This is a genomic window from Falsiroseomonas sp., assembly GCF_051860665.1.
Lineage (GTDB): Bacteria > Pseudomonadota > Alphaproteobacteria > Acetobacterales > Acetobacteraceae > Falsiroseomonas.
Window position 1 is genome coordinate 55,523 of sequence record NZ_JBHYDM010000015.1, and the last position, 41,711, is coordinate 97,233.

At 71.0% G+C, this 41,711-nt stretch carries 41 protein-coding genes (1 of these 41 cut by a window edge); 21 read left to right on the forward strand and 20 right to left on the reverse strand.

All coding sequences use genetic code 11. The annotated features are described in order from the left end of the window. Nucleotides 1-821, reverse strand: partial view of a patatin-like phospholipase family protein gene (locus tag ACTIF1_RS16180; RefSeq protein ID WP_439597476.1) — the 5' portion only. The gene continues 91 nt to the left of window position 1, outside the view; the window shows 821 of its 912 coding nt (coding positions 1-821); the start codon lies at nt 819-821; its stop codon lies off the left edge, out of view. Between the two features lies 1 nt (nt 822). Then, nucleotides 823-1,551, reverse strand: a complete 729-nt coding sequence (locus ACTIF1_RS16185) for an SDR family oxidoreductase (RefSeq protein WP_439597477.1) — start codon at nt 1,549-1,551, stop codon at nt 823-825. 221 nt (nt 1,552-1,772) lie between these two features. On the opposite strand from ACTIF1_RS16185, the gene ACTIF1_RS16190 reads away from it, so the two are divergent. Together ACTIF1_RS16190 and ACTIF1_RS16195 are read left to right on the forward strand one after the other, a co-directional pair. Then, nucleotides 1,773-2,567: a DUF2927 domain-containing protein gene (locus ACTIF1_RS16190; RefSeq protein WP_439597478.1), complete on the forward strand. Its 795-nt coding sequence runs from the start codon at nt 1,773-1,775 to the stop codon at nt 2,565-2,567. Nucleotides 2,568-2,727: 160 nt separating this feature from the next. Beyond that, nucleotides 2,728-3,390, forward strand: a complete 663-nt coding sequence (locus tag ACTIF1_RS16195) for a DUF2927 domain-containing protein (protein ID WP_439597479.1) — start codon at nt 2,728-2,730, stop codon at nt 3,388-3,390. Between the two features lie 13 nt (nt 3,391-3,403). Here the strand turns inward: ACTIF1_RS16195 and ACTIF1_RS16200 are convergent, their stop codons facing one another. Continuing rightward, nucleotides 3,404-5,020, reverse strand: coding sequence for a long-chain-fatty-acid--CoA ligase (locus tag ACTIF1_RS16200; RefSeq protein WP_439597480.1), 1,617 nt, complete (start codon nt 5,018-5,020; stop codon nt 3,404-3,406). A 126-nt stretch (nt 5,021-5,146) separates the two neighbouring features. On the opposite strand from ACTIF1_RS16200, the gene ACTIF1_RS16205 reads away from it, so the two are divergent. The 4 genes from ACTIF1_RS16205 to ACTIF1_RS16220 all read left to right on the forward strand — a co-directional run bounded on the left by ACTIF1_RS16205 (nt 5,147) and on the right by ACTIF1_RS16220 (nt 9,050). Continuing rightward, nucleotides 5,147-6,820 carry a stimulus-sensing domain-containing protein gene (locus ACTIF1_RS16205; protein ID WP_439597481.1) on the forward strand — a complete coding sequence of 558 codons (1,674 nt, stop codon included), beginning with the start codon at nt 5,147-5,149 and terminating at the stop codon, nt 6,818-6,820. A gap of 145 nt (nt 6,821-6,965) precedes the next feature. Beyond that, the gene (locus ACTIF1_RS16210) at nt 6,966-7,622 is read left to right on the forward strand and encodes an SGNH/GDSL hydrolase family protein (protein WP_439597482.1); all 657 of its coding nucleotides are present in this window, start codon (nt 6,966-6,968) and stop codon (nt 7,620-7,622) included. 4 nt (nt 7,623-7,626) lie between these two features. Continuing rightward, a complete protein-coding gene (locus tag ACTIF1_RS16215; protein WP_439597483.1) occupies nt 7,627-8,310 on the forward strand; it encodes an ABC transporter permease in 684 nt (227 codons plus the stop codon). Then, the gene (locus tag ACTIF1_RS16220) at nt 8,307-9,050 is read left to right on the forward strand and encodes a GDSL-type esterase/lipase family protein (RefSeq protein ID WP_439597484.1); all 744 of its coding nucleotides are present in this window, start codon (nt 8,307-8,309) and stop codon (nt 9,048-9,050) included. The genes ACTIF1_RS16215 and ACTIF1_RS16220 overlap by 4 nt, the downstream gene beginning before the upstream one ends. 7 nt (nt 9,051-9,057) lie before the next feature. Here ACTIF1_RS16220 and ACTIF1_RS16225 read toward each other — a convergent pair whose 3' ends face one another. The 3 genes from ACTIF1_RS16225 to ACTIF1_RS16235 all read right to left on the reverse strand — a co-directional run bounded on the left by ACTIF1_RS16225 (nt 9,058) and on the right by ACTIF1_RS16235 (nt 13,069). Then, nucleotides 9,058-10,191 (reverse strand): alginate O-acetyltransferase AlgX-related protein, encoded by a 1,134-nt coding sequence (locus tag ACTIF1_RS16225; protein WP_439597485.1) that lies wholly within the window; start codon nt 10,189-10,191, stop codon nt 9,058-9,060. Nucleotides 10,192-10,200: 9 nt separating this feature from the next. After that, nucleotides 10,201-11,739, reverse strand: coding sequence for an MBOAT family O-acyltransferase (locus ACTIF1_RS16230; RefSeq protein ID WP_439597486.1), 1,539 nt, complete (start codon nt 11,737-11,739; stop codon nt 10,201-10,203). Between the two features lie 94 nt (nt 11,740-11,833). Beyond that, nucleotides 11,834-13,069, reverse strand: a complete 1,236-nt coding sequence (locus ACTIF1_RS16235) for an argininosuccinate synthase (protein ID WP_439597487.1) — start codon at nt 13,067-13,069, stop codon at nt 11,834-11,836. 214 nt (nt 13,070-13,283) lie between these two features. Here ACTIF1_RS16235 and ACTIF1_RS16240 point away from each other — a divergent pair, with 214 nt between their 5' ends. Together ACTIF1_RS16240 and ACTIF1_RS16245 are read left to right on the forward strand one after the other, a co-directional pair. Further along, the gene (locus tag ACTIF1_RS16240) at nt 13,284-14,261 is read left to right on the forward strand and encodes a hypothetical protein (RefSeq protein ID WP_439597488.1); all 978 of its coding nucleotides are present in this window, start codon (nt 13,284-13,286) and stop codon (nt 14,259-14,261) included. A 64-nt stretch (nt 14,262-14,325) separates the two neighbouring features. Next, a complete protein-coding gene (locus ACTIF1_RS16245) occupies nt 14,326-15,300 on the forward strand; it encodes a Bug family tripartite tricarboxylate transporter substrate binding protein (protein WP_439597489.1) in 975 nt (324 codons plus the stop codon). A 15-nt stretch (nt 15,301-15,315) separates the two neighbouring features. Here the strand turns inward: ACTIF1_RS16245 and ACTIF1_RS16250 are convergent, their stop codons facing one another. The 4 genes from ACTIF1_RS16250 to ACTIF1_RS16265 all read right to left on the reverse strand — a co-directional run bounded on the left by ACTIF1_RS16250 (nt 15,316) and on the right by ACTIF1_RS16265 (nt 19,236). Further along, nucleotides 15,316-16,824 (reverse strand): tripartite tricarboxylate transporter permease, encoded by a 1,509-nt coding sequence (locus tag ACTIF1_RS16250; RefSeq protein ID WP_439597490.1) that lies wholly within the window; start codon nt 16,822-16,824, stop codon nt 15,316-15,318. Then, nucleotides 16,821-17,336 carry a tripartite tricarboxylate transporter TctB family protein gene (locus tag ACTIF1_RS16255; RefSeq protein WP_439597491.1) on the reverse strand — a complete coding sequence of 172 codons (516 nt, stop codon included), beginning with the start codon at nt 17,334-17,336 and terminating at the stop codon, nt 16,821-16,823. The genes ACTIF1_RS16250 and ACTIF1_RS16255 overlap by 4 nt, the downstream gene beginning before the upstream one ends. Continuing rightward, complete coding sequence (locus ACTIF1_RS16260) at nt 17,333-18,349, reverse strand: Bug family tripartite tricarboxylate transporter substrate binding protein (RefSeq protein ID WP_439597492.1); 1,017 nt, start codon at nt 18,347-18,349, stop codon at nt 17,333-17,335. Before ACTIF1_RS16260 ends, ACTIF1_RS16255 begins: the two co-directional genes overlap by 4 nt. 68 nt (nt 18,350-18,417) lie before the next feature. After that, nucleotides 18,418-19,236, reverse strand: a complete 819-nt coding sequence (locus ACTIF1_RS16265; protein WP_439597493.1) for a GNAT family N-acetyltransferase — start codon at nt 19,234-19,236, stop codon at nt 18,418-18,420. Nucleotides 19,237-19,333: 97 nt separating this feature from the next. Between ACTIF1_RS16265 and ACTIF1_RS16270 the strand changes: the two genes are divergently transcribed. The 4 genes from ACTIF1_RS16270 to ACTIF1_RS16285 are packed head-to-tail and all read left to right on the forward strand — an operon-like array spanning nt 19,334 to nt 23,793. Continuing rightward, on the forward strand, nt 19,334-20,344 hold the full coding sequence (locus ACTIF1_RS16270) for a Gfo/Idh/MocA family protein (protein ID WP_439597494.1): 1,011 nt from the start codon (nt 19,334-19,336) through the stop codon (nt 20,342-20,344). Next, complete coding sequence (locus tag ACTIF1_RS16275) at nt 20,344-21,159, forward strand: sugar phosphate isomerase/epimerase family protein (RefSeq protein ID WP_439597495.1); 816 nt, start codon at nt 20,344-20,346, stop codon at nt 21,157-21,159. The genes ACTIF1_RS16270 and ACTIF1_RS16275 overlap by 1 nt, the downstream gene beginning before the upstream one ends. Beyond that, nucleotides 21,156-22,583: a mandelate racemase gene (locus tag ACTIF1_RS16280; RefSeq protein ID WP_439597496.1), complete on the forward strand. Its 1,428-nt coding sequence runs from the start codon at nt 21,156-21,158 to the stop codon at nt 22,581-22,583. Before ACTIF1_RS16275 ends, ACTIF1_RS16280 begins: the two co-directional genes overlap by 4 nt. A gap of 13 nt (nt 22,584-22,596) precedes the next feature. Further along, a complete protein-coding gene (locus ACTIF1_RS16285; RefSeq protein WP_439597497.1) occupies nt 22,597-23,793 on the forward strand; it encodes an amidohydrolase in 1,197 nt (398 codons plus the stop codon). 1 nt (nt 23,794) lies between these two features. Here ACTIF1_RS16285 and ACTIF1_RS16290 read toward each other — a convergent pair whose 3' ends face one another. The 8 genes from ACTIF1_RS16290 to ACTIF1_RS16325 all read right to left on the reverse strand — a co-directional run bounded on the left by ACTIF1_RS16290 (nt 23,795) and on the right by ACTIF1_RS16325 (nt 31,314). Next, on the reverse strand, nt 23,795-24,361 hold the full coding sequence (locus ACTIF1_RS16290; protein ID WP_439597498.1) for a DUF2585 domain-containing protein: 567 nt from the start codon (nt 24,359-24,361) through the stop codon (nt 23,795-23,797). 64 nt (nt 24,362-24,425) lie between these two features. Further along, on the reverse strand, nt 24,426-25,397 hold the full coding sequence (locus tag ACTIF1_RS16295) for a Bug family tripartite tricarboxylate transporter substrate binding protein (protein ID WP_439597499.1): 972 nt from the start codon (nt 25,395-25,397) through the stop codon (nt 24,426-24,428). A 27-nt stretch (nt 25,398-25,424) separates the two neighbouring features. Then, a complete protein-coding gene (locus ACTIF1_RS16300; protein ID WP_439597500.1) occupies nt 25,425-26,225 on the reverse strand; it encodes a sugar phosphate isomerase/epimerase family protein in 801 nt (266 codons plus the stop codon). 5 nt (nt 26,226-26,230) lie between these two features. Further along, nucleotides 26,231-27,376: a dihydrodipicolinate synthase family protein gene (locus tag ACTIF1_RS16305; protein ID WP_439597501.1), complete on the reverse strand. Its 1,146-nt coding sequence runs from the start codon at nt 27,374-27,376 to the stop codon at nt 26,231-26,233. 2 nt (nt 27,377-27,378) lie between these two features. Further along, nucleotides 27,379-28,533, reverse strand: coding sequence for a Gfo/Idh/MocA family protein (locus ACTIF1_RS16310; protein WP_439597502.1), 1,155 nt, complete (start codon nt 28,531-28,533; stop codon nt 27,379-27,381). Nucleotides 28,534-28,547: 14 nt separating this feature from the next. Further along, nucleotides 28,548-29,588: a dihydrodipicolinate synthase family protein gene (locus ACTIF1_RS16315; RefSeq protein ID WP_439597503.1), complete on the reverse strand. Its 1,041-nt coding sequence runs from the start codon at nt 29,586-29,588 to the stop codon at nt 28,548-28,550. Between the two features lie 60 nt (nt 29,589-29,648). Continuing rightward, nucleotides 29,649-30,302, reverse strand: a complete 654-nt coding sequence (locus ACTIF1_RS16320; RefSeq protein ID WP_439597504.1) for a TetR family transcriptional regulator — start codon at nt 30,300-30,302, stop codon at nt 29,649-29,651. After that, nucleotides 30,289-31,314 carry an NAD-dependent epimerase/dehydratase family protein gene (locus ACTIF1_RS16325; RefSeq protein ID WP_439597505.1) on the reverse strand — a complete coding sequence of 342 codons (1,026 nt, stop codon included), beginning with the start codon at nt 31,312-31,314 and terminating at the stop codon, nt 30,289-30,291. The genes ACTIF1_RS16320 and ACTIF1_RS16325 overlap by 14 nt, the downstream gene beginning before the upstream one ends. A 29-nt stretch (nt 31,315-31,343) precedes the next feature. Here ACTIF1_RS16325 and ACTIF1_RS16330 point away from each other — a divergent pair, with 29 nt between their 5' ends. The 6 genes from ACTIF1_RS16330 (at nt 31,344) to ACTIF1_RS16355 (ending at nt 37,646) form a co-directional block, all read left to right on the forward strand. Then, entirely contained in the window at nt 31,344-32,339 is a 996-nt protein-coding gene (locus ACTIF1_RS16330; RefSeq protein WP_439597506.1) for an SMP-30/gluconolactonase/LRE family protein, read from the forward strand. Nucleotides 32,340-32,430: 91 nt separating this feature from the next. After that, nucleotides 32,431-34,443, forward strand: a complete 2,013-nt coding sequence (locus ACTIF1_RS16335; RefSeq protein ID WP_439597507.1) for a DUF4139 domain-containing protein — start codon at nt 32,431-32,433, stop codon at nt 34,441-34,443. A 106-nt stretch (nt 34,444-34,549) separates the two neighbouring features. Beyond that, nucleotides 34,550-35,725, forward strand: a complete 1,176-nt coding sequence (gene coaBC, locus ACTIF1_RS16340; protein ID WP_439597508.1) for a bifunctional phosphopantothenoylcysteine decarboxylase/phosphopantothenate--cysteine ligase CoaBC — start codon at nt 34,550-34,552, stop codon at nt 35,723-35,725. Then, nucleotides 35,726-36,172 (forward strand): dUTP diphosphatase, encoded by a 447-nt coding sequence (gene dut / locus ACTIF1_RS16345; RefSeq protein WP_439597509.1) that lies wholly within the window; start codon nt 35,726-35,728, stop codon nt 36,170-36,172. It begins immediately after the preceding gene. Nucleotides 36,173-36,183: 11 nt separating this feature from the next. Then, nucleotides 36,184-36,984, forward strand: coding sequence for an acyltransferase (locus ACTIF1_RS16350; RefSeq protein WP_439597510.1), 801 nt, complete (start codon nt 36,184-36,186; stop codon nt 36,982-36,984). 158 nt (nt 36,985-37,142) lie between these two features. Then, nucleotides 37,143-37,646: a hypothetical protein gene (locus ACTIF1_RS16355; protein ID WP_439597511.1), complete on the forward strand. Its 504-nt coding sequence runs from the start codon at nt 37,143-37,145 to the stop codon at nt 37,644-37,646. Between the two features lie 54 nt (nt 37,647-37,700). On the opposite strand, the gene ACTIF1_RS16360 is transcribed toward ACTIF1_RS16355, so the two are convergent. Beyond that, nucleotides 37,701-38,141 (reverse strand): DoxX family protein, encoded by a 441-nt coding sequence (locus ACTIF1_RS16360; RefSeq protein WP_439597512.1) that lies wholly within the window; start codon nt 38,139-38,141, stop codon nt 37,701-37,703. A 144-nt stretch (nt 38,142-38,285) separates the two neighbouring features. Here ACTIF1_RS16360 and ACTIF1_RS16365 point away from each other — a divergent pair, with 144 nt between their 5' ends. The 3 genes from ACTIF1_RS16365 to ACTIF1_RS16375 are packed head-to-tail and all read left to right on the forward strand — an operon-like array spanning nt 38,286 to nt 41,286. Further along, the gene (locus ACTIF1_RS16365; protein ID WP_439597513.1) at nt 38,286-39,218 is read left to right on the forward strand and encodes a LysR family transcriptional regulator; all 933 of its coding nucleotides are present in this window, start codon (nt 38,286-38,288) and stop codon (nt 39,216-39,218) included. Next, complete coding sequence (locus ACTIF1_RS16370) at nt 39,215-40,798, forward strand: GMC family oxidoreductase (RefSeq protein ID WP_439597514.1); 1,584 nt, start codon at nt 39,215-39,217, stop codon at nt 40,796-40,798. The genes ACTIF1_RS16365 and ACTIF1_RS16370 overlap by 4 nt, the downstream gene beginning before the upstream one ends. After that, on the forward strand, nt 40,795-41,286 hold the full coding sequence (locus ACTIF1_RS16375; protein WP_439597515.1) for a GNAT family N-acetyltransferase: 492 nt from the start codon (nt 40,795-40,797) through the stop codon (nt 41,284-41,286). The genes ACTIF1_RS16370 and ACTIF1_RS16375 overlap by 4 nt, the downstream gene beginning before the upstream one ends. A 2-nt stretch (nt 41,287-41,288) precedes the next feature. Here ACTIF1_RS16375 and ACTIF1_RS16380 read toward each other — a convergent pair whose 3' ends face one another. Continuing rightward, nucleotides 41,289-41,534 carry a hypothetical protein gene (locus ACTIF1_RS16380; protein ID WP_439597516.1) on the reverse strand — a complete coding sequence of 82 codons (246 nt, stop codon included), beginning with the start codon at nt 41,532-41,534 and terminating at the stop codon, nt 41,289-41,291. Nucleotides 41,535-41,711: the final 177 nt, after the last annotated feature.

The following is a 41,711-nucleotide window of genomic DNA, read 5'->3' on the forward strand; positions in this document are numbered from 1 at the left end:
GCCATGTCGCGCAGCCGGGGCAGCAGCAGCACGTGGGGCGGGTCGCCGGCCAGGCGGGTGCGGGTGATCTGGTCCTGCATGATGTTGATGGAATTCGCCAGCACGTCGAAGTAGCCGGGCGTCGCCGTGCCCGGCGGGAACAGCCGCCCGGCCAGGGACACCGCCTGGTCGCGCAGGGCCGCGGGCAGGGCGCGCAGCGCGCGGCCCATGCCTTCCGCGCTGGGCGCGGGACTCGCAGCGGGCGCGGGGGCGGCAAAACGGCGCCCCACCAAATCGCCGTTCAGGTTCACGGCGATGATCACCTCCGCCCCCAGCGCCCGACAGACGGAAACCGGCACGGGGTTGCAGAGGCCGCCATCCACCAGCCAGCGCCCCTCCCGCAGCGCCGGGCTGAACAGGCCGGGCAGCGCGGCGGAAGCGCGCACCGCCTCATGCAGCGGACCGTTCTGCAGCCACACCTCCCGTCCGCTGGCGAGGTCCGTCGCCACCGCCGCGAAGGGCCGCGGCAGGCTCTCGATCGGCAAGGCCAGGCCGAGGCCGTTCAGGAAGGCCAGCAGGTCCTTGCCGTCGATCAGCCCGCCGCCGGTCAGCCGCACATCCAGCAGGCCCACGATCTCCCGCCATCCGGCCGCCGCCACCCAGTCCCGCAGCTGCGGCAGCCGGCCGGCGGCATGGGCGGCGCCGACCAGCGCGCCGATCGAGGTGCCGCAGACGATGTCGGGGACGATGCCGGCCTCGCCCAGCGCCTCCAGCACGCCGATATGCGCCCAGCCGCGGGCGGAACCGCTGCCCAGCGCGATGCCGATGCGGGGCTTGGCCATGTCAGGCGGTCGCGCCGCCATCGACGATGTAGGTGGCGCCGGTGGCGAAGCTGGCCTCCGGGCTCGCCAGCCAGGCGACCATCGCCGCCACCTCCTCCGGCCTGCCGTAGCGGCCGAGCGCGATGCCGGCGCGCTGCGCCTCGGCGCCCGGGCCACTGGCCGGGTTCAGCTCCGTGTCGGTGGAGCCGGGCTCGACCAGGTTCACGGTGATGCCCCGCGCGCCGAGGTCCCGCGCCAGCCCCTGCGTCAGGCCCACCAGCGCCGCCTTGCTCATGGCATAGAGCGTCAGCCCCGGCTGGCCCACCTGGCGCGACAGAGTGGAGCCGATGCTGATGATCCGCCCGCCCTCGGCCATGTGCCGCAGCGCCTGCTGCGCGGCGAGGAAGGCCGCTTTCACGTTCACCGCCAGCACCCGCTCCAGCTCCGCCTCGGTGACCGAATCGGGCGCGCCATAGGGAAACAGGCCGGCATTGTTCACCAGCACGCGCAGCCCGCCGAGCTCCGCCGCCGTGCGGTCCACCGCGGCGCGGATCGCGACGGGGTCGGCACTGTCCGCCTGGATGGCCAGGCCCCGCCGGCCCCTTTCCGCCAGCGCCGCCACCACACGCTCCGCCGCCGCGCCGTTGGACTGGTAGGTGATCGCCACGTCATGCCCCGCGGCGGCAAGCCGCAGCGCGATGGCCGCGCCGATGCCGCGGCTGCCGCCGGTGACCAAGGCCGTGCCTGTCATGATTCGGAAATCCATTCGACCGTCAACGTTGCGCGACCTGGCCGGCCAGCCAAGGCCTTTGCGGCGACGTAGATCATGGCGGCGGATCGGTCGAGAGCTTCGTTGCGTTGCCGGGACCTGCGCTGCATTCTCGCGTCGGATCGTTCTCGTCGCATGCCCGCGCGTGGCAGCGGTTCGCGATTTGGCCAGGACGGACGTCGCCGCTCGGGGGTGTGCGCAGAATGAATGAGTTGCCGCGGCGCTCGCCGCGCTTGAGGGCGCCCGCCACCTTCGAGGACATGATCGCGAGTCACCTGCTCGACGATGCCGCCCTTGCGACGCTGTTCCAGGAGGCGGCCCTCTCCGATCTTGAAGGTCGCGCGGCTTCGCCAGTGCTGCACCGCTGGGTGGCACCCGTGCGCATCGGCCTGATCACGCCCGCCGCCCCGGCAGCGCATAGCATCCTGGCGGTGCACGCGGCCTATCTGCACGGCGCCTCCGGACACTCCATCAGTACCGCGGACCCGCAGCTGGGTGGGGAGGTCAATCTGGGCGTGCTGATCTCCGGCAATCCGCGTCAGGATCTGCTCGAGACCTTCTGGCCCAGCGTCGCCAGCGTCTTCGCCGGTGATCGCCAGGTTGCCGCGGACTTCGCCCGTCGCGCCGCGCAGGGCGCACCAGCCAGGCAGGAGATCCATCTTCGGATCGATCAAGGGGTCATAATGGGCGGCGTCGTGGCGGTGCCGGCCTCACTCTCCAATATCGAGTTCTATACAAGCTTCTGGGCCACCTGCCTTCGCGCCCTTGGCCTGATGGGCCGCTTCACCTCCTACGCGCAAAGCGTGCTGGCGGCGGATGGCCTGGCCCTTGAGCCGACTGCGCTGGACCGCGTCCTGCTCGCCTTGCTCTACAGTCCGGACCTTCGGCCGGGCGTGACACGAGCCGCGATGCAGACAGCCCTGCCGGCCGCTGTCGCCAAGGCACGAATCTGGGGAGATTTCGATGCTCTTGCGCCGCTCGCTGCTGGCAGCCGGTAGCCTTCTCGTCGCGGCCTCCCCGGGAGCCGCGGCGCCATCATCGGCGACACCCTCGGGCGGGACCCCGATCACGCCTCCCGTCGCGCCTCCTCTGCGGCCTGCCCCTGCGCGGCTGCCGGGCGCTTCGGTGGCGGAGCACCTGCCCTCACGGGAAAGGGTGATGGAGGCGTTCCGGCAGGCTGTCGTGCCGGAAGATCCGCGCAGGCCCGCGCGGCTGCTCCGCTTCCGGGGGAAGGTCTCGGTGCAGATCGAGGGCGCGGCGACCGAGCAGACACAACGGCTGCTGATCACGCAGATCACGCATCTGCTGGCGCATTCGGGGCTGACGGCTGTCAGCCCGAATAGCGGCGAGGATGGCCAGATTGTGCTGCAGCTCGTCCCGCGGCTCGACCGCGAGGCCCTGGCTTCGCAACCGGACCTGCTGCGCATTTTCTGGGGCGGCCGAGAGCGGAGCCTGTCCACCGCACGACAGGCCTTTGCAGCTGAGGTCGAGCTTCCCCTGACCGCCGTCACGCGCGCCTTGCTGCGCTGGAACGCGGATCGCGATGGCCATATCGTACACGCGATCCTCGTCGCGGAGGATGGCCTCTACGACGTGGCCTTCATGAAGCGCATCCGTCGGGAGGTGTCCCGGATCCTGGGCATCCAGGGCTATGGCCTCGGGATCGGCCACAGCCTGTTCAATCTGCACGCCATGGCGGTGGACCTGACGGCTTTGGATATGCGTGTCCTGCGGACCCTCTACCATCCCGCACTGCCCTCAGGTCTTCACCGGGAGGCGGCCCTGCTCGCGGTTGCGCGGCTGCTCGATCAGCCAGGCTGAGCCGCCGGTGCCCTCAGGGCACCCCGAAATACCCGGCGAACTGCTCCCGCAGCTTCGTCTTCAGGATCTTGCCGGTGGCGGTGTGGGGGATCTCCTCCACCACCACGACATCGTCCGGCAGCCACCACTTTGCGACATGCGGCGAAAGGTGCGCCACCATCGCCTCCCGCGTCACCTCCCGCCCAGGCTTGGCCACCACCACCAGCAGCGGCCGCTCGTCCCATTTCGGATGGCGCGCGGCGACCACGGCGGCTTCCGCCACATCCGGATGGCCCATCGCCAGGTTCTCCAGCGCGATGGAGGAAATCCATTCGCCGCCGGACTTGATCACGTCCTTGGTGCGGTCGGTGATGTGCATATAGCCGGCGGCATCGATGGTCGCGACATCGCCCGTCTCGAACCAGCCATCCGGCGTGAGGGCATCGCCGGTCCGAAAGTAGCCGCGCGTCACGGTGGGGCCGCGCACCTGGAGATTGCCGAAGGTGGTCCCGTCCCAGGGCTTTTCCGCGCCATCGTCGCCGATGATCCGCATGTCGACGGTGAAGGGGGGAAAACCCTGGGTCTCCTGCAGGTCCAGCACGCCTTCCGCGTCGCGGCCGGCCACCTCCGGCTTCACGCCGCAGATGGTGCCGATGGGGCTGGTCTCCGTCATGCCCCAGGCATGCACCACATGGATGCCGCGCCGCTCGAAGGCCGCGGTCAGGGCGCGCGGGCAGGCGGAGCCGCCGATCACCACGCGCTTCAGCGTGGCAAGCTCCGTCCCCGTCGCCTCCAGATGCTGCAGCAGGCCGAGCCAGACGGTGGGCACGGCGGCGGTGAAGGTCACGCCCTCGGCCTCCATCAGCGCGTGCAGGGAAGGCCCGTCCAGCTTCGGCCCGGGCAGGACAAGGCCCGCGCCGGTCAGGGGCGCCACGAAGGGCAGGCACCAGCCATTGGCGTGGAACATCGGCACCACCGGCATCACCCGGTCCATGGCCGACAGCCCCATCATGTCCGGCGCCGCGACGGCCAGCGCATGCAGCACATTGGAGCGATGGGAATAGAGCACGCCCTTGGGTTCGCCCGTGGTGCCGGAGGTGTAGCAGAGGCCGGCGGCGGCGTTCTCCTCGCCCGGCAGCCAGTCGAAATCCCCATCCGCCTCGGCCAGCCAGGATTCGTAGTCGACCGCCCCGGGCAGCTTCGTTTCCGGCATATGCGCCGCATCCGTCATCACGACGTAGCGGGTGATGTGCGGCAGTTTTTCCGAAATGCCTTCCGCCAGGCCGACGAAGGAAAGATCCAGGAACATCAGCCGGCTTTCGGCGTGGTTCAGGATCCAGGCAATCTGGTCCGGGAACAGGCGCGGATTCAGCGTGTGATACACCGCGCCGGCGCCGGTGATGCCGTACCAGGCCTCGACATGCCGCCAGGTGTTCCAGGCCAAGGTCGCCACCCGGTCGCCGGGCTTCACCCCCTCCCGCACCAGCCGCTGCGCCAGGGCAAGGGCGCGGCGGCGCAATTGCCGAAAATCGGTGCGGTGGATCGGGCCCTCCACGCTGCGGCTCACCACCGCGCGGCCGCCATGGTGGCGGGCGGCGTGGTCGATCAGCCGGTGGATCCTGAGCGGCCAGTCCTGCATCAGCCCGAGCATTCTTGTCAGCCCCCCGTTTGCTTGCGGGGAAGTCTTGGCCCTTCGCGGCTGCCACGCAACCGCCATGGCCTTGCCCCAGCCTCCGGCGCTACCTTCTTCCCAGCAGCAGCAGGAATCCCCGAACCCATGCCCGATGCGGGCGGCGCCCCCCCTTCCCCGGTCACCGAAACGCGGCGCCGGCGCTGGCTCTCGCCGCTGCTGCGCCGCATCCTGCTGATGAACGCCCTGCCGCCGGCCCTGCTGGCGGCCACGCTGCTGTATCTGGACCAGTACCAGAACGGGCTGCTGGCGGCGGAGGTCGAATCGCTGCGCACCCAGGCGCGCATCTATGCCGCCGCGATCGGGGAGGCCGCGGTCACCCCGCGCGACGACCGCACCATCCTGGTTCCCGAAGCCGCCCGCCCGCTGCTGCGCCGGCTGGTCGAACCCTCCCCCAATACCCAGGCACGGCTCTTCGACAATACCGGCCTGCTGGTGGCGGACAGCCGGGTGCGGGAGGGGCCGGGCGGGGCCATCGTGACGGAGCCGCTGCCGCCGCCGGAGCCCCGCGGCGCCTTCGCCGGCACCGTCGCCGGCGCCTATGAGCAGCTGCTGTCCCTGCTGCCGCGCGGCGCGCCGAATGCGGTGCGGGTGGATGTGAACCCCAATGCGCCGTCCTTCGACTGGCAACCCGAATTCGGCGGCAGCAGCACCGATCGGCGGGAGGAGCTGCGCCTGGCGCTGGAAGGCGGGGTGCGTCCCTATATCCGCCGCACCGCGGAAGGCCGGCTGCTGGTCTCGGTCGCCGAGCCCGCGCGGCGCGGCGCGGCCTCCGTCGGCATCGTGCTGCTGACGCGGGAGGCGCGGGAGGTGGATGCGCGGCTGCTGGATATCCGCGTCTCCGTCCTGGCGCTGTTCTCGCTGGCGCTGATCCTGACGGTGCTGCTCTCGCTCTATCTGTCGCGCACCATCGCGACGCCGATCCTGCAGCTCGCCAAGGCCGCCGCCGCCATGCGCGAGGGCGAGGGCCGCGGCGGCAGCGTGCCCGCGCCGCTGCTGCGGCGGGAGGATGAGATCGGCGTGCTGGCGCGGGACCTGCAGACCGCGGCCCGCGCGCTCTGGGCCCGCATCGACGCCAATGAGCGCTTCGCCGCCGACGTGGCGCATGAGCTGCGCAACCCCCTGACCAGCGTGCGTTCCGCCATCGAGACGCTGCGCCGCATCGAGGATCCCACGAAGCAGCGCCGGCTGCTGGCCATCATCTCCGACGACGCGGTGCGCATGGACCGCCTCATCAACGACATCGCCGACAGTTCGCGCGTCGATGCCGAGCTGTCCCGCACCGTCGCCACGCCGGTCGATGTCGCCCCGATCCTCGGCGCGCTGGGCGAGTTGCAGGCGGCGACGCGGGAGGAGACGGATCCGACGCTGGAGATCGAGGCACCGGCCGAGGGGCTTATCGTGCGCGGGGTGGAGGGCCGCCTGGTGCAGGTCTTCCGCAACCTGATCGGCAACGCGATCTCCTTCAGCCCGAAGGGCGGGCATGTGGTGGTGCGGGCGCGGCCGACCGGGCAGATGGTGGAATTCATCGTCGAGGATGAGGGCCCCGGCATCCCCGAGGCCAAGCTGGAATCGATCTTCGACCGCTTCTACAGCGAACGCCCGACCGGGGAGCTGTTCGGCCAGCACAGCGGGCTCGGCCTGTCGATCTCGAAGCAGATCGTGGAGGGGCTGCGCGGCCGCATCGCCGCGGAGAACCGGCGCGATGCGCAGGGCACCATCCTCGGCGCCCGCTTCATCGTGCGCCTGCCGGCGGCGTGACAGGTGGCGGCCCGCGGATGTCATTAATGGAACAAGCGGACGGAGATCCGGGCCCTTGCCGTGATTGACGTCGCTTCGTTCCAAGCGTTATCCATTATCGCAGAAATAATACCTGTTGCTGCTTTTAAAACAGCGGAGACGCGCGATGTCGGGTGCTCTTGCGGGGCTGTCCCTGCTCATCATTGGCGACAGCCATTTCGTCTATCCGGGTTCGCTGATCACCCATCTGCATGACCAGCTGCGGCGCGATGGCGCGACGGTGGCCACCTACAGCGCCTGCGGCGTCGGCGCCGGCGCCTGGGTGGTGCCGCGCGACGTGCCCTGCGGCACCGCGACCCGCACCGGCAATGGCCAGATCCAGACCAACCGCACCAATACCGCGCGCAGCTTCCAGATCGACGAGCTGATCCAGCGCCACCGGCCCAATGTCGTCATCGTCGGCATCGGCGATACCATGGGCGGCTATTCGCAGCGGGAGATGCCGCGCAGCTGGATCACGGAGCAGGTGCGCACCCTGACCACGCGCTTCCAGGCCAGCAACATGCCCTGCATCTGGGTCGGCCCGACCTGGGGGACGGAAGGCGGGCCCTTCTTCAAGACCTTTGCCCGGGCCAAGGAACTGTCCGACTATCTCGCCACCCAGGTGGCGCCCTGCGCCTATATCGACAGCACCACCTTCTCCCGCCCCGGGGCCTGGCCGACCTATGACGGCCAGCACCATACGGCGGAGGGCTATGCCAATTGGGCGCGGGCGCTGAACACGCAGATCGTCGCCACCATCAACAGCGCGCGGCGGCGCTGAGGCGATGCGCCGCATCCTCCTGCTTCTCGCCGCCCTGGCGGCCCTGCCCCTGGCCAGCCCCGCGCTCGCCCAGGCCCCGATGCTGTATGAGCTGCGCCTGCCGGACGGCTTCGCGCTGATCCGCTACGCCAACGGGCTGGAGGCCGCGACCGCGCTGCGCTCCGAATTCGACCTGCCGCGGGAGCTCGGCACCGAGGATGCGGCGCGGGTCTCGCGCTACTTCGTGGTGGAGAATGCGGCCGGGCGCGACCTGGAGCTGCGCATCGCCAGCGGCGGCGCCAATGCCAGCGCCACCTTCCGGGTGAACCCGAACACCTTCAACACCGTGCTGCTGCTGCGCGAGGGCGGCCGCATCGTCGCCCGGCACATCGAGGACAGCACCGAATACAACCGGCTGCGCGCGCGCCTGACCTTCTACAACGCCGCCCCCGGCTGCGCCGCCGCGACGCTGGCGCTGGACCCCAGCGGCCGCGCGGTGATCCCGGACCTCGCCTTCCCCGGCATGCAGGCCCGCACCATCACCCCCGCCGCGGCGAAGCTGCGCGCGCAATGCGGCGCGGATCGCGTCGGCCCGCTGGATCTCGGCCGGCTGGAGGCGGGGCAGCTCGCCTCTCTCTGGCTGATGGCGCCGGGTGGGCGGCCCATCCTCTTCACCTCGCGCGACCTCATCGCGCCGCCCGGCCAGTGAGGCGCCCTGCCCTGGCGCTGGCCCTGCTGGCGGCCCTGGCCGCCGGCCCGGCGCTCGCCGCCCCCGGCTGCCCGGCCCTGCCTGCCCCCCCGAACCTGCCGAGGGAGGCGGTGCCGGAGGCGATGGACTTTCCCGCCTGGCGCAGCCGCGTGGCGGAGATCGATCAGGGCCTGGCGCGGATCGACCGCAGCCAGGCAGAGCTGGTCTTCCTGGGCGATTCCCTGACGCAGGGCTGGGAGCCCACCATGTATGCCCAGTTCTTCGGCGGCCGCCGGGCGCTGAACCTGGGCGTCTCGGGCGACTTCACCCAGGGGCTGCTGTTCCGGCTGCGCGCCGGCCAATGGGGCAATCTGCGGCCGAAGCTGGTGGTGCTGCTGATCGGCACCAACAACTCCGCCGCCGGATCCCGCCCCGAGGATACGGCGCTCGGCATCGCGGAGATCATCCGCTTCATCCACGGCCGGTCGCCGCGCACCCGCATCCTTCTGGTCGGCACGCTGCCGCGCGGGGCGGATCGCAACGACCCGCTGCGGGCGGTGAATGCGCGGCTGAACGCGCTGGTGGCGCGCTGCGCCGATGGCCAGAGCACCGTCTATATCGAGCCGGGGCCGCTGCTGCTGATGCCGGATGGCCAGCTGACGGAGCATGTGGCCTTCGACCGGCTGCACCTGACCATGGTGGGCTATGCCATCCTGGGGGCGGCGATCACGCCGCAGATCAACCGGATGCTGGCGGAGTAGCTTTCCCCTACCGGGCCTGCCCGTCCAGCCAGGCGGCCAGGGCGGCGTCGTCGGCGTTCAGGGGCTGGTTCAGCACGCGCTCCGGCACCTCCCAGACCAGCACCCGGGGCGGCGTCTCGCGCCAGGCCGGGCTGCCGAAGAAGTCCCGCGCGGCGCCCGCGAAACCGCCGCCGGCGCGGCTGAGATTGCCGACCGGGGCGGAGAGCGCCTGCTGCAGCGCGCCGTCGAAATTCGCGTTGCGGGAGAAGGAGCTGCCGATCAGCACCACCTCCGGCACCGGCGCCTCGTCCAGGATCGAGGACTCCTCCGCCTCCGCCGGCTCGGTCGTCTCGACATGCTGGCGGTCGGGGCGCGGGCGCAGGGCGTCGGGCACCTGGTCCAGGCTCATCAGCCGCAGCAAGTCGCCGACCAGGGCGGTCTCCTCCGCCGCGCGGCTGGTGCGGAAGGCGGTGTCGCGCGCCAGGCCTGCGGGCAGGGTGGCGACGATGGCCTCCGCCGCCCGGCGGGCGCCGTCCTGGTTCCAATGCGTGTCGGTACGGTAGAACAGGCTTGGACCCTCCGGCCCCAGCACGGGGGTCAGGTCCAGCAGCGGCACCTGGCCGGCCAGCAGCCGGACGAAGCCAGGGCCGCGGGCCTCGGATTCGGCGCTATAGGGCGCGCCGCAGCGCATCGGCGCCGCCGCGCGGGCCTTGTCCGGCACCAGCACCACCTGAAGGGCGATGTCGCGCGCGGCCAGCAGCCTGGCCACCCGTGCCAGTAGCTCGGCGCGACGCGCCATGGCGGCCTGGCCTTCCGCGCCCCAGGGGCGCAACTCCTCCGTCAGGAACAGCCAGTCCCCGCAGCCGGGCGCCACCGTGGGGCCGCCGGAGCCGAAAATCTTCCAGCGCAGCACGCCGCCGGCGGCGCGCAGCAGCCCATCCACCGGCAGGTCCTGCGCCATCACCTGGTTCACCGCCGCGGCGGTGCGCCCGGCCAGCAAGGCCTCCGAATTCAGCGTGGGCGCCAGGCGGCGGGCGGCCTGGGGCGTGGCCATGGCGGCCACCCCCTGCCAGAGGCCCAGGCCGAGCAGCACGGCCATGGCGGCGCCGAGCCCGGCCTCGGCCCGGCGGCGGTGGGGGTTCGGGGCTTCAGCCTGGGACATCGCGGCGCCTCAGAACTGGAAATAGAGAAAGGGCACCGCGGCGCGGCTGTAGAGCAGCACCATGGCGAGCAGGAAGGCGGCCAGCGGCCAGGCCGCCCAGACGAAGCTGGCCAGGGCGCCGCCAGCCTGGGGCCAGACCCCGCGCCGGCGCAGCGCCGCCAGCAGCAGCGGCAGGTAGACGAAGAAGATGGCGAGCCAGAGGGTGCCGATCCGATCCGGCGTCAGCTGCCAGGCCAGCGCATCGGACAGGCCGCCGCCGTTCAGGCCCAGCATCCCGGCATAGATGGCGAAGGCGCCGGCGAGGTCCGTGGCCCGGAAGATCACCCAGCCGATCATCACGCAGAGCAGCGTCAGCAGATGGCCGAGCAGCCAGGGCATCGGCCGGCGCGCCGCGCGACGGTCGCCGCCGCGGCGCTGGTCCTGGCCGGGCAGCGGCTGCGGGAAGGCATCGCGCCGATCCTCGCCGCGACGGTCGGACCGCTCCGCCCGCGCCGCCTCCTGCCCCCGCGTGCTCCAGGCCCGGTGCAGCGCCAGCAGCGCCCCGTGCCAGATGCCCCACAGAAGAAAATTCCAGCTGGCGCCGTGCCAGAAGCCGCCGATCGCCATGGTCAGCAGCAGGTTCACATAGGTGCGCCTCACGCCCAGCCGGTTGCCGCCCAGCGGGATGTAGAGATAGTCGCGGAGGAAGCTGGACAGCGTCATGTGCCAGCGCTGCCAGAAGGCCTGGATGGAGCCCGCCAGATAGGGATCGTCGAAGTTGCGCGGGAAGTGGAAGCCGATCATCCGGCCGAGGCCGATGGCCATCAGCGAATAGCCGGCGAAGTCGAAGAAGAGCTGCAGCGTATAGGTGATGGCGGCCAGCCAGGCATCGGCGGCGCTGGGGGCGGGCAGCGCGAAGGCGGCATCGACCACCGGGCTCAGCGTATCCGCCAGGATCACCTTCATGGCGAAGCCCACCATGAATTCCCGCGACCCGGCGCCGAACTGCGCCAGGCTGTGCTTGCGGCCGCGCAGGTCCGAAGAAACATCCGAGTAGCGCACGATGGGGCCGGCGATGAGCTGGCTGAACAGCGCCTTGTAGGCGGCATAGTCGAGCAGGCTGTGCGTCGGCCGCACCGTGCCGCGCTGCACATCGACCAGGTAGCTGACGGATTGCAGCACGTAGAAGGACAGGCCGACGGGCAGCACGATCTCGGCCCAGCCGACGGGGGCATGGCCGATCAGACGCATCAGGTCGTTGAAGGTGTCCACGCCGAAATTGGCGTATTTGAAATAGGCCAGCACGCCGATGTCGCCGGCGATGCCGAGCGCCATCAGCCTTCGTCCCCGCGCCGAGCCGGGCCCGGCACGCTCGATGGCGAGCGCGACGTAGAAGGTGAAGACCGTGACGCCGACCAGCAGGGCGAGGAAATCCACCCGCCACCAGGCGTAGAAGGCCCAGGAGAAGACGAGGATCAGCGGGTTCCGCCAGCTTCCCGGCGCCGCCATGTAGACGGCGAGGAAGACCGGCAGGAACAGAAAAAGAAACTCGAAAGACGCGAAGATCATGCCCGCCCCTTCAGCATGGCCTGAAGAAGTTTCGCATGATCATTACGCGTCTTACCAGGGGCGCCTCGCCCGTTTTGAGCGTGGTCCCGACTTTTTAGAGGGCGCCGCCCTTCCGCCCCGCCATCGCGCCCAGCCGCAGCCGCAGCGCGTTCAGCTTGATGAAGCCCTGGGCGTCGAACTGGTCGTAGGCGCCCTGGTCGTCCTCGAAGGTGACGTGCTTCATCGAATAGAGGCTGTGCGGCGACTGCCGGCCGGTGACGATGGTATTGCCCTTGTAGAGCTTCAGCCGGACGGTGCCGGTGACGCTCGCCTGGCTCTCGTCGATCAGCGCCTGCAGCATGCGGCGTTCCGGGCTGAACCAGAAGCCGTTGTAGATGATCTCCGCATAGCGCGGCATCAGGCTGTCCTTGAGGTGGCAGGCCTCGCGGTCGAGCGTGATGGATTCCATGGCGCGATGCGCCGTGTGCAGGATGGTGCCGCCCGGCGTCTCGTAGCAGCCGCGGGACTTCATGCCGACGAAGCGGTTCTCCACCAGATCCAGCCGGCCGATGCCGTTCTCCTTGCCCAGCGCATTCAGCTTGGTCAGCAGGGTCGCGGGCGACATGCGCTCGCCATTGATTCCCACCGCGTCGCCGCGCTCGAACTCGATGGTGATCTCGGTGACCTTGTCCGGGGCGTCCATCGGGCTGACGGTGCGCTGCCAGACCATCTCATCCGGCGCGTCCCAGGGCTCCTCCAGGATTTTCCCTTCGGAGGAGGAATGCAGCAGGTTGGCGTCCACGGAGAAGGGGCTCTCGCCGCGCTTGTCCTTGGCGATCGGGATCTGGTGCTGCTCGGCGAAGGCGATCAGCGCGGTGCGGCTGGTCAGGTCCCATTCGCGCCAGGGGGCGATGATCTTGATGTCCGGCTTCAGCGCGTAGTAGCCGATCTCGAAGCGGACCTGGTCATTGCCCTTGCCGGTCGCGCCATGCGCCACGGCATCCGCCCCCACCTGCTCCGCGATCTCGATCTGGCGCTGGGAGATCAGCGGCCGGGCGATCGAGGTGCCGAGCAGGTAGCAGCCCTCATACAGCGCATTGGCGCGGAACATCGGGAAGACGAAGTCGCGGACAAAAGTCTCGCGCAGGTCGTCGATGAAGATGTTCTCGGGCTTGATGCCCAGAAGCAGCGCCTTGTCGCGCGCCGGGCCCAGCTCCTCCCCCTGGCCGAGATCGGCGGTGAAGGTCACCACCTCCGCCTGGTAGGTGGCCTGCAGCCACTTCAGGATCACGCTGGTGTCGAGCCCGCCGGAATAGGCGAGCACGACCTTCTTCACGTCCTTGACGCGCATGGAAAGTCCTCTGGGTGGCCGGGTGCGGGGGGTTTTGTCCGCCCGTGGCAAAGGGGCCGGAAGATGCCGGTCCTGCCACGCGGGAGCAAGAGCGAGCGGCATGAATCTCGCTGGACAGGCGCAACGACGTCTGGTTCCATCGGATCACGAGATGTTGAAGACAGCGCTCCTCATCGTGCTCTGCCTCCTCGCCCCGGTCCTCCAGCCCGGGGCCGTGTCTCACGCCCAGACCCCCGCCCTGCTGGATGCCGCGCGCGTGCCGCATGTGGGGGAAGGCGGGCGGGCGGATTACCGCCGATTCCTGCTGCAGCCCACGCCGCGGGCCTATGCGCTGTCTGAAAACGGCGCCTGGGGCTGGGCGGCCGCGATCGAGGACGATCCGGCGGCCACCGAGCGCCGCGCGTTGCGCAATTGTGCCGCCTATGGGGGCATCGACTGCCGCCTCTATGCGCAGGACCTGGCCGTGGTCTGGCCGGAGGCGCCGGCCCCCACCCCCACGCCGCCCCGCACCCCGCTGGCAGGCGGGGAGGGCTGGGCCCTGGTGCCGGATGGGCGCTTCCTCTGGCAGGGGCCGCAGGCCGCCCGCGGCGCCTATCTCTGGGCGCATGGCCGCGCCGCCGGGGGCGCCGACAGTCGCGGCAGCCAGCCGCAGCCGCATGCCCGCGCCTTCAACAATGCCGGCTATGACGTGCTGCGCCTGGACCGGGACCCGGAGACGGATGAGACGGAGCTCGGCGCCGCCCGCATGCGCCTGGCGCTGGCCGAGTTGCGGGCGCGCGGCTATGCGCGCGTGATCGCCGCCGGACAGTCCCGCGGCGCCTGGGATGCGCTGGCGGCGCTCGATGCGCCGGGCCGCGCCGATGCGGTCATCGCCATCGCCCCCGCCGCGCATGGCCCGACCGGCAGCGTGGCCCATGCCTGGGCGCTGGAGGACCTGTTGCAGGTGGTCACCACGGCCAGGGCGCCGACCACGCGCGTGGCGGTGGCGACCTTCGCGGGGGATGAATATGCGCCCGACCCGGCGGGCCGCGCCGCCGCCTTCGCCCGGCTCGCGCCGCGCACCGCCGCCCTGCTGCTGCTGGACCGGCCGCGCGGGCTGGAAGGGCATGGCGCCGGCGGCGATTGGCGCTTCACCCTGCGCTACGCCGCCTGCCTTCTGGATTTCGCGGAGGGGCGCCGTTCCGGCTGCTGATCCGCTTGGCAGCGGCTGGCCAACTGCCCTAACCATGGCCGCGAAACGTCCAGGATCCGCAGTCATGAAAAGCCTCTCCCGCCGCACCCTGCTGGGCGCCAACGCTGGCCTCGCCCTCGCTGCCCCCGCCATCGCCCAGGCCCGCCCCGTCGTCCTGGTGGTGCCCTATGCCCCGGGCGGCGGCACCGACCTGACCGCCCGTGAATTCGCCCATTCGCTCAGCGAGGCGCTGGGCGGGCAGACGGTGGTGGTGGAGAATCGCGGCGGCGCGGCGGGGCATATCGGCTCGGTCAGCGTGGCCCGCGCCCGGCCGGATGGGCTGACCCTGCTGTTCGCCGTCTCCACCAACCTGGTGGTGAACCCGCATATGCAGCGCGGCGACGGCGTGGACCTCATCACCGGCCTGGCGCCGGTGGCGCAGGTGACCTCCTACCAGTACGTGCTGGTGATCGACCCGCGCCTGCCGATCAATACCTTGCCGGAGCTGATCGCCTATGCCCGCAGCAAGCCGAAGGGGGAGCTGACCTATTCCTCGGGCGGCGTCGGCAATGCCAACCACCTGGCCGGCGTGCTGTTCAGCGACGCGATCGGCGTGGAGATGGAGCATATCCCCTATCGCGGCACCGGCCCCGCGCTGCTGGACGTGGTGGGCGGGCGCATCACCATGAACTTCTCCTCCCCGCCGCCGGCCATCCAGCTGGCGCGGGAGGGGCGGCTGCGCGCCATCGCCGTGACCGGCGACAACCGCATCGCCACCCTGCCGGATGTGCCGACCCTGGCGCAGGCGGGCCTGCCCGGCGTTTCCATCACCGGCTGGCACGGCATCTTCGCCCCCGCAGGCATCCCGGCCGATCAGCTGGACCGGCTGGAGACGGCGGCGCGCCAGGCCGCAGCCAATCCGCGCTTCGCCAACCGCCTGGAGCAGGACGGGCTGGAAGCTTCCCCGGTGCGCCCGCGCGCCGAATGGTTCGAGGCGGTGAAGGCGGAACACGCCTTCTGGGGGCGCAAGATCCGCGAGCTGAACATCAAGCTCGACTGAACCAGAGGCGGTTGTTCAGGCGGCCGCGCGCCGCCTGAACAACCCCATCACCCGCGGCACGAAGCCGGGGATCGCCCAGGCCACCGCCAGCAGAGTCAGCGCACACAGCGCCATGCTGATCGGCCGCGTGAAGAAGGGCGAGACATCGCCGCCGGTCAGCACCAGGCCGCGCAGCAGGTTCTTGTCCAGCAGATCGCCCAGCACGATGCCCAGCACCAGCGGCGCCATGGGGAAGCGCAACTCGCGCAGGATGAAGCCGACGAGGCCCGCGCCCAGCATCACCCAGATGTCGAAGAGGCGCGAGGTGATGGCGAAGGCACCGACGGTGCAGAGCACGAAGACCACCGGCATCAGCCGCGCGCGGGGAATCAGCAGCACCCACAGCAGCGGCTTCACCAGCACCAGCCCGTAGAACAGCTTCACCATGTCGGCGATCACCAGCATCGCCACGATCTGGTAGATGAACTCCGGCGCGGTGATCGCCAGCATCGGCCCGGGATTGAGGCCGTGGATCATCATCGCCGCCATCAGCACCGCGGCGGGGGCGGAGCCCGGCACCGCCAGCGTCAGCACCGGGATGATGGCGCCGGGCACGCAGGCGCTCTCCCCCGTCTCCGCCGCCATCAGCCCCTCGACGCTGCCCTTGCCGAACAGCTCCTTTTCCGCGGAGGCCCGCTTGGCCGCCGCATAGCTGGTCCAGGCGGCGATATCCTCGCCCAGGCCCGGCATGGCGCCGATGAAGGTGCCGATGGCGCCGGAGCGGAAGATGGTGCGCCAGTATTGCGTCACGTCGCGGATGCGCGGGATGACACTGTCGATCTTGCTGGAAACCGCGCGCACCGCCGGGCCGCGCATGGCGTTCAGCACCTCCGCCACGCCGAAGACGCCGACCAGCACGGGCAGCAGGCCGAGCCCGCCGGCCAGGTCCGGATTGCCGAAGGCGAAGCGGGCATAGGCGTGGTTCGTCTCCTGCCCCACCGTCGCCACCAGCAGGCCGAGGAAGCCCGCGATATAGCCCTTCAGCGCATCGCCGCCCGAGAGGCTGCCGGCGATGACGATGCCGAAGAGCGCCACCCAGAACATCTCGTAGCTGCCGAATTGCAGCGCGAATTCGCCGAAGCTCGGCGCGAACATCGCCAGGATCAGCGTGCCGAAGAGCGTGCCGCACCAGGACCCTAGGGTGGAGATGCCCATGGCCCGTCCGGCCAGGCCCTGCTTGGCCAGCGGAAAACCATCGAGCGTCGAGGCGGCGGAGGCCGGCGTGCCGGGGATGTTCAGCAGGATGGCGGAACGGCTGCCGCCATAGATCGCGCCGACATAGACGCAGACCAGCACCAGCATCGCCACATTGGGGCCCATGGTGAAGGTCAGCGTGGTCAGCAGCGCGACACCCATGGTGGCCGTCAGCCCCGGCAGCGCGCCGACGACGATGCCGATCAGCACCGCCCAGAAGGCGTGGAAGACGGCGCCGCCCTGCAGCACATGGGCGAAGCCGTCGCCCAGCATGGTGAGGGGATTGTTCACGGCAGGCGCACCAGGAAGATCCGTTCGAAGACCAGCGTCACGATGCCCCCGGTGGCAAGCCCGAGCACCGCCGCCTCGGCCAGCCTTCGCATCCTGCGCTCAGGGCCCAGGGACCATTCGAAGGCGGCGGTGAAGCCGAAGACAAACAGCGCGGTGGCCAGCCAGAAGGGCAGCGTGCCGACCATGACGCCGGCATAGAGCACGCCGAGCCCGGCCGCCGTGCCGAGCTGGCGCGCATCCTCCCCGCTCCAGGTCCCGGCGCGCGCCGCATCGGCCTTCAGCGCGCCCTGGCGGATCGCACGCAGCCCCAGCAGCACGGCCAGCACGGCGACGACGGTGCCGTGGAAGCCGGGCACGATGCCCGGCGCCGTCAGCCCCGTGCCGGATTGCTCGACGAAGGTCGGCATGCGCCAGGCCAGCGCCATCACGCCGAGGCCGAGCGCCAGCAGCACCGCCGCGACATAGAGATCGACGCGCGGCGGAAGCGGCGCCTGGTCGCTGCCGGTGCTCAAAGCCTTGCGATGCCCAGCGTATCCGGGCTGACGCGCGCCTTGCCGCCATCGAAGTAGAGCCAGGCGGTCTGCCGCACCATCTTCCAGGCCTCGTCATGCGCCTGCTGGCCCGCCAGCGGCGCGAAGACCGCGGCGCGTTCGTTCGCGTAGGTCTTCAGCCGCTGGCTATTGGCGATCTTATCGGCCCAGACCTGGTTCATCGTCGCGATGACGTTCTCCGGCACGCCCTTCGGCGTCCAGATGCCGAAGTAGTTCAGCGGCGCAGGGATATTCGGCAGCCAGCGGCGGATCGAGGGAATCTCGCCCGCACCCTGCAGCGTCACCGCCTGTTCCGACTGCACCGCGAGCGGGATCAGCCGGCGCGCGCGGATCATCTCCGCCGCTTCCACCAGCAGCACCGCGCCCATCTGCGTCTCGCCGCCCACCGTCGCGATCATCGCGGGATTGCCGCCGTCATAGGTGGCGTGGCGATACTGCACCTGGGTGGCGGCGCGGATCGCCTCCATCATGTTGTGCCCGGCGGAGGAAACGCCGGCGGTGGCGACGGAGGTGCTGGCGCCGCGTGCGCGAAAAGCCTCCATCGCCGCGCCGAAGTCACGGATATTGGCGGAGGGATTCGCCACCAGCACATTCACATTGGCGACGGCGAAGAACAGGTTCCAGTCCTTCAGCTCCGTATCGAGCAGGCCGAGCACCTTGTAGCAGCCGACATCGACGGCGGCGCCCGCCGCCCAGGTCATGCCGTCCTTCGCCGCTTCCAGCGCATTGCGCGTGCCGATGGAGCCGGAGGCGCCGGGCTGGTTCACCACGACGAAGCGTTGGCCGAGTGCGGCTTCCAGCTCCGCCGCCACGATGCGTGCCATCTGGTCGGTGGAGCCACCGGCCGCCCAGGGCACGATGACGGTGACGGGCCGGTCCGGCCGCCAGGATCCCTGCGCCTGGCCGAGCCTCGGGGCGGCGAGGCCCGCGCCCGTCGCCGCCAGCAGCGTCCTGCGATTGATCGACATGCTCATTCCTGCCTCCCTGCCTTGGCGGGTAACCCACCGGTTACCTGAATGGTGCGACCCCTCCGAGCCTGCCGTCAACCGAACTCCGGCCCTGCCAGCACAAAGTTTTTTCCGGATTGCGCCGCCGGCATCGCGCCGATCGCCATGCGCGTGAACGGCCGCTGCAGAACGCCGCCCTGCGCGGCCAGGGCGGTGGTGAGCGCGGCGGCGTGATCCGGCACATCCAGCACCGCGGGCCGGCCCAGCGCGTCCCGCGCCGCGGAGACCAGCGCCAGCGCGGTGGCTGCATCCCGCGCCACCACGGGGCCGATCTGCGGCGTCAGCCGGCCATTGCGCGCCAGCACGAAGCCGCCGGGCGCGACCAGCGCCACCTGCGGCAGGCGATTTCGGAAGTCGCGCAGCAGGGCCGCGCGGTCGGCGCCGAAGGCGGCGGCATCCAGCGCCAGCACCTCGGGCCAATCGGTGTCCAGCAGGGGTCGCACGGCGATCCCGGCGGAGCGCGCCAGGGCCTCCGGCAGCAGCCAGCGGGCGAGCCCGAAGACGTCCGCAAAGCCGAGCGGGCCGTAGACCTCCCGCCCCGCCGGCGTCGCATCCAGCACCAGGGTGCGGCCCTGCCGCGCCTGCATCGCCCAGCGCAGCAGCGCGCTGGCCAGGCCGCGCCGCCGCTGGTCCGGCCGCACCAGCACCATGGAGATCCAGGCGAGCCCCGTGCCATAGGGCAGCAGCGCGGCGCTGGCGGCCAGCGCATCCCCCGCGCCATCCTCCAGCACGCGCAGATCGCCGTGGCGCAGGAAGAACTCCCAATCCGCCTCGACCTGGTTCCAGCCGATGGCGGCCGAAAGCGCGGCGGCGCGCGGCAGATCCTCGGCGATCGCGGCCCGGACATCGAACATGGCGGCAGGCTCGCGCGCGCCCCGCGCAGGGTCAAGCTGCGCGTCCCGCGCGGGGTCAAGCGCTTGACCAGGGGCGCGCGGCTTGCGGAGATGGCGCATGACCCGCCTGCTGCTCCTCGGCTGCGGCGCCTTCGGGCGCGTCCATCTGGCCGCCCTGTCCCGGCTGGGGCGGGAGGCCCTGGTGCTGGAGCCCGATGCGGCGATGCGCGCGGCGGCGCCAGCCGGCACACGCTTCGTGGCGGATCTCGACGCGGCGCTGCGGGATTGCGAGGCGGTGCTGATCGCGACGCCACCCGCCACCCATGTCGCGCTGGCGCAGGCCGTGCTGCGCGGGGGCCGCGACCTGTTCCTCGAAAAGCCGGCGACGGAGACCGCGGCGGAATCCGCGATGCTGCACGAATTGGCGGAGGCGCGCGGATGCATCGTGCAGCTAGGCCTGTTCTTCCGCTTCCATCCCAAGGCGCAGGCGATCCATCGCCTTGCGCAGGACGGCGGCTTCGGGCGCATCCATCACCTCTCGGCCCGCATGTCCGGGCTGAAGCGCGCGCGCGGCGATTCCGGCGCGCTGCTGAACGATGCGGTGCATTTCGCCGACCTGCTGCCCTGGATCGCCGGCGAGGCACCAAGCCATGTCTTCGCCACGCTGTCCGACCCGCTGCGTCGGGGAAGGGAGGATCTGGCGCTGATCCAGCTGCGCTTCCCCTCCGGCGCCACCGCGCTGATCGAGGCCGGCTGCGTGCTGCCGGGCGAGCATGCGGATGCCGTGGTGCCCGGGGCCGAGACGCGCAAGCTGCTGGCGGTGGCGGGCAGCGCCGCGCTGGCGGAGGTCGACTTCATGGCGGAGACGCTGCGCCTGCGTCGCGGCGCGCATCATCCCGCCGGCGGTGGTGCCTGGCTGCCGGACCATGCGCCGGCCGAGGATCTCGGCGCCGTGGCGCTGGATCCGGTGGGCGTGGTGGCCGCGCAGCTCGCTGCCTTCCTGCAGGCGGTGGCGACGCGCGTGAAGCGGGGGCCGGATCTTTACGAGGGCGGCGTGCTGCCGCTGCGCATACTGGACGCCGCGCGGCGTTCCGCGCATGAGATGCGCGTCCAGGAGTTTTCAGACTGATGCGCATCTCGCTCTGCAACGAAGTGGTCGCCGGCCTGCCTTTCCACGAACAGGCGCGGCTCGCCGCGGCGCTGGGCTATGATGGGCTGGAGGTCGCGCCCTTCACGCTGGATGCGGAGGCGCCACACCTGCTGCCGGCGGCACGGCGCGCGGAGCTGCGGCGCATGGCGCAGGAGGAAGGCGCGCCGATCACGTCACTGCATTGGTTGCTGCTGGCGCCTGCGGGCCTCTCGGTCACCAGCGCCGATGCCGCGCTGCGGGCGCGGACGCTGGAGGTGATGCAGCGGCTGGTCGGCCTCGCCGCAGATCTCGGCGCGACGCTGCTGGTGCATGGCTCACCGAAGCAGCGCGTGGTGGCCGCCGATGGCGATGCGCAGCGGGCGGAGGAGGCGATGGTGCTGGCCGGCGGCTGGGCCGCGCAGCACGGCATGACCTATTGCCTGGAGCCGCTGGATGCCGGCCAGACCAATTGGGCCAGCAGCCTGGCGGAGGCGGTGGAGATCGTCACGCGCCTCGCCACGCCGGGGCTGAAGACCATGCTGGATGTCAGCGCCGCCGGCAATGGCGAGCAGGCCAGCGCGGCCGCGCTGCTGCGCCGCTACCTGCCCGGCGGCCAGATCGCGCATGTGCATCTGAACGACCGCAACCGCCGCGGCCCCGGCCAGGGGCGCGACCTGTTCCGCCCCGTCTTCGATGCCCTGCAGGATTGCGCCTATTCCGGCTTCTGCGCGGTGGAGCCTTTCGACTATCATCCCGACGGCGCAACCAGCGCCGCGCGCGCGATCGGCTACCTGCGGGGAATCCTGGAGACATGAGCATCCGCTTCACGCTGCTGGAGACGCAGCGTTTCGAATGGCCCTTTGCTCTGCGCATGCCCTTCCGCTTCGGCGTGATCACCGTGACGCAGGGCCGGCAGGCGGTTGTGCGCGCGCGCATCCGGCTGGAGGATGGCACGGAAGGCTGGGGCGTGGCGGCGGAGACGCTGGCGGCGAAGTGGTTCGACAAGGACCCGACGCTCTCCGATGCGCAGAACGAACAGCAACTGCGCCGCGCGCTGGAACTGGCGGAACAGGCAAGCCTCGCCGCCGGCGCCGACACGGCCTTCGGGCATTTCGCGAATAGCTACGCCGCGGTGACGGCGGCCGCGGGGGCGGAGGGGCTGAACCCGCTGGTCGCCAGCTACGGCCGCGCGCTGCTGGACCGCGCCATGCTGGATGCGCTGCTGAAGGCGCGCGGCATCTCCTTCTGGACCGGCATGCGCGCGAATATCGGCGGCACGGCGCCGCATGCCGTGGTGCCCGATCTCGCGGGTTTCGATTTTGCCGGGATGCTCTCGGCGCAACAGCCACTGCAGAGCCTGCATGCGCGGCACACCGTGGGTCTGGTGGATCCGATCACCGCCGGCGACCAGGACAGCCGGGTGAATGACGGGCTGCCGGAGACTCTGGAGGAAGTGGCGCAAGGCTACGGCCATCGCTACTGGAAGCTGAAGGTCGGCGGCAACATCGGTGCGGATGTGGAGCGCCTGTCGCGCATCGCCGCGGTGCTGGACCGCGCGCCGCAGGACTACCACGCCAGCCTCGATGGCAATGAGCAGTACGAGAATGCCGAGGGCGCGCTGGCGCTGTGGCGCGCCATGCAGGCGGAGAAGCGGCTGGCGCGGCTTTGCCGATCCATCCTCTACATCGAGCAGCCGGTGAAGCGCGCCCGCGCGCTGGAGACCGGCATGGCGACGCTGGCCGCGGAGCGCCCCGTCATCATCGACGAAAGCGACGGGCCGCTGGATGCCTTCGTCACCGGTCGCAAGCTCGGCTACGCTGGCGTGTCGTCGAAAGCATGCAAGGGCGTCTGGCGATCCGTCATCAACCTGGCACGCTGCCGCGCCTGGAATGCGGAAGAAGGGCGCGAGCGCTATTTCATGTCGGCGGAGGACCTGACCACGCTGGCCGGCGTCTGCGTGCAGCAGGACCTGGCGCTGGTCGCGCTGCTCGGCCTGCCGCATGTGGAGCGCAACGGCCACCACTTCATCGACGGCTTCGTGGGACGCCCGAAGGCGGAGGCCCATGCCTTCCTGGAGGCGCATCCGGGCCTCTATGCCGATACCTCCCGCGGCCCCAGGCTGGCGATGCGGGGCGGGCTGCTCGATCTGCGCAGCCTGGAGACACCCGGCCTCGGCGCGACGCTGGAGCCCGATTTCACCGCGATGGCGCCGATGCCCAAGGCCGCCTGGCCGAACTGAACTGGAGAGACGCATGCGCCAAGACATCCTCGACGCGATCCGCGCCTATGACGGCGAGCTGCGCGAGATCCGCCAGGACATCCACCGCCATCCGGAAACACGCTTCGAGGAACATCGCACGGCCGCGCTGGTGGCCGCGAAACTGCGCGAATGGGGCATCGCGGTGACGGAAGGCGTCGGTGGCACCGGCGTGGTCGGCACGCTGCAGGGCAGCCGCGCGGGCCAGCGCGCCATCGGCCTGCGCGCGGACATGGATGCGCTGTTCATCCAGGAGGAGAACGATTTCGCGCATGCCTCCACCGTGCCCGGCAAGATGCATGCCTGCGGGCATGACGGGCATACCACCATGCTGCTGGGCGCCGCGCGCTACCTGGCGAGCAAGCCGGATTTTGCCGGCACGGTGAACTTCATCTTCCAGCCGGCGGAGGAGGCCGGCACCGGTGCGCCGGCGATGATCAAGGACGGGTTGTTCGAGCGCTTTCCCGTCGATGCCGTCTATGGCCTGCACAACTCGCCGGGCCTGCCGGTGGGCCAGTTCGCGACCCGGCCCGGGCCGATGCTGGCCGGTGCCGATTTCTGGGGTGTGGAATTCCACGGCACCGGCGGGCATGGCGGCGCAGCGCCACATCTGGCGACGGATGCGACGGTGGCGCTCGGCCAGTTCCTGCTGGCCGTGCACACCATCCTGCCGCGCAACCTGAAGCCCACCGCCAGCGCCGCGCTTTCCGTCGGGCATGTTGCGGGCGGCAGCTTCGATTCGCCCAATGTCATGCCGGCCAAGGTCGTGGTGCGCGGCACGGCGCGCTACTTCGAGACCTCGGACCAGGCGATCATCCGCAGTCGGTTGCAGGCGCTGGCCGAATCGCTGGCCGCCGCGCAGGGCTGCACCGCCAGCTTCAGCTATGTGCCGCTCTGCCCGCCCACGGTGAATGCCACGGAGAAGCTGCCGGTCGCCATCGCCGCCGCGGCCGCGCTGGTGGGCCGGGACAAGGTGGGCGAGGTCGGACTCAGCACCGGCGGCGAGGATTTCGCCTTCATGCTGCAGGAAAAGCCTGGCGTCTTCATGCGCATCGGCAATGGCATGAATGCCGATGGCAGTTTTCATAACGTCCACACGCCGCGCTACGACTTCAACGACGACGCCCTGGTGCTCGGCGCCGCCTATTGGGCGAGCCTGGTGGCGGAGGAGCTGGACTGGGCGAAGGGCTGAGCTACCTCGCCGCCTGCCATTCCTTCACGGCATCCAGCGGCCAGAGCAGCATCAGGACGTTGAGGGTGAGGTTGTCGCGGATCACCAGCGCGACGCCCACCTCCATCGCCAGCAGCAGCGCGACGCTGGCCCAGACCGGCAGCCGCGCGGCGAGTGCGAAGCCCAGCCACATGGCGACGATGTCGAAGCCGGAATTCAGGACGCTGTCGCCAAAATAGTCCAGCGCGATGGTCGCCTCGCGGTAGCGCTGGATCACCGCATCGGTGTTCTCGACGATCTCCCACCCCGACTCCACCACCGTCGCGATGGCGGCGCGCGGCAGCAGGCCCAGGCGCCCTGCCACCAGGTGCAGGATGGCGTAGAAGATCAGCCCATGGGCGATATGGCTGGGCGTGTACCAGTCCGTGATGTGCTGCGAATTCTCGGCGCTGATCACCTCGCCATGCCACAGCTTGATGCTGCCGCATTTGCAGATCGGCTCCCGCCCCATGGCCAGCAGGATGAGCACGGTGGCGGCGAGCAGGCCGAGCAGGATGGCGATCCAGGCCCAGCGGGGCAGCGAAGGCATGTCGTGAGGCCTTGGAAGGTGCGGCCGCAGCGTGGCGATGCTGCGGCCGCCGTCAAGGCGTTGGTCAGTTCACGGTGATGCGCGCTTCCCGGATCACGCGGCCCCATTTCGCCGTCTCGTCCCGCATCGTGGCGGCCAGTTCGGCGGGGGTGGAGGTCACGGCATCGGCACCGGCGGCGGCCAGACGCTGCTGCACGCCGGGCTCCGCCAGCACTTCGCGCAGCACGGCGGACAGGCGCTCCGTCGTCGCGGCGGGCAGGCCGGCGGGGGCCATCACCGCGCCCCAGGAGGTGGCCTGCGCATCGGCCAGCCCGGATTCCGCGAAGGTCGGCAGGTCCGGCAGCAGGGAGGAGCGGCGGGGGCCGGTGACCGCCAGCGCCCGCACGCGGCCACCCTGCACCTGCGGCAGGGCGGAGGGCAGCTGGTCCAACATCACCTGCACATTGCCGGCCACCGTGTCGTTCAGCGCCGGCGCGCTGCCGCGATAGGGCACATGCTGCATCTCCACCCGCGCCACCAGCTTGAACAGCTCCGGCACCAGATGGGTGGAGGAGCCATTGCCGCCGGAGCCGTAGGACAGCGCATTCGGCCGCGCCCGCAGCAGCGCCAGGAATTCCTGCAAATTCTGCGCGGGGACGGAGGGATGCACGATCAGCACATGGTCGGTGGAAAAGGCCATGCCGATCGGCGTCAGGTCGGTGGCCGGGTTGAAGCCCATATTGGTGTAGAGATGCGGGTTGATGGTCAGCGTGCCAGTGGTGCCCATCAGGATGGTCAGCCCATCCGCCGGGCTGCGCACCACATTCTCCACGCCGACATTGCCGCCGGCGCCGGTGCGGTTCTCCACGGTGACGGGCTGGCCCAGCTTCTCCTGCATCCGGTCGGCGATGACACGCGCCACCACATCGGTGGCGCCGCCCGGCGGGAAGGGCACGACGAAGCGCAGCGGCCGCGTCGGTGTCCAGCCCTGGGCCAGGGCCGGTGTGGCGAGGGCCGTGCCGAGCAGCGCGCGGCGCGAGATGCGGAGGCCGGTCATTCTTGTCTCTCCCGTTTCTTGTTGGTCTCAGACAGCGGAGGCGTGGCGTTCCTTCAGCAGGGCCAGCACCTGGTCGGGGTCCTGCTGCCACCAGTGCTTCGAGAGGATCTCGACCTCGGCAAAGGTGTCGTAGCCCTGCGCTTCCACCAGGCGGCGGATGGCGGGGATGTCGATGCAGCCTTCGCCGGGGATGCCGCGGTCGAAGACCGTGTCGAGCGTCGGCACCTTCCAGTCGCAGACATGGAAGGCGGCGATGCGCGAACCGGCGCGCGCGATCTGCGCCTGCAGCTGCGGGTCCCACCACACATGGTAGACATCCAGCGCCACGCCCATGCCTTCGCCGAAGGCGTCGCAGAGATCCAGCGCCTGGCCGAGCGTCGACAGCACGGAGCGATCCGCGCAGGTCATCGGATGCAGCGGCTCCAGCGCGATGGTCACGCCCGCCGCGCGGGCCGCGGGCATGATGGCGGCCAGCCCGTCCCGCACCATTTCGCGCGCACCGGGCAGATCCTTGGAACCCGGCGGCAGGCCACCACAGACCATCACCAGGCAGGCCGCGCCGATCGCGTGCGCTTCCTCAATGGCGCGCAGATTGTCCTCGATGGCGGCGGCGCGGCCGGCGGCATCGGCGGCGGGGAACATGCCGCCGCGGCACAGGCCGCTGACCGCCAGGCCGGCATCGCGGATCTGCCGCGCGGCCGCCTGCACGCCCATGGCCTGCAGCACGTCACGCCACGGCGAGATCGCGGGGATGCCGTGCCGGGCGCAGCCCTCGATGCAGTCGGCGAGTCCCCACTTCTCCTTCACCGTGACGGTGTTGAGCGACATCCGCATCAGGCGGCCCCGTGCAGCGCGAGCAGCGTCTTCATCCGCGCCACCGCCATGTCCGGATCCCGCAGCAGGCCCGCCTTGTCGGCCAGGCGGAACAGCTCCGAGAAATGGCGGATGCTACGGGTGGATTGCTGGCCACCGATCATGACGAAGTGGTCCTGGTGGCCGTTCAGCCAGGCCATGAAGACCACGCCCGTCTTGTAGAAGCGCGTCGGCGCCTTGAAGATGTGGCGGCTCAGCGGCACCGTCGGCGCCAGGATGTCGTGGAAGGTCGAGAGGTCGTTCTTGGCGAGCGAGGCCAGCGCGCCGCCCACCGCCGGCGCGATCGGGTCGAAGATGCCGAGCAGCGCGTCGGAATAGCCCTGGTCGTCGCCAGCGATCAGCTCGGCATAGTTGAAGTCGTCGCCGGTATACATGCGCACGCCGCGCGGCAGGCGGCGGCGCATGGAGATCTCCTTCTGGTCGTCGAGAAGGGAAACCTTCACGCCATCGACCTTGTCGGCATGGGCGTGGATGACCTTCAGCGCGGTCTCCATCGCGGCCATGTGGTCGTGATTGCCCCAATAGCCTTCCAGCGCCGGGTCGAACATTTCGCCCAGCCAGTGGATGACGACGGGCTGCTTCACCTGGGACAGGATGCGGTCATAGACCCGCTCGTAATCCGCCGGCGATTTCGCGGCCTTGGCGAGCGCGCGCGAGGCCATCAGGATGATGCGGCCGCCCATCGCCTCGACGGCCTCGCATTGCTCCTCATAGGCGCGGATCACATCGTCCACGGTCACGTCTGGGCCGGGCGCCAAGTGGTCCGTGCCGGCGCCGCTAGCCATCACCGCGCCGGGATGGTCCTGCATGGCATCCAGCGAGCGCCGGATCAGCTCCTGCGCCGCCGTCCAGTCCAGCCCCATGCCGCGCTGCGCCGTGTCCATCGCCTCCGCCACGCCGAGGCCCAGCGACCACAGGTGTTTCCGGAACGCGATGGTGCGGTCCCAGTCGATCTTCGCATCGAGCCAAGGGTCCTGCTCGGCCAGCGTGTCCGCGACCACATGCGCGGCGGCCAGCGCCACGCGCGGAAAGGGCGGCGTCGCCTTCGGGAAATCGCGTGGGCCCTTCAGGGAATACTCGCCCTCGGGCAGCCTGATGGTGGCCATGCTCACACCTCCAGCTTCGGCAGGTCGATCCAGCGGCGCTCCGCCCAGCTCTGCAGGCCCGCCTCCGCCAGCTGCACGCCCTTGGCGCCCGCCAGCAGGTCCCAGGGATAGGTCGCGACCTCGCCCGCCAGGTATTTGAAGAACAGCTCCCACTGCACGCGAAAACCGTTCGGCATCGGCTCGGTATCGGGGATTTCCTGCCAGCCGTCGTAGAAGTTGATCGGCTGCGGCGTATCGGGGCTCCAGACCGGCTTCGGCGTATTCACGCGCGACTGCGTCCAGCACTTCTGCAAGCCGGCCACCGCGCTGCCATGCGTGCCGTCCACCTGGAAGGTCACCAGGTCGTCGCGTCGCACGCGCGTCGCCCAGCTCGAATTGATATGCGCGATGACGCCGCCTTCCAGCTGGAAGGTCGCATAGGCCGCATCGTCGGTATCCGCCGTATAGGCCTTCCCGGCTTCGTCGATGCGCGTCTTGATATGTGTGGCACCCAGGCAGGAGACGCTCTCGACATTGCCGAAGAGGTTGTCCAGCACGTAGCGCCAGTGGCAGAGCATATCGAGGATCATGCCACCGCCCTCGGCCTTCTTGTAGTTCCAGGACGGGCGCTGCGCCGGCTGCAGGTCGCCCTCGAAGACCCAGTAGCCGAACTCGCCCTTCACGCTGTGGATCTGGCCGAAGAAGCCGCTGTCGATCGCCATCTTCAGTTTTCGGAGGCCCGGCAGGAACAGCTTGTCCTGCACCACGCCGGCCTTGATGCCCTTCTGCTTGGCGAGCCGTGCGACGGCCATGGCATCGGCCAGGTTGTCGGCGGTCGGCTTCTCGCAATAGATATCCTTGCCGGCCTCGATCGCCTTGGTCAGCAGGCCGGCGCGCATCTGCGTCGTCGCCGCATCGAAGAACAGCGTGTCGTTCGGGTCGGCCAGGCAGGCGTCGAGGTCGGTGGAGACGCGGGTGACGCCATGCGCGCGGGCCAGCGCCTCCAGCTTCTCCCGGTTGCGGCCGACCAGGATCGGGTCGGGCATCACGCGATCCCCGTTCTTCAGCATCACGCCGCCATCCTTGCGGATTGCCGCGATGGAGCGGATCAGGTGCTGGTTCATGCCCATGCGTCCGGTGACGCCGTTCATGATGAGGCCGATGCGGCGTTCCGCCATTGCTTGCAGTTCCTTCAGGAAAGCCAGGTGTTGAGATTCGCGCGGACGAAGGCATCGTCCGTCAGATGCGGATAGCGTTGCGCCACCGCGGTCAGCAGGTCCGACTGGCCGGGCGAGAGACTCTCGTTCGGATCCAGGCACCAGATGCCTTCCAGCAGGCCCTGGCGGCGCAGGATTTCGTGGCAGCCGGCGATCACCCCGTGGAAGCCATGCGCCACGTCGAAGACGGCGGCGTTCATCTCCGTCACCTGCGCATCCAGCGCCAGCAGTTCGGGCGTGGCATCGGCGCCGCAGCAGCGGGCATGCAGATCCACCGCCGCCCTGGTCCATACGCTCCAATGCCCCAGCAGCCCGCCCAGGATGCGCAGCGGTTTCTGCGCTCCCGCGATCGCGAAAGGCGTCAGCAAATCGGCGACGATGTGGTCGTCATTGCCGGTGTAGAGCGCGACGCGATCCTGCGCCCCCGCCTCCAGCACACCTCGTAGAACGTCCAGCGTGGCATAGCGGTCGAAGGGCGCCATCTTGATGGCGACCACATTCTCGATCGCGGCGAAGCGGCGCCAGAAGGACAATGGCAGCTTCACGCCGCCCACCGCCGGCTGCAGGTAGAAGCCGAAGACCGGCATCTCGGCCGCCACCGCCGCGCAATGGGCGATGATCTCGTCCTCCGAAGCGCCCTTCCATGCGGCCAGGCTCAGCAGCACGGCGTGGTAGCCCAGGCCGCGGGCGATCCGCGCCTCCCGCACCGCCTGCTCCGTGCGGCCGATGGCGCCGGCGACCAGGATGGGCGCGTCGTCGCGCTCGCTCGCCGCTTCGGCGGCCAGCGACAGCACGCGGTCGAAAAGCCCCACCTGGCGGATGGCGAATTGCGTGGTGTGCACCCCCACCGCCAGCCCGCCGGCGCCCGCCGCCAGGTAGTAGCGGGACAGGGCGCGCTGGCGCAGCGGGTCCAACGCGCGGCGTGCATTCAGCGCCAGGGGATGCGCCGGAATGGCACAGCCGGCGCGCAGCCGCGCCAGGACATCCTTCGGCCAATCCTGCCAGCGCAGACCCACTTGTCTTCCCCCCAGGCACCAGTAACCAGGTGGTTACCTTGTCGCGGGTGGGCGGTCAGGTCAAGGCCGCAGATAGCCCAGTACGAAGTCGGAAATATGCGCCTCCCGCGCCGCGATCGCCGCTTCCGTGTCCAGCGGCGTGCCGAAGATGGTGGACAGGGTGTGGCGGTTCGCGACGTAGAAATGGCCCAGCGCGAGGATGGAGATATAGAGCTGCATGGCATCCACCCCGTCACGGAAGATGCCGGCCGCGGCGCCGCGCGCCAGCACCGTGGTCAGCGCCTCCAGCATCGGGGAATAGAGCGCCGGCACATGTTCCGAGCGGCGCAGATAGGCGGCGCGGTGCAGGTTCTCCTGGTTCAGCAGGGCCACGAATTCCGGGTGGCGGCTGGTGTAGCGCAGGTTGAAGGCCACCAGGCGCACCATCGCTTCCAGCGGCGGCAGGCTGTCCACCGAAAGTTCCCGCTCCTCCTCCCGCTTCGCGGCATAGGCGCGTTCCAGCACCGTCAGCCACAGCTCCTCCTTGCTACCGAAATAGGCGTAGAGCATGCGCTTGTTGGCGCCGGCGCGGGCCGCGATCTCGTCCACGCGGCTGCCGGCCATGCCCTTCTCGGCGAATTCCACCAGCGCCGCGTCCAGGATGCGCTGGCGCGTGGCGCGGGCACGGGCGGAGAGCTGGTCCTCCGCGCGGATCGTGGCGTTAGAAGCGGCCATCCCGCACCTCGAACTTGGTAGCCTTGCCGAGGGCGCGGCCGCCGCTGGCGACCCAGTCCGCCACCCAATCCACCAGCCTCAGCAGCGGCACGCGCGGATAGCCGAAGCGGGCGAAGGCGCGGGCCGCGTTGGAGAGCAGCGCATTCGGCGCTTCCGTCCCGGAAAACGCCGGCGTGCGATCCATGCGGCGGCCAAGCTCCTCCGCCAGCCAGCGCACCGAAACGGTCTCCGGCCCCGTCACGTTCAGGATGGGGCAGGTGGAATCCGCCGCGGCCAGCGCCCGCAGCGTCCAGGCATTGGCATCGCCCTGCCAGATGACATTGGCATGCCCCATGGCCAGCGGCACCGGCGTGCCGGCCAGGACCTTCGTCGCGATGTCATGCAGCACGCCGTAGCGCAGGTCGATCGCATAGTTCAGGCGGATGCCGAAGCAGGCCGTGCCGCGCGTGGCGGCGGCATGCTGGAAGGCGCGTTCGCGGCCCAGGCAGCTGGCGGCATAGTCGCCGATCGGGGATGGCGTCGCCGCCTCATCCGGCATGGGCCCGTTCACCGGCCACATCGGCAACACATTGCCGGTGGAGAAGAAGACGATGCGCGAGGCCGCCCAGCGCGCGGCGACGCGGGTCGGCAGCTGCACGTTCATCGCCCAGGTCAGCGCCTCATTCCCCGTGCTGCCAAATTTCATCGCGGCCATGAAAACGACGTTTTGCGAATCCGGCAGCGCCGCCAGGGCCGCGTCGTCCATCAGGTCGGCGGCGAGGCATTCGATGCCCCAGCCTTCCATCCGCGCCCGCAGCCCGGCCTCGGACCAGCGCGCCACCGCGATCACGCGCCGCGCCGGGTCCGCCCGCTTGGCCAGGCGGCAGAGCGTCGGCCCCATCTTGCCGGCGGCGCCGAGCACCAGGATATCGCCCGGCACAAGCGCCAGGTCGGCGATCAGCGCGGGGTCGGGGCGCGACATCACCTCCTCCAGCGCCGCCTCATCGGCGATGCGTCCTGGCAGATCGGTCATGGTTCCCCTCCCGGCGATATCGCGCCAGCATGACGAGGACGATGGCCGGCGCCAAGACCGCCGGCCGGGAGGAGGAGAATGCGATGACCTGGCAGGAAAGCCTGCGCTACCCGGACCCCGCCATCCGGACCCTGGACCCCGCCTTCAACAAGCTGCGCCTGCCGCTGAGCTCCGTGGAGCGGCTCTGGACCGGCAGCCGCTGGGGCGAGGGGCCGGTCTGGCTCGGTGACCAGCGCTGCCTGCTGTGGTCGGACATCCCGAACAACCGCGTGCTGCGCTGGGACGAGGAGACGGGGCAGGTCACCCATTTCCGCAAGCCGTCCAACAACGCCAACGGCCATACGCGCGACCGCCAGGGCCGCATCATCGCCTGCGAGCATGGCGGGCGGCGCGTCGTGCGCCACGAATACGACGGCGCCATCACCGTCATCGCGGACAGTTTTGCGGGCAAGCGGCTGAACAGCCCGAACGATGTGGTGGTGAAATCGGACGGCAGCATCTGGTTCACCGATCCGCCCTTCGGCATCGGCGGCTTCTATGAAGGCGAGAAGCACACGCCCGAATTGCCCCACACAAATGTCTACCGCGTGGACGGCGCGACGGGAGACATCACCCTCGTGGCGGATGACGTGGACCACCCGAACGGCCTGGCCTTCAGCCCGGACGAGAAGATCCTCTACATCATCGAGAGCCGGTCGGAGCCGCGTAATATCCTGGCCTTCGATTGCGATGGCCGGAAACTCAGCCGCCGCCGCGTCTTCGTCCAATGCGCGCCGGGCGAGACGCCGGACGGGTTCCGCGTGGATGTGGAGGGAAACCTCTGGTGCGGCTGGGGCATGGGCGGGCCGGGGATGGACGGCGTCAAGGTTTTTGACGCCGCCGGCACGCCGATCGGCTTCATCGACCTGCCGGAACGCTGTGCCAATGTCTGTTTCGGCGGACGCCACCGGAACCGGCTGTTCATGGCGGCGGCCCATTCGCTCTACAGCCTCTATGTGAATACCCAGGGCGCGCCGGGCGGCTGAGCGCCCTCGCGGCTTCGTGTGCCGGGTGGCCGCATTGCTGCCCGGCTTGCACGGATAGCCTCGTCGCCAAGTCGATGAGGAACCCAGCCCGATGACCGCACGCCGCGCCTTCACCGCCCTGCTGCTCGCCACAACGGCGCTGACCGCCCAGGCGGCGGAGCTGCCGGTGCGGGGCGTGACGCTGTCCTCCGCCGGGCTGGCGCAGATCGAGCGCGGCGGAATGGTGGCGGCCGATGACCCCGCCATCACCTTCCGCGCGCCGCTGGCCGATGTGGATGATATCCTACGCTCCCTGGTCGTGGCGGACCCCGCCGGGCGGGTGGAGGGCCTGCGCCTGCCCGCCCAGGACCTGGCGGCGGAGGCCTTTCGCGGCCTGCCCGCCAGGCCCGAGGATTTCGCCAGCCGCGCCACCCTGCTGAACGCGCTGCGCGGCCAGCGCGTCGCAGTCGGAGAGACGGAGGGCCGCATCGCCGAGGCCTCGGAAGGCAAGGACGGACTGCGCCTGACCCTGCTCTCCGCCACCGGCCTGCGCAGTATCGAGTTGCGGGAGGCGCAGGAGGTGCGGCTGCTGGATGCGGCCCTCGCCGCCCGCCTGGCCCGCGCGGCGGAGGCCCTGGCCGAGACCCGCAGCGCCGATACCCGCCAGCTTGCCGTGGCGCTCCGCCCCGGCGCGCCGGCGGGGCGGGAGGTGGCGCTGACCTATGTGGCGGGCGCTCCGCTGTGGAAACCCTCCTGGCGCCTCTCGGTGCCGGAATTCGGCGCGGCTGGGGAGGCGCGGCTGATGGGCTGGGCGGTGGTGGAGAACCACACCGGCTCCGACTGGGACGGCATCCGCCTGTCGCTCGTCTCCGGCGAGGCCGCCGCCTTCCGCCAGGCGCTCTATTCCCCCGTGCTGCTGCCACGGCCCGAATTGCCGATCCTCGGCAGCGGCCCGGTGGAGGTGCAGGCCGATACCGGCGGCCGCCCGGTGCCACCGCCGCCCCCGGCGGCGGCCCCCATCGCCCCACCCGGCGCCCTCGCCCGGATGGCCGCGCCCGCCGCGGTGGCGGAAGCCGCGCCGGCCGCGGCCCAGGCCACCGCGGCCGCCTCGCTCGGCCGCGTCGCCTTCACCCTGGCCGACCCGGTGACCATCCAGGCCGGCCAGACAGCCAATGTGCCCTTCCTGTATGCGCGGCTGCCGGCGGAGCGGGTGTGGTGGGTCCAGGGGCTCGGCGGGCGGCATCCGCTGCAGGCGGTGCGGCTGCGCAATACCACGCCACACGCCCTGCCCGGCGGCCTCGCCACCGTCTTCGGCAGCGGGGGCGCCGAGGCCGGCGGCTTCCTGGGGGATGCCGAGCTGCGCGGGCTGCCGGCGGGAGAGGCGCGCCTCCTCGCCTTCGCGCGCGACCAGGGCGTGCAATACAGCGTGGCGCAGCGCGGCAGCAGCGTCCCCATCGCCGTCGCCCTGCGGCGCGGCGCGGTGCAGGTGACGCAGCAGCTGGTGCATACGGTGACCCTGGCCGTCGACCCAGGCGGCGCCCGCGGCACGCTGGTGCTGGACCTGCCGGCGCGCCGCGGCGAGACCCCGCGCTTCACCCCGGTGGCGGAGGGTGATTTCGGCCAGCGCGTGGAGGCGCGGCTGGAGGGTGCGCCCACCAACCTCGAATGGGCCTGGCAGCGGGAGACGACGCAGCAGATCCCGCTCTGGGACGCCGCGCTGGCGGAGCCGCTGCCGCCCGCCTGGCGCGACCTCTCGCTGGATCGCGATATGGCCCGCCTGCCCGGCGGCACGGACCGGCTGGAGGCGCTGCGCACGCTGCTGGAGCGCCTGCCGCCCACCGCCCCCGGCCGCGCCGCCCTCGCCACCCTGGTCGAGGATTTCGGCGCCGCACGCCGCGCGCTCGATACCTTCCGCACCGCCGCCCGCGCCCATGCGGCGGATGAGGCCGCGCTGTCCCGCGCCCGCCGCGCCTTCGAGGATCGGACGGGGCCGGAGCGGGAGGCCGCGCGCAGCGCGCTGAACGCCGCCAGCCTGGCCGCCGGGCGCAGCGGGGCGGAGGCGGATCGCGCCTGGACCGCCTGGCGCGGCCTGGCGGAGCGCGTGGTGACGCGGGGTGGAGGCTGAGCCCATCCCGGGCTGGCGGCGATCCGCCGCCAGCTTGTTGTTCCGGCGCATTTCCCGAGCCGCCAGGCGATACCGCCTGGCTTGAAAATGCTCTAGCCTGCCGCGCATGGCCCATCTGCTCCTCATCATCTCCGGCAGCGTCGCCGCCTACAAGGCGCTGGAGCTGGTGCGGCTGGCGCGCAAGGCGGGCCATGCCGTGACGCCCATCCTGACCGCCGGCGGCGCCCGCTTCGTGACGAAGGAGGCGCTGGCCGGCATCTCGGGCACCCGCGTGCATGACGATCTCTGGGCCGCGGAGGCCGAGATCGGCCATATCCGCCTGGCCCGCGCGCCGGACCTGGTGGTGGTGGCGCCGGCCTCGGCGGACCTCCTCGCGAAGATGGCCGCCGGGCTGGCGGATGACCTGGCCTCTACGGTCCTGCTGGCGACGCGGGCGCCGGTGCTGGTGGCGCCCGCCATGAACCCGGCCATGTGGGCGCATCCGGCAACCGTCGCCAATATGAAGACGCTGGCGGCGCGCGGCGTCACCGTGGTGGGGCCGGAGGAAGGGCCGATGGCGGAGCCCGAGAGCGGCCCCGGCCGGCTGGCCGAGCCGCCCGCCATCCTGGCCGCGATCGAGGCGTTGCTGCACCAGGGCCCATTGGCTGGCCGGCATGTCGTGGTGACCAGCGGGCCGACTCACGAAAGCATCGACCCGGTGCGCTACATCGCCAATCGCAGCAGCGGCAGGCAGGGCCATGCCATCGCCGCGGCGCTGGCGGCCCTCGGCGCGCGCGTCACCCTGGTGAGCGGCCCGGTCGCGGTGCCGGACCCGGCCGGCGTGACCGTCGTGAAGATCGAAAGCGCGCGGGACATGCTGGCGGCGGTGGAGGCGGCGCTGCCGGCCGATGCCGCGGTCTTCGCCGCCGCCGTCGCGGATTTCCGGCCGGCCGATGTCGGCGCGCAGAAGATCAAGAAGGTGCCCGGCGCGCCGCCGCCCGAGATCGCGCTGGCGCTGAACCCGGATATCCTGGCGACCATCGCGCAGCACCCGTCGCAGCGCCCGCGCCTCGTCGTGGGCTTTGCCGCCGAGACCGAAAACGTGGTGCCGCATGCGCAGCAGAAGCGGATTCGAAAAGGCTGCGACTGGATCGTGGCGAATGACGTCTCCGGCGATGTCATGGGCGGCGCCGAGAATGCCGTGCATCTGGTGACGGATTCGGGGGTGGAGGACTGGCCCCGCCTGCCGAAGCCAGAAGTGGCGCGGCGGCTTGCGGCGCGGATTGCGGAGAGATTGGCGTAAATGGTCGAGATCCTGGTCACCCGCCTGCCGCATGCCGAGGGGCTGCCCTTGCCCGCCTATGCCACGCCCGGCGCGGCGGGGATGGACCTGCTGGCCGCCGTCGCCGCGCCGGTGGTGATCCCGCCCGGCGGCCGCGCGCTGGTGCCCACCGGGCTCTGCATCGCGCTGCCCGAGGACCACGAATTGCAGGTGCGGCCGCGCTCCGGCCTGGCGCTGAAGCACGGCCTCACCATGCCCAATACGCCCGGCACGGTGGATGAGGATTATCGCGGCGAGCTGCAGGTCATCCTGATGAATGCCGGCACCGAGGCCTTCACCGTGGAGCGCGGCATGCGCATCGCCCAGGCGGTGGTGGCCCCTGTGGTGCGCGCCCGGTTCCGGGAAGTGGAGGTGCTGCCGGAGACGGCGCGCGGCGCGGGCGGCTTCGGCTCGACCGGCACGCGCTGAGCGGAGGGGCGGTGGAAGACAGCGCGGCGCAACCGGAGCTCGCCCGCCGCGCCTGGGCGCGGCTCGCGCCCTTCGCGGCCGGCCGGCTCTTCGAGCCCTTCCTGGCCTATGCCTGCGTCACCGACCAGCCGGGCCATGCGATCCTCGCCTCCGAGGGGGTGGTCGGCCTGCCCCGCGTCACGCAGGCCGGCGGCGTGTCGAATTTCGTCTTCTGCGGCCACCGGGCCAGCCTGGGCAAGGTCCAGATCGAGTTCGACGGCAGCGACAACATCCTCTTCCTCGGCGCCCATGCGACGCCGGGCCATTGCAAGATCCGCGTGCATGGCTCCGGCCATGTCTTCCATTTCGGGTCCTTCTCATCGGCCAGCAGCCTGACGGTGCTGCTGCAGGGCGAGGGCGGGAAGATCCTGGTGGGCGACGACTGCATGTTCTCCGCCCGCATCATCCTGTCCAATTCCGACCAGCACGCGATCTACCAGCGCGCCACCGGCGCCCGCATCAACCGGGAGCGGGATGTGCTGATCGAGGACCACGTCTGGCTCGGGCGGGATGTCCGCGTCTCCAAGGGCAGTCGGATCGGCCGGGACAGCATCATCGCCCAGGGCGCGGTGGTGAGCGGGGAGATCGCGGCGCATGTCGTGGCCGGCGGCCTGCCGGCGCGGATGCTGCAGACCGACGTGACCTGGAGCCGCGTCCGCGCCGATTCGCTGGCCGAGGCCGAGGCCTCGCCAGGGCATCGGCAGCGCCTGCTGCGGGCCGAGAAGCTGCGCCGGCGCATCGCGGCGCTGGAGGCGGGGGCAGGTCCGGCCTGAAGCGAAACCGGATTGGCATATCATATCCAATACGATATGGATCGCTTCCCCAAGAGAGGAACGACCATGTCTCGCCTGATGCGCCTGATGGCGCTGCTGTCCATCGCCCTGCTGCCGGCCTGCGCCACCGCACCTCCGGCACCAGCCAGAACCTGGCGGTGGAGACGGTGCCCCCCGGCGCCAGCTGCACCCTGAGCCGGGAGGGCGCGCTGCTCGGCACCATCCCCGCCACGCCGGGCAGCATGGAGGTCTCGAAGTCGCGCCAGGACCTGACGGTGGCCTGCACCCGCGCCGACCACCTGCCGGCCAGCCGCACCGTGGTGGCGGAAGCGCAGGCCATGACGGCGGGGAATATCCTGCTCGGCGGCGTCATCGGCCTGGCGGTGGATGCCGCGACGGGCGCCATGACGCGCTATCCCAACAGCGTCCTGCTGCAGCTGGCGCCCAGCCGATTCGCGACGGCGGCGGAGCGCGACGCCTTCTTCGCCGCGCGGGCGGAGGAGGCGCGCCGGCGCCATGCCGAGAGGCTGGCGACGCTGACCCCGCAATGCGGCGTCATCGGCCCGGATGCCTGCGCCACCAATACCCGCGCGCTGGAGGCCGAGCGCGACGCGGCGCTGGCGGAGCTGGAGCGGCAGCGCCTCGGCACCACGGTAGGCTGACACGAAAAAAGCCGCCGCGGGTTGCCCCGCGGCGGCCGTATCAGGCGAGGGCTTTCAGGCCCGGGCGGCGACCGCCCCGCGGCCCGTCAGCCGGCCGAGGTCCAGCGCATGGGCCCCGGCGCCGAGGCCCGCCTGCACCAGCAGCAGCACGGTCCAGAAGGCCGGGAATTCCCAGCCGCCGCCGCGGGCGCTGAAGATCCAGCCATTGCCCAGGTGCTGCAGCGTGGCGCCGATCATGATCGGCAGGGCCAGCAGGGCCACCGGCCGCACCCAGACGCCGAGGATCAGCGCGATGCCGGCCAGCGTCTCCGCCACCGCCACGATCGCGCCGAAGACCGGCGGATAGCCGAGGGAGCCGAAGAAGCCCATCGTGCCGGCGAAGCCGAAGGTCATGATCTTCAGCAGCAGGCCATGGGCCAGGAACAGGACCCCCATGCTGACGCGCAGTAGCAGCGCGGCGTAGGGGGTGGTGGTGCGCACATCGAGGGTCATCATCGTCTCTCCGATCCGTGCGGGCCGCATGGGCCCGGTGTGGCCGGGGTTATGGCCCCGCAACGGTGCCAGCTTCCAACGCGGGGATGGAACAGCCATCATCACCACCATAAATGATGCGCGTCCCCAACCTCCCGGATGCCGACCTTGGCTGACCTGCAGACCCTCGACCTCAACCTGCTCCGCGTCTTCGACGCGGTGGCGCGGGAGCGTCACGTCACCCATGCGGCGGAAAAGCTGAACCTGTCGCAGCCCGCCGTCTCCAATGCCCTGGCCCGGCTGCGCGCCGCGCTGAATGACGAGCTCTTCCTGCGCCGCCCCGGCGGGGTGGAGCCCACGGCGCTCGCCCTGTCCCTCGCCGGCCCGGTGGCGGAGGTGCTGGACCGGCTGCGCACAACGCTCGCCGACCACGCGCCCTTCGACCCCGCCACCACGGACCGCGTCTTCACCGTGGCACTGTCCGAATATGCCGAGAGCGTGCTGGTGCCGCCGCTGCTGGAGCAGATGCACCAGGAAGCGCCGCGGGCCCTGCTCGCCGTGCGCCATGCGGACCGCACCAATGCGCTGGACCTGCTGGCGAAGGGGGAGGCGGAGCTGGCGGTCGCCGTGCTGCCGGACCCGCCGGCGCTCTATACCCGCGTCCGCCTGCTGCCCGAGAATTTCCTGACCCTCGTCCGCGCCGGGCATCCCCTGGCCGAGGGACCGCTGACTCTCGAACGCTTCACCGCCTTCCCGCATCTGCTGCATTCGCCCAACGGCTCACGCGACGGCGCGCTGGACGGGCCCTTGCGGGAGGCAGGGTTCCCCCGCCGCCTCGGCGCCGTCGTCGCCCATCTGGGCGCGGTGCCCGAGATCCTCGCGCGGACGGACATGGTGATGTCGCTCTCCGCCCGGCTGGCGCAGCGCATGGCGGAGACCTATGGCCTGGCGCTGCGGCCCTGCCCGGTGGAGTTCAAGCACACGCGGCTGTCCATGATCTTCCATCGCCGCTTCGAGGCCGATCCCGGCCATGCCTGGCTGCGCCGTTCGATGCTGGCGGTGGCGCGGGAGGTGGGGCCGGTGCCGGGTGTGGGTGCGTGACGGCGTTTGACTACGTCATTGTCGGCGCCGGCAGCGCGGGCTGCCTGATGGCCGACCGTCTTTCCGCCTCGGGCGCCAGCGTCGCCGTCATCGAGGCCGGCGGGCGGGACCGCCACCCCTACCTCCACATCCCCGCCGGCTATGCCCGCATCCTGACCCACACCGCCCTGACCTGGGGTTTTCGCACCGCCCCGGATGCCGCCACCGGCAACCGGGCGCTGGACTATCCGCGCGGGCGGGTGCTGGGCGGGTCCTCCGCGATCAACGGGCTGGGGCATGTCTGGGGCGACCCCTCGGACTACGACCTCTGGGCCCAGAAGGGCTGTGCGGGCTGGTCCTGGGCCGATCTCGCGCCGCATTTTGCCGCCTATGAGCGTGCCGAGGAGACGGGCCCGCATCGCGGCCGCGCCGGCGCGCTGCATGTGCAGCACCTGGCGGAGTTGCCGCCGCTGGTGGCAAAGATGCGAGAGGCCGCCGCCGCCATCGGCCTGCCCACGCCGCGCGACATGAACGGCCCGCTGCGCGAGGGTTTTTCCACCTTCCAGCAGACGCGAAACGGCCGCCGCCGGCATTCCGCCGCGACGGCTTTTCTCAAGCCCGCCTTGGCCCGCGGTGTGGCGCTGTTCGAGAACGCCCTGGCGCTGCGGATCGAAATGCAGGAAGGCCGCGCCACCGGCGTAAAAATCCGCCGCGGCGGCACCGAGCAGGTGGTTGCGGCGCGGCGCGAAGTGATTCTCTCGGCCGGCGCCATCGGCAGCCCGCATCTGCTCATGCTCTCGGGACTCGGCCCGGCGGCGCATCTGGCCGAGCACGCTATCGCCGTGCACCAGAACATCCCCGGCATCGGCCGGAACCTGCAGGACCACTATATCGCCCGCCTGACCTGGCGTCTGGCCGATCACCGCTGGTCCGCCAATCGCCGCATCACCTGGCCGCGCCTGGCGCTGGAGGTGGCGCGCTGGCTGGCGCGCGGCGATGGCGTGCTGACCTGGTCGCCCGGCATGTTCGGCGTCTTTGCCAAGACAGAGCCGGGGCTGGAGGCGCCGGATATCCAGCTCAATGGCGGCCCCCTCTCCTGGGCCGAGGGCCGCATCGGCGTGCCGGAGGCCGCGCCCGGCCTGACCATCGGCGTCTGGCAATGCCGGCCGCAGTCGCGCGGCAGCATCACCCTCGCCTCGCCCGATCCGGCCCGCGCCCCGGTCATCGCGCCGCGCTTCCTGACGGAGGCGGCGGACCGCGCCGCCATCGCCCGCGGCATCCGCCTCGCCCGGCGCTGGATGGCGGCCCCGCCGCTGGCCGGCATCGTGACGGAGGAGGTGCGGCCGGGACCCGGCGTGGAGTCGGAGGAGGCGCTGATCCGCTTCGCCCAGCAGACCGGTGGCACCGTCTACCACCCCTGCGGCACGGTGCGGATGGGCGGCGAGGGCGCACCGCTCGACCCGCGCCTGCGGCTGCGCGGGGTGGCCGGGCTGCGCGTGGTGGATGCCTCGGTCTTCCCCGATATCCCGGTCTGCAACATCAATGCGACTGTGCTGGCCGTGGCGCACAAGGCGGCCGGCCTGATCCTGGAGGATGCATGACCATCACCGAGGCGACCGAGGCCGACCTGCCCGCGATCCTCGCCCTCATCAACCAGGCCATCGCCGAGACCACCGCCGTCTGGCACCTGCAGCCGGAGACGCTGGAGACCCGCCAGGCCTGGTTCGCCGCACGCCGCGCGGCCGGCCTGCCGGTGCTGGTGGCGCGGCGCGGCGATGCGGTGCGGGGCTTTGCCAGCTACGGCCCCTTCCGCCCCTTCGCCGGCTACGACGCCACGGTGGAGCATTCGGTCTATGTCGATCCCGCCGCGCATCGCCAGGGCATCGGCGCGCAGCTTCTGGCGGCGCTCGAGGCAGAGGCCAGGGCGCAGGGGCGCCATGTGATGGTCGGCGCGGTGGAGGCCGGCAATGCCGCCTCCATCGCCCTGCATCTGCGCGCCGGCTTCGTCGAGACCGGCCGGATGCTGGAGGTCGGCCGCAAATTCGGCCGCTGGCTGGACCTGGTGCTGCTGCAGAAGCGGCTTGGCTGAGCTCAGCTCCGCCGGCCCTCCACGTACTCGTAGTCACCCAGCTCGATGAACTCCATGTTGCGCAGGGTGATCGTCTCGCCGTGGATGGTGATGCTGCCGATCACCCCGGCGACGGAGAGCCGGCCATCGGGCAGGATCTGCGGCTGGGCGGAGCGCGGCTCCAGCTCGATCATCGACAGAAGCTGCTGCGCATCCAGGATGCCGGTATCCTCCAGCCGCAGCGTATCCGTGCCCGCGCCGCCATCCACGTTGTCATGGCCATCGCCGAGGTGAGCTCCAATCCGGCCGATGCCGAGGCCGGCTGCAAGGGGCGGCCGGTCCGGGCTAAGGTGGCGGCGTGCCCCGCCCCGTCGCCACCCCCCCGCTCCGCGCACCGCGCAAGCCGCGACCCGCCGCGGCGCCGCCGGCCGCCGCCCGGGCGGCCC

What these genes read in the sequence shown, in the direction of transcription:
- ACTIF1_RS16210 (WP_439597482.1), top strand. Translation starts at nt 6,966, where the DNA reads ATGTCGGGTGCTCTTGCGGGGCTGTCCCTGCTCATCATTGGCGACAGC.
- ACTIF1_RS16330 (WP_439597506.1), top strand. Translation starts at nt 31,344, where the DNA reads ATGACGAGGACGATGGCCGGCGCCAAGACCGCCGGCCGGGAGGAGGAG.
- ACTIF1_RS16190 (WP_439597478.1), top strand. Translation starts at nt 1,773, where the DNA reads ATGAATGAGTTGCCGCGGCGCTCGCCGCGCTTGAGGGCGCCCGCCACC.
- ACTIF1_RS16300 (WP_439597500.1), bottom strand. Translation starts at nt 26,225, where the DNA reads ATGTCGCTCAACACCGTCACGGTGAAGGAGAAGTGGGGACTCGCCGAC.
- ACTIF1_RS16225 (WP_439597485.1), bottom strand. Translation starts at nt 10,191, where the DNA reads ATGTCCCAGGCTGAAGCCCCGAACCCCCACCGCCGCCGGGCCGAGGCC.
- ACTIF1_RS16245 (WP_439597489.1), top strand. Translation starts at nt 14,326, where the DNA reads ATGAAAAGCCTCTCCCGCCGCACCCTGCTGGGCGCCAACGCTGGCCTC.
- ACTIF1_RS16215 (WP_439597483.1), top strand. Translation starts at nt 7,627, where the DNA reads ATGCGCCGCATCCTCCTGCTTCTCGCCGCCCTGGCGGCCCTGCCCCTG.
- ACTIF1_RS16290 (WP_439597498.1), bottom strand. Translation starts at nt 24,361, where the DNA reads ATGCCTTCGCTGCCCCGCTGGGCCTGGATCGCCATCCTGCTCGGCCTG.
- ACTIF1_RS16205 (WP_439597481.1), top strand. Translation starts at nt 5,147, where the DNA reads ATGCCCGATGCGGGCGGCGCCCCCCCTTCCCCGGTCACCGAAACGCGG.
- dut (WP_439597509.1), top strand. Translation starts at nt 35,726, where the DNA reads ATGGTCGAGATCCTGGTCACCCGCCTGCCGCATGCCGAGGGGCTGCCC.
- ACTIF1_RS16335 (WP_439597507.1), top strand. Translation starts at nt 32,431, where the DNA reads ATGACCGCACGCCGCGCCTTCACCGCCCTGCTGCTCGCCACAACGGCG.
- ACTIF1_RS16275 (WP_439597495.1), top strand. Translation starts at nt 20,344, where the DNA reads ATGCGCATCTCGCTCTGCAACGAAGTGGTCGCCGGCCTGCCTTTCCAC.
- ACTIF1_RS16310 (WP_439597502.1), bottom strand. Translation starts at nt 28,533, where the DNA reads ATGGCGGAACGCCGCATCGGCCTCATCATGAACGGCGTCACCGGACGC.
- ACTIF1_RS16325 (WP_439597505.1), bottom strand. Translation starts at nt 31,314, where the DNA reads ATGACCGATCTGCCAGGACGCATCGCCGATGAGGCGGCGCTGGAGGAG.
- ACTIF1_RS16235 (WP_439597487.1), bottom strand. Translation starts at nt 13,069, where the DNA reads ATGCGCGTCAAGGACGTGAAGAAGGTCGTGCTCGCCTATTCCGGCGGG.
- ACTIF1_RS16360 (WP_439597512.1), bottom strand. Translation starts at nt 38,141, where the DNA reads ATGATGACCCTCGATGTGCGCACCACCACCCCCTACGCCGCGCTGCTA.
- coaBC (WP_439597508.1), top strand. Translation starts at nt 34,550, where the DNA reads ATGGCCCATCTGCTCCTCATCATCTCCGGCAGCGTCGCCGCCTACAAG.
- ACTIF1_RS16375 (WP_439597515.1), top strand. Translation starts at nt 40,795, where the DNA reads ATGACCATCACCGAGGCGACCGAGGCCGACCTGCCCGCGATCCTCGCC.
- ACTIF1_RS16320 (WP_439597504.1), bottom strand. Translation starts at nt 30,302, where the DNA reads ATGGCCGCTTCTAACGCCACGATCCGCGCGGAGGACCAGCTCTCCGCC.
- ACTIF1_RS16280 (WP_439597496.1), top strand. Translation starts at nt 21,156, where the DNA reads ATGAGCATCCGCTTCACGCTGCTGGAGACGCAGCGTTTCGAATGGCCC.
- ACTIF1_RS16270 (WP_439597494.1), top strand. Translation starts at nt 19,334, where the DNA reads ATGACCCGCCTGCTGCTCCTCGGCTGCGGCGCCTTCGGGCGCGTCCAT.
- ACTIF1_RS16305 (WP_439597501.1), bottom strand. Translation starts at nt 27,376, where the DNA reads ATGGCCACCATCAGGCTGCCCGAGGGCGAGTATTCCCTGAAGGGCCCA.
- ACTIF1_RS16230 (WP_439597486.1), bottom strand. Translation starts at nt 11,739, where the DNA reads ATGATCTTCGCGTCTTTCGAGTTTCTTTTTCTGTTCCTGCCGGTCTTC.
- ACTIF1_RS16185 (WP_439597477.1), bottom strand. Translation starts at nt 1,551, where the DNA reads ATGACAGGCACGGCCTTGGTCACCGGCGGCAGCCGCGGCATCGGCGCG.
- ACTIF1_RS16260 (WP_439597492.1), bottom strand. Translation starts at nt 18,349, where the DNA reads ATGAGCATGTCGATCAATCGCAGGACGCTGCTGGCGGCGACGGGCGCG.
- ACTIF1_RS16200 (WP_439597480.1), bottom strand. Translation starts at nt 5,020, where the DNA reads ATGCTCGGGCTGATGCAGGACTGGCCGCTCAGGATCCACCGGCTGATC.
- ACTIF1_RS16285 (WP_439597497.1), top strand. Translation starts at nt 22,597, where the DNA reads ATGCGCCAAGACATCCTCGACGCGATCCGCGCCTATGACGGCGAGCTG.
- ACTIF1_RS16195 (WP_439597479.1), top strand. Translation starts at nt 2,728, where the DNA reads ATGGAGGCGTTCCGGCAGGCTGTCGTGCCGGAAGATCCGCGCAGGCCC.
- ACTIF1_RS16295 (WP_439597499.1), bottom strand. Translation starts at nt 25,397, where the DNA reads ATGACCGGCCTCCGCATCTCGCGCCGCGCGCTGCTCGGCACGGCCCTC.
- ACTIF1_RS16265 (WP_439597493.1), bottom strand. Translation starts at nt 19,236, where the DNA reads ATGTTCGATGTCCGGGCCGCGATCGCCGAGGATCTGCCGCGCGCCGCC.